Annotated in this window: 47 protein-coding genes and 1 pseudogene; 20 read left to right on the top strand and 28 right to left on the bottom strand. The window is 71.7% G+C overall.

The features are described 5' to 3' along the window. From AC07FK_RS27570 to mhpA, 3 genes are all read left to right on the top strand, one after another. Window positions 1-1,125 (top strand): acyltransferase domain-containing protein (locus AC07FK_RS27570; protein WP_479107647.1); only part of this gene is annotated, 1,125 nt, incomplete at its 5' end. 64 nt (window positions 1,126-1,189) lie between these two features. Next, complete coding sequence (locus AC07FK_RS27565; RefSeq protein ID WP_479107646.1) at window positions 1,190-1,987, top strand: arylamine N-acetyltransferase family protein; 798 nt, start codon at window positions 1,190-1,192, stop codon at window positions 1,985-1,987. A gap of 34 nt (window positions 1,988-2,021) precedes the next feature. Beyond that, on the top strand, window positions 2,022-3,656 hold the full coding sequence (gene mhpA, locus AC07FK_RS27560) for a bifunctional 3-(3-hydroxy-phenyl)propionate/3-hydroxycinnamic acid hydroxylase MhpA (RefSeq protein WP_479107645.1): 1,635 nt from the start codon (window positions 2,022-2,024) through the stop codon (window positions 3,654-3,656). A 65-nt stretch (window positions 3,657-3,721) separates the two neighbouring features. Here the strand turns inward: mhpA and AC07FK_RS27555 are convergent, their stop codons facing one another. Continuing rightward, a complete protein-coding gene (locus tag AC07FK_RS27555) occupies window positions 3,722-4,168 on the bottom strand; it encodes a winged helix-turn-helix transcriptional regulator (RefSeq protein ID WP_453407883.1) in 447 nt (148 codons plus the stop codon). Window positions 4,169-4,372: 204 nt separating this feature from the next. On the opposite strand from AC07FK_RS27555, the gene AC07FK_RS27550 reads away from it, so the two are divergent. Continuing rightward, entirely contained in the window at window positions 4,373-5,797 is a 1,425-nt protein-coding gene (locus tag AC07FK_RS27550; protein ID WP_479107656.1) for an MFS transporter, read from the top strand. A gap of 147 nt (window positions 5,798-5,944) precedes the next feature. After that, on the top strand, window positions 5,945-7,045 hold the full coding sequence (locus AC07FK_RS27545) for a Gfo/Idh/MocA family protein (protein WP_479107644.1): 1,101 nt from the start codon (window positions 5,945-5,947) through the stop codon (window positions 7,043-7,045). 95 nt (window positions 7,046-7,140) lie between these two features. On the opposite strand, the gene AC07FK_RS27540 is transcribed toward AC07FK_RS27545, so the two are convergent. Genes AC07FK_RS27540 through AC07FK_RS27525 form a run of 4 tightly spaced genes read right to left on the bottom strand, consistent with a single transcriptional unit; the run spans window position 7,141 to window position 10,990 of the window. Further along, window positions 7,141-7,905: a DUF2306 domain-containing protein gene (locus AC07FK_RS27540; RefSeq protein WP_479107643.1), complete on the bottom strand. Its 765-nt coding sequence runs from the start codon at window positions 7,903-7,905 to the stop codon at window positions 7,141-7,143. A 47-nt stretch (window positions 7,906-7,952) separates the two neighbouring features. After that, complete coding sequence (locus tag AC07FK_RS27535; protein WP_479107642.1) at window positions 7,953-8,174, bottom strand: ferredoxin; 222 nt, start codon at window positions 8,172-8,174, stop codon at window positions 7,953-7,955. A gap of 5 nt (window positions 8,175-8,179) precedes the next feature. Beyond that, on the bottom strand, window positions 8,180-9,445 hold the full coding sequence (locus tag AC07FK_RS27530) for a cytochrome P450 (RefSeq protein WP_479107641.1): 1,266 nt from the start codon (window positions 9,443-9,445) through the stop codon (window positions 8,180-8,182). Window positions 9,446-9,484: 39 nt separating this feature from the next. Beyond that, entirely contained in the window at window positions 9,485-10,990 is a 1,506-nt protein-coding gene (locus AC07FK_RS27525) for an FAD-binding oxidoreductase (RefSeq protein ID WP_479107640.1), read from the bottom strand. 236 nt (window positions 10,991-11,226) lie between these two features. Between AC07FK_RS27525 and AC07FK_RS27520 the strand changes: the two genes are divergently transcribed. Beyond that, the gene (locus AC07FK_RS27520; protein WP_479107639.1) at window positions 11,227-12,477 is read left to right on the top strand and encodes an acyltransferase family protein; all 1,251 of its coding nucleotides are present in this window, start codon (window positions 11,227-11,229) and stop codon (window positions 12,475-12,477) included. Between the two features lie 110 nt (window positions 12,478-12,587). Here AC07FK_RS27520 and AC07FK_RS27515 read toward each other — a convergent pair whose 3' ends face one another. The 6 genes from AC07FK_RS27515 to AC07FK_RS27490 form a co-directional block, all read right to left on the bottom strand. Further along, the gene (locus tag AC07FK_RS27515; protein WP_479107638.1) at window positions 12,588-13,982 is read right to left on the bottom strand and encodes a class II 3-deoxy-7-phosphoheptulonate synthase; all 1,395 of its coding nucleotides are present in this window, start codon (window positions 13,980-13,982) and stop codon (window positions 12,588-12,590) included. Window positions 13,983-14,031: 49 nt separating this feature from the next. Further along, window positions 14,032-14,865 (bottom strand): shikimate dehydrogenase family protein, encoded by an 834-nt coding sequence (locus AC07FK_RS27510; protein ID WP_479107637.1) that lies wholly within the window; start codon window positions 14,863-14,865, stop codon window positions 14,032-14,034. After that, entirely contained in the window at window positions 14,862-16,244 is a 1,383-nt protein-coding gene (locus tag AC07FK_RS27505; RefSeq protein WP_479107636.1) for an MFS transporter, read from the bottom strand. Before AC07FK_RS27505 ends, AC07FK_RS27510 begins: the two co-directional genes overlap by 4 nt. Before the next feature lie 2 nt (window positions 16,245-16,246). Further along, entirely contained in the window at window positions 16,247-17,365 is a 1,119-nt protein-coding gene (locus AC07FK_RS27500) for a SagB/ThcOx family dehydrogenase (protein ID WP_479107635.1), read from the bottom strand. Between the two features lie 375 nt (window positions 17,366-17,740). Next, window positions 17,741-18,397, bottom strand: coding sequence for a ScbR family autoregulator-binding transcription factor (locus tag AC07FK_RS27495; RefSeq protein WP_479107634.1), 657 nt, complete (start codon window positions 18,395-18,397; stop codon window positions 17,741-17,743). A 58-nt stretch (window positions 18,398-18,455) separates the two neighbouring features. Next, the gene (locus AC07FK_RS27490; protein WP_479107633.1) at window positions 18,456-19,703 is read right to left on the bottom strand and encodes an NAD(P)/FAD-dependent oxidoreductase; all 1,248 of its coding nucleotides are present in this window, start codon (window positions 19,701-19,703) and stop codon (window positions 18,456-18,458) included. A 195-nt stretch (window positions 19,704-19,898) separates the two neighbouring features. Here AC07FK_RS27490 and AC07FK_RS27485 point away from each other — a divergent pair, with 195 nt between their 5' ends. Next, on the top strand, window positions 19,899-21,479 hold the full coding sequence (locus tag AC07FK_RS27485; RefSeq protein WP_479107632.1) for an acyl-CoA mutase large subunit family protein: 1,581 nt from the start codon (window positions 19,899-19,901) through the stop codon (window positions 21,477-21,479). A gap of 35 nt (window positions 21,480-21,514) precedes the next feature. Continuing rightward, a complete protein-coding gene (locus tag AC07FK_RS27480) occupies window positions 21,515-21,922 on the top strand; it encodes a cobalamin B12-binding domain-containing protein (protein WP_479107631.1) in 408 nt (135 codons plus the stop codon). Window positions 21,923-22,185: 263 nt separating this feature from the next. Here the strand turns inward: AC07FK_RS27480 and AC07FK_RS27475 are convergent, their stop codons facing one another. Genes AC07FK_RS27475 through AC07FK_RS27465 form a run of 3 tightly spaced genes read right to left on the bottom strand, consistent with a single transcriptional unit; the run spans window position 22,186 to window position 26,205 of the window. Then, complete coding sequence (locus AC07FK_RS27475; RefSeq protein WP_479107630.1) at window positions 22,186-22,653, bottom strand: anthrone oxygenase family protein; 468 nt, start codon at window positions 22,651-22,653, stop codon at window positions 22,186-22,188. 25 nt (window positions 22,654-22,678) lie between these two features. Next, window positions 22,679-23,563: an ABC transporter permease gene (locus tag AC07FK_RS27470; protein ID WP_479107629.1), complete on the bottom strand. Its 885-nt coding sequence runs from the start codon at window positions 23,561-23,563 to the stop codon at window positions 22,679-22,681. Beyond that, window positions 23,560-26,205 (bottom strand): alpha/beta fold hydrolase, encoded by a 2,646-nt coding sequence (locus AC07FK_RS27465; protein WP_479107628.1) that lies wholly within the window; start codon window positions 26,203-26,205, stop codon window positions 23,560-23,562. Before AC07FK_RS27465 ends, AC07FK_RS27470 begins: the two co-directional genes overlap by 4 nt. A 118-nt stretch (window positions 26,206-26,323) precedes the next feature. Between AC07FK_RS27465 and AC07FK_RS27460 the strand changes: the two genes are divergently transcribed. From AC07FK_RS27460 to cutA, 3 genes are all read left to right on the top strand, one after another. Next, entirely contained in the window at window positions 26,324-26,746 is a 423-nt protein-coding gene (locus AC07FK_RS27460) for an N-acetyltransferase family protein (RefSeq protein WP_479107627.1), read from the top strand. Window positions 26,747-26,938: 192 nt separating this feature from the next. Further along, entirely contained in the window at window positions 26,939-27,709 is a 771-nt protein-coding gene (locus AC07FK_RS27455; RefSeq protein WP_479107626.1) for a hypothetical protein, read from the top strand. Further along, complete coding sequence (gene cutA / locus AC07FK_RS27450) at window positions 27,706-28,041, top strand: divalent-cation tolerance protein CutA (protein WP_479107655.1); 336 nt, start codon at window positions 27,706-27,708, stop codon at window positions 28,039-28,041. The genes AC07FK_RS27455 and cutA overlap by 4 nt, the downstream gene beginning before the upstream one ends. Window positions 28,042-28,112: 71 nt before the next feature. Here cutA and AC07FK_RS27445 read toward each other — a convergent pair whose 3' ends face one another. The 6 genes from AC07FK_RS27445 to iolC all read right to left on the bottom strand — a co-directional run bounded on the left by AC07FK_RS27445 (window position 28,113) and on the right by iolC (window position 35,374). After that, on the bottom strand, window positions 28,113-28,718 hold the full coding sequence (locus AC07FK_RS27445; protein ID WP_479107625.1) for a DUF4291 domain-containing protein: 606 nt from the start codon (window positions 28,716-28,718) through the stop codon (window positions 28,113-28,115). A gap of 420 nt (window positions 28,719-29,138) precedes the next feature. Continuing rightward, the gene (locus AC07FK_RS27440; protein WP_479107624.1) at window positions 29,139-30,638 is read right to left on the bottom strand and encodes a CoA-acylating methylmalonate-semialdehyde dehydrogenase; all 1,500 of its coding nucleotides are present in this window, start codon (window positions 30,636-30,638) and stop codon (window positions 29,139-29,141) included. Between the two features lie 31 nt (window positions 30,639-30,669). After that, the gene (gene iolD, locus AC07FK_RS27435; RefSeq protein WP_479107623.1) at window positions 30,670-32,547 is read right to left on the bottom strand and encodes a 3D-(3,5/4)-trihydroxycyclohexane-1,2-dione acylhydrolase (decyclizing); all 1,878 of its coding nucleotides are present in this window, start codon (window positions 32,545-32,547) and stop codon (window positions 30,670-30,672) included. After that, window positions 32,544-33,446, bottom strand: a complete 903-nt coding sequence (iolB, locus tag AC07FK_RS27430; RefSeq protein WP_479107622.1) for a 5-deoxy-glucuronate isomerase — start codon at window positions 33,444-33,446, stop codon at window positions 32,544-32,546. Before iolB ends, iolD begins: the two co-directional genes overlap by 4 nt. Window positions 33,447-33,455: 9 nt before the next feature. Continuing rightward, the gene (locus AC07FK_RS27425; protein ID WP_479107654.1) at window positions 33,456-34,340 is read right to left on the bottom strand and encodes a Cgl0159 family (beta/alpha)8-fold protein; all 885 of its coding nucleotides are present in this window, start codon (window positions 34,338-34,340) and stop codon (window positions 33,456-33,458) included. 14 nt (window positions 34,341-34,354) lie between these two features. Beyond that, entirely contained in the window at window positions 34,355-35,374 is a 1,020-nt protein-coding gene (gene iolC / locus AC07FK_RS27420) for a 5-dehydro-2-deoxygluconokinase (RefSeq protein WP_479107621.1), read from the bottom strand. A gap of 126 nt (window positions 35,375-35,500) precedes the next feature. Here iolC and AC07FK_RS27415 point away from each other — a divergent pair, with 126 nt between their 5' ends. The 5 genes from AC07FK_RS27415 (at window position 35,501) to AC07FK_RS27395 (ending at window position 40,332) form a co-directional block, all read left to right on the top strand. Beyond that, the gene (locus AC07FK_RS27415) at window positions 35,501-36,412 is read left to right on the top strand and encodes a sugar phosphate isomerase/epimerase family protein (protein WP_479107620.1); all 912 of its coding nucleotides are present in this window, start codon (window positions 35,501-35,503) and stop codon (window positions 36,410-36,412) included. 246 nt (window positions 36,413-36,658) lie between these two features. Beyond that, window positions 36,659-36,856, top strand: a complete 198-nt coding sequence (locus tag AC07FK_RS27410) for a helix-turn-helix transcriptional regulator (protein ID WP_453407396.1) — start codon at window positions 36,659-36,661, stop codon at window positions 36,854-36,856. A gap of 266 nt (window positions 36,857-37,122) precedes the next feature. After that, window positions 37,123-37,341, top strand: coding sequence for a hypothetical protein (locus AC07FK_RS27405; RefSeq protein WP_479107619.1), 219 nt, complete (start codon window positions 37,123-37,125; stop codon window positions 37,339-37,341). A gap of 244 nt (window positions 37,342-37,585) precedes the next feature. Next, entirely contained in the window at window positions 37,586-37,897 is a 312-nt protein-coding gene (locus AC07FK_RS27400; protein WP_479107618.1) for a heavy-metal-associated domain-containing protein, read from the top strand. A gap of 122 nt (window positions 37,898-38,019) precedes the next feature. Next, window positions 38,020-40,332, top strand: a complete 2,313-nt coding sequence (locus AC07FK_RS27395; protein WP_479107617.1) for a heavy metal translocating P-type ATPase — start codon at window positions 38,020-38,022, stop codon at window positions 40,330-40,332. Window positions 40,333-40,657: 325 nt separating this feature from the next. On the opposite strand, the gene AC07FK_RS27390 is transcribed toward AC07FK_RS27395, so the two are convergent. From AC07FK_RS27390 to AC07FK_RS27370, 5 genes are all read right to left on the bottom strand, one after another. Then, window positions 40,658-41,947 (bottom strand): citrate synthase, encoded by a 1,290-nt coding sequence (locus tag AC07FK_RS27390; protein WP_479107616.1) that lies wholly within the window; start codon window positions 41,945-41,947, stop codon window positions 40,658-40,660. Window positions 41,948-42,143: 196 nt separating this feature from the next. Beyond that, window positions 42,144-44,408 (bottom strand): SF1B family DNA helicase RecD2, encoded by a 2,265-nt coding sequence (recD2, locus tag AC07FK_RS27385; RefSeq protein ID WP_479107615.1) that lies wholly within the window; start codon window positions 44,406-44,408, stop codon window positions 42,144-42,146. 256 nt (window positions 44,409-44,664) lie between these two features. Further along, window positions 44,665-45,489 carry a sugar phosphate isomerase/epimerase family protein gene (locus tag AC07FK_RS27380; RefSeq protein WP_479107614.1) on the bottom strand — a complete coding sequence of 275 codons (825 nt, stop codon included), beginning with the start codon at window positions 45,487-45,489 and terminating at the stop codon, window positions 44,665-44,667. Continuing rightward, on the bottom strand, window positions 45,486-46,631 hold the full coding sequence (locus tag AC07FK_RS27375) for a dihydrodipicolinate synthase family protein (protein WP_479107613.1): 1,146 nt from the start codon (window positions 46,629-46,631) through the stop codon (window positions 45,486-45,488). Before AC07FK_RS27375 ends, AC07FK_RS27380 begins: the two co-directional genes overlap by 4 nt. Next, window positions 46,628-47,764 (bottom strand): Gfo/Idh/MocA family protein, encoded by a 1,137-nt coding sequence (locus AC07FK_RS27370; RefSeq protein ID WP_479107653.1) that lies wholly within the window; start codon window positions 47,762-47,764, stop codon window positions 46,628-46,630. The genes AC07FK_RS27375 and AC07FK_RS27370 overlap by 4 nt, the downstream gene beginning before the upstream one ends. A gap of 109 nt (window positions 47,765-47,873) precedes the next feature. Here AC07FK_RS27370 and AC07FK_RS27365 point away from each other — a divergent pair, with 109 nt between their 5' ends. Then, on the top strand, window positions 47,874-48,956 hold the full coding sequence (locus AC07FK_RS27365) for a LacI family DNA-binding transcriptional regulator (RefSeq protein WP_479107612.1): 1,083 nt from the start codon (window positions 47,874-47,876) through the stop codon (window positions 48,954-48,956). A gap of 376 nt (window positions 48,957-49,332) precedes the next feature. Here AC07FK_RS27365 and AC07FK_RS27360 read toward each other — a convergent pair whose 3' ends face one another. Next, window positions 49,333-50,169, bottom strand: a complete 837-nt coding sequence (locus AC07FK_RS27360) for a substrate-binding domain-containing protein (protein WP_479107611.1) — start codon at window positions 50,167-50,169, stop codon at window positions 49,333-49,335. Window positions 50,170-50,420: 251 nt separating this feature from the next. On the opposite strand from AC07FK_RS27360, the gene AC07FK_RS27355 reads away from it, so the two are divergent. From AC07FK_RS27355 to AC07FK_RS27345, 3 genes and pseudogenes are all read left to right on the top strand, one after another. Beyond that, window positions 50,421-51,221, top strand: a complete 801-nt coding sequence (locus tag AC07FK_RS27355) for a sugar phosphate isomerase/epimerase family protein (protein ID WP_479107610.1) — start codon at window positions 50,421-50,423, stop codon at window positions 51,219-51,221. Window positions 51,222-51,678: 457 nt separating this feature from the next. Then, window positions 51,679-53,556 carry a glycoside hydrolase family 3 protein gene (locus AC07FK_RS27350; protein ID WP_479107609.1) on the top strand — a complete coding sequence of 626 codons (1,878 nt, stop codon included), beginning with the start codon at window positions 51,679-51,681 and terminating at the stop codon, window positions 53,554-53,556. A 150-nt stretch (window positions 53,557-53,706) separates the two neighbouring features. Then, window positions 53,707-54,111: pseudogene (locus AC07FK_RS27345) on the top strand (hypothetical protein); the annotation flags it as partial. A 138-nt stretch (window positions 54,112-54,249) separates the two neighbouring features. Here AC07FK_RS27345 and AC07FK_RS27340 read toward each other — a convergent pair. Next, complete coding sequence (locus AC07FK_RS27340) at window positions 54,250-55,680, bottom strand: S28 family serine protease (RefSeq protein WP_479107608.1); 1,431 nt, start codon at window positions 55,678-55,680, stop codon at window positions 54,250-54,252. A gap of 65 nt (window positions 55,681-55,745) precedes the next feature. Further along, window positions 55,746-56,108, bottom strand: coding sequence for a hypothetical protein (locus AC07FK_RS27335; RefSeq protein WP_479107607.1), 363 nt, complete (start codon window positions 56,106-56,108; stop codon window positions 55,746-55,748). Between the last annotated feature and the right edge of the window lie 267 nt (window positions 56,109-56,375).

The following is a 56,375-nucleotide window of genomic DNA, read 5'->3' as shown; positions in this document are numbered from 1 at the left end:
CTCACCCTCGACGACGCCGCCCGCATCGTCACCCTCCGCAGCCAAGCCATCGGCGCCCACCTCGCCGGACACGGCGGCATGATGTCCCTCCCCCTTCCACTGGAGCAGGCCAAGGAACGCATCACCCCCTACAACGGCCGCATCGAAATCGCCGCCGTCAACGGACCCACCTCCACCGTCGTCGCCGGCGACGCCGACGCACTCGACCAACTCCACACCCAATGCGAAACCGACGGCATCCGCGCCCGCAAAATCCCCGTCGACTACGCCTCCCACACCAGCCACGTCGAACGCATCGAAGACGAACTCGCCCTCGTACTGAACGGCCTGCGGCCCACGGCCCCCGCCATTCCGATGTTCTCCACGCTCCGGGGCGAGTGGCTCGGCGCCACCCCCGTCGACGGCCGCTACTGGTACGACAACCTGCGCCACCAGGTCCGCTTCGGCGCATCCGTCGAGAAGCTCGCCACCGACGACTTCCGCGTCTTCGTCGAGATCAGCGCCCACCCCGTGCTCAGCATGCCGGTGCGCGAGATCGTCGAGGGCCGGGCCGGAGCGCCGACCGTCGTGGGCGGGACGCTGCGGCGCGGTGACGGCGGGCTCCAGCGGTTCCTGCTGTCGGCGGCCGAGCTGCACGTGCGCGGCGTACCGCTCGACTGGCGACCGGCCTTCGGGGACGCCCGGCCCGCCCGGGTCGAGCTGCCCACCTACCCCTTCCAGCGCCGGCACTACTGGCTCGCGCAGGTGCAGCCCACCGGGGCCGCCGACGAGCTGGCGGCCGCAGGCTTCACCGACCCTGACGAGGAGACCGACATGACGTCGTCCAAGGAATCGTTCGCCGAACGGATCGCCGGACTTTCGGGCGAGGAGCGGGCCGACGCCCTGCTCGAACTGGTACGGGCCGAGACGGCCGCCGTGCTCGGCCATGCCGATGCGGACGCGGTCGACGACGACGAGGCGTTCTTCGACGTGGGGTTCAACTCGCTGACCGCCGTCGAGCTGCGCAACCGGCTGGCGGAGGAGCTCGGCGTCGAGCTTCCCGTGATGCTGCTGTTCGACCAGCCGACGCCCGCCATGGTCGCGGAGTACCTGGCCGGCAAGGTCGCGGTCCCCGCAGGGGCCTGACGACTCCCCTCACCCGCCCACGGCGGCCCCCCTGCACACCCTTCCGAAAGGTACGGACGCATCCATGTTCGACATCGATCACTATCTCGCCAAGCTCGGCCACAGCGGCCCGCATCCCCCCGCCACTCTGGAGACGCTGCGCGTCCTCCACAAGGCGCACCTGATGACCATCCCCTTCGACAACGCCCTCAACGAGGAGCGCGGCACGGCGATCTGGGACGGTGTCGACATCGACGTCGACACCACCTTCAAAGAGGTCGTGGTGGGCGGCCGCGGCGGGGTCTGTTACGAACTCAACGGCCTCTTCCGCGCGTTGCTGGGCCGGCTCGGCTTCGAGGCCGTGGTGTTCTCGGCCGGTGTGCGCGGCCCCGACGGCAGCTTCGGTCCGGAGCTCGAGCACCTCTTCAACGGCGTACGGATCGACGGCGAGTGGTACCTCGCCGACGTCGGGTACTCCGGTCCTTCGCTGATCGAGCCGGTACGGGTCTCCCCCGAGCCGCAGGAGCAGTACGGCAGCCGGTTCCGGGTGGTGGAGCAGTCCGCCGCCGACCCGGACGGCACGGGCTTCCACTACCTGGAGCGCAAGCCGCGCGACGGCGAGTGGAACACCATCCACCGCTTCCGGCTCAAGGCGCGGGACTTCTCGGAGTGGCTCGACCACGAGAACCCGGTCCTCGACGCGTACGCACGGATGCTCGCCGCCAACGTCACGTACATCCGGGGCCGGGCCCTGGAGAACGGGCAGATGACGCTGACCGGCCGCCGTCTGCTGACCGTCGAGGACGGGCGGGAGCACGTACGGGTGCTGGTGAAGCAGCCCGACCTCGACGCCGCGATCAAGCACGTCCTGCTGCAGGACTGACCCTGAACCGCCACTCACGAAAGAGGAGTACACGATGTCTGCGTCGGCCGATAGTGCGCAGTGGTGGCCTGACGACGTGGCGGACCTGCTCGTCGTCGGGTACGGCCCGGTGGGGCAGGTGCTGGCGAACCTGATGGCCCAGCGCGGCCGCCGGGTGATCGTCGTCGAGCGCCACCCCAGGCCGTACACGATGCCGCGCGCGGTCGCCTTCGACGGTGAGGCGGCCCGCATCCTGGCCTCGGCCGGGGTCGCCGGTCACCTCGCCTCGGTCGGCGAGCCGTCCGGGGACTACATGTGGCGCAACGGCGCCGGGCAGGACCTGCTCTACATCGGCGCCGCCGAGGAGCACGGCCGCAACGGATGGCCCGAGTCGACCTCCATGTACCAGCCGGGCCTGGAGGAAGCGCTGATCGCGCGCGGCGAGCGGCTTCCCGAGCTGACCGTGCTGCGCGGGTACGAGGCCGTCGACCTGGCCGAGACGGACGACGGTGTCGAGCTGGCCGTGCGGAGCGCGGACGGGACGCGTCGCCGGCTGCGCGGGCGCTGGATCGTCGGCTGCGACGGGGCGAACAGCTTCGTACGCCGCCGGATCGGCACCCCGGCCACCGACCTGGGGTTCCACCACGAGTGGCTCATCTGCGATCTCGTCCTGCACGACAAGCGCGAGTTCACGCCGAACAACCTGCAGATCTGCGACCCGGCCCGGCCCCGCACCCAGGTGTCGGCCGGTCCCGGGCACCGGCGGTGGGAGTTCATGCTGCTGCCGGGCGAGACCAGGGAGGAGATGGACACCGCCGAGACCGCCTGGCGGCTCCTGGAGCTGTGCGGCATCACGCCGGACGACGGTGTCATGGAGCGGCACGCCGTCTACGCCTTCCAGGCCGCGACCTCCCAGCAGTGGCGCTCCGGGCGGCTGTTGATCGCCGGGGACGCGGCGCACCTGATGCCGCCGTTCGCGGGTCAGGGCATGAGTTCCGGCTTCCGGGACGCCGCCAATCTCGTGTGGAAGCTGGATCTGGTGCTCGCCGGGCTCGCCGGTGAGTCGCTGCTCGACTCGTACACCGAGGAGCGGCGTACGCACGTGCAGCACGCCATCGGGATGTCGGTGAACCTCGGCAAGGTGATCTGCCAGACCGACGCCAGGGCGGCCGCCGACCGGGACGCGGTGATGATCGCGGCGCGGGAGCGCAAGATGGCCCGGCCCCAGCAGTCGCCGTTCCATCCGCTCACCAAGGGCCTGTTGCGCCGCGACGAGAACGGCCGGCGGCGGCCCGGGTCGGGCGACCAGGTGCCGCAGCCGAGGGTTTCGGGCGCGGGCGGCGAGGGGCTGTTCGACGACGTCGTCGGCCGGGGCTTCGTGTTCGTGTCCCGGGACGATCCGCGGGAGCTGCTCGACGCCGGGGACCGGGAGTTCCTGGCCGGGCTCGGGGCGCGCCTGGTGTGGCTGCGCGACGCCGACGGGCCGCTGACGGCGGACCGCCACGACGACGGCGTGCACGTCGTGCGCGACGTCGAGGGGACGTACGGCGCCTATCTGGACGGGATCGGGGCGCGGAGCGTCCTGGTGCGCCCGGACACCTACGTCTACGGCGCGGCGGCCGACGCCGCTTCGGCAGCGCGGCTCGTGGACGGCCTGCGGGAGCACCTGGCGCCGGTGCGGGTGGCGTGAGTACGCGAGGCGGGGCGTCCGGCGCCCCGGGCGCCCCGCGCCGCGTGCGCGGGGCGCTCCGGCGGTCAGCCGGCCAGGGCCGGGGTGCGGTCCGCCTCGGCGGCGGCCAGGACGTCGTCGTAGTCGGCGCGGGCCCGGTCGATCTCGTGCAGGTGGCGCTCGGCCCAGCCGGTCAGCAGGACGAGCGAGTCGTACAGCTCGCAGGCCATCGGCGTGGCCGTGTACTCGACCTTCGGCGGCACCGTCGGGTACACGGTGCGGGTCAGCAGGCCGTCCCGCTCCAGGTTGCGCAGCGTGAGCGTCAGCATGCGGCGGCTGATGCCCTTGACCTGGCGCTCCAGTTCGGTGAAGCGGGCCGGGCCCTGCGTGGTGACCAGCAGGATGCCGATGCTCCACTTCCCGCTCACCCGGCCGAGGACCTCAAGAACCGAACAGGCGGACTGCGCGGCAGGAGTTTCGCACTGCTTCACGGCGCTGACCTCGGTGGTCACACCGGTGTTCCCCTGAGACATAAAAGTGCCTCCTTCCCATCGAGTTCATGGTCCCAGACCATGAACTCTGTAACAAGACGTGCACTTAGGCAGCCGCCCTGAGTCAGCCGCACTCGTCAGCCCATGTGCAGCACCCCATTCCGTTTCCGGACAAGGAAGTTGAGATCCGTGACCTCAAAAACGAAATCCAGCTCGCGCGGGCTGGCGCTCGCCATTCTCTGCGCGATGCAGCTGATGATCGTCCTCGACGGGACGATCGTGACGGTCGCCCTGCCCACCATCCAGAACGACCTGGACTTCTCCCAGAGCGGGCTGTCCTGGGTGGTGAACTCCTACCTCATCGCCTTCGCGGGTCTCCTCCTCCTGTCGGGCCGCCTCGGTGACCTGATCGGCACCAAGAAGGTGTTCCTGGCCGGCCTGGTCACCTTCACCGCCGCCTCGTTCCTCTGCGGCATCGCCACCACCTCGGAGCTGCTGATCGCCGGCCGCTTCCTCCAGGGCGTGGGCGCCGCACTCGCCTCGGCCGTGGTGCTCGGCATGATCGTCGGCCTGTACCCCGAGCCGGGCGAGCAGGCCAAGGCGATGGGCATCTACGGCTTCGTCTCGGCCGGTGGCGCGTCGGTCGGCCTGATCGCGGGCGGTGTCATCACCGAGACGCTGGGCTGGCACTGGGTGTTCCTGATCAACCTGCCGATCGGTGCGGTGGCCCTGGTCGCCGGTCTGCGGCTGCTCACCGGGCGGCCGGGTCTCGGACTGCGCGCCGGCGCGGACGCGATCGGTGCCGTGCTCGTCACCGCCGGTCTCTCGCTGGGCGTGTTCACCATCTCGCAGGTCGCCGAGGACAAGCACAGCAACGGTGAGCTGGGGCTGTACGGCGCGATCTCGGTCCTGCTGCTGGTCGCGTTCGTGCTCCGCCAGGCCAAGGCCGCCAAGCCGCTGCTCGCCCTGCGCATCTTCCGCAACCGGGAGATCTCCGGCGCGAACATCGCGGTGGTGCTGCTCTTCGCGGCCGGCTTCGGCTTCCAGTTCCTCAACGCCCTGTACCTCCAGCGCGTCCTCGGCTTCGACTCGATGCAGACCGGGCTGGCGTTCCTGCCCGCGCCCATCGTCATCGGCACCATGTCGCTGTTCTTCACGGCGAAGCTGACCGCCCGCTACGGCACCCGCCGGGTGCTGCTGACCGGCCTGCTGTTCCTGGGCGCCGGCCTGCTGCTGCTCAGCCGGGCGCCCGTCGACGGCAACTACGCGACCGACGTACTGCCGACCCTCGTCATCCAGGGCTTCGGCATGGGTCTCACCGTCCCGGCGGTCATCATGCGGGCCATGTCGGGCGCCGCACCCGCCGACGCCGGCCTGGCGTCGGGCCTGAACACCACCGCCCAGCAGGCGGGCGCCGCGGTCGGCCTCGCGGTCCTGGCCACGGTGGCCACCTCGTACAGCAACTCCCTGATCAGCGAGGGCACCGCCCAGGTGGAGGCGCTGCGGGACGGCTACGGGCTCGGGTTCCAGTTCTCGGCCGGGTTCGTCTTCCTCGCCTGGATCGTGACCTTCTTCGTCCTGCGGGACAAGCCGGCCGCGCAGTCGGACCAGCCGGAGCAGCCGGCCGACCAGGCGGCCGCCCAGGGCGCCGCGCCCGTCACGGTGCACTGACCCACTGAGCCAACGGACGGGAGCGCGGCCGGTGTTGTCTGCCGGCCGCGCTCCGGTCCGTTGGCGGCGGGGCCGGCGGTGATGCCACCGCCGGCCTTCGAAGACCAGCAAGCAAGCACGTAGGCAACAGACCGAGAGGTGTTCACCGTGGCGGACAGGATCCGAGTGGGAGTGGTAGGGGCGCACGCTGAGCGGGGCTGGGGGCGGGGGATCCATCTGCCCGCCCTGGCGGCTTCCCGCGACGACTACGAGATCACCGCGGTCGCCGGCACGAGCCGGGAGTCGGCGCGGGCCGCGGCCGGCGTGTGGGGCGCCCGGCACGCCTTCGACGACGCGCGCGAGCTGATGGCGCACCCGGAGGTCGACCTCGTCACCGTCGCGGTGCAGCTCCCCCAGCGCGACGGCCTGGTGGACGCGGCGATCGCCGCCGGGAAGCACGTGTACAGCGAGTGGCCGCTGGCGCTCGACGCGGACACCGCCGAGCGGTTCCGTACGAGCGCCGACAAGGCCGGCGTCCGGCACGCCGTGGGGCTGCAGTCCCGGCACCACCCGGCGATCCGGCTGCTGCGCGACCTGCTCGCCGACGGTCTGGTCGGCGAGGTCCTGTCGACCTCGCTCAGTTACTCGCTGGCGGCCCCCGAGGTCTGGTCGCAGCGGTACGCCGCGCTGTTCGACCACACCAAGGGCGTGAACCACGTGGCGGTCGTCGGCGGTCACGCCCTCGACATGTACGGGTCGGTGGTGGGCGGTTTCGCCGAACTGTCCGCGACCCTGACGACCCGGATCGACCGCGTCACGATGCAGGAGACGGGCGAGGAGATCGAGGTGACGTCGCCGGACCAGATCGTGGTCGCGGGCCTCTTGGAGTCCGGGGCGGCGGCCTCCGCGCACTTCATGACGGGCGGCCCCCGCGGCGACGGTTTCCGGATCGAGGTGCACGGGCGGGCGGGCCGGCTGGTGCTGCGCTCCACGGACGACTCGCTGGTCGGCCCGGAGTTCGTCCTCACCCACGCCCGGGCCAACGGCGGACCCGTCGAGGAGATCGCGCTGCCCGACCGCTACCGGCCCGCCCTGGACGGGGCGCCGTCCCCGGTGAGCAACGTGCACCAGGTGTACGCGGACCTGGCACGGGCGATCCGTACGGGCGAGTCCTTCGAGCCGGACTTCGGCACGGCCGTCCGTACGCACCGTCTCCTGGACGCGGTCAAGCGGTCCGCGGCGACGGGCGAGCGCCAGCGCCTCGGCTGACCCGGTCCCCACTCCGCCCACGCGCACGAAGAAGGCCGCCCCCGGGGTCCCGGGGGCGGCCTTCGTACGACGGAGTGACCGGTCGTCCGTACGGGTCAGGAGGGCATCGCCGCCTTGCGCCGGGCCGCCCGCGCCCTGTGGCGGGCGGCGGCGCCGCGTTCGATCAGCCACCACTCGGCGATGAGCAGCGGGATGATCCAGCCCGGCCAGGACGCGAGGCCCGCCCGCGCCTGCCCCCACGCGATGAGGGTCGGGATGTCCTGGGTGACGGGCATCGGCAGGATGGTGTGGTCGTAGATCACGCCGAGGACGCGGCTGAAGATGATCGACAGGGTCAGCGCGAAGCTGCGCACCATCCACCGGCGGTGCTCGTCCTGCCGGCGCTGACGGGCCATCCGGATGCCCGCGATCGCCGTACCGGCCCACAGCACCGAGGTGGTGACGGTGCTGACCTGCATCGACAGGCCGGACGGGCTGACCATGGCGACGGCGACACCGGCGACGGCGCCGGGCAGGACGCCCGCGAGGACGTACAGCCGGCCGCTGATCCGGTGGACCTTCGGGTGCTTCTTGCGCAGGGCCGGCCAGACCTGCAGGCAGCAGGTGACCAGGGCGACCGTGCCGAAGACGACATGGGCGACCAGGACCGGGTAGTGCCACGCGTGGCCGGGCGCCAGCGGGATCTTGCTGTCCGCCGGGTCGAGGGTGAGGTAGCGCGGCACGTTGTACGCGATGAACACCGCGGCCACGGTCGCGAGCGGGCCGACCCAGGGGCGTCTCCACCAGCGTACGGACGGTCCGGCCGCGGCCGGCCGTCCTGGGCCGGAGGTGCGCTCCGGCTCGGTCGTCGTGATCGTCACGACCGTTCTCCTGTCTTCATGGTCAAAGCGTGATCAGGACGTGAGGGTCAGTCGACCGCGACGAGCGAGTCGCCGGTGGCCAGGTCGGTGACGTCGATGGCCCGGTACGGGCAGTAGTCGGCCGCGTCGAGCACGTCCTCGTCCGGCTCGATCCGGGCCTCGACGGGGACGGCCTTGCCCCCCGCGAGCCGGAACCGCTCGGGCAGGTTGCCGTTGCACAGGCCGGCGCCCATGCAGGCGTGCTGGTCCACCTCGATGTGCCAGGTCACGGCGGTCACCACCGCACGGGCAGACCGGCGACGCCGCGTACGACGTTGTCGGTCTTCCAGGGCACGTCCTCGGCGGGCACGGCGAGGACGACGTCCGGCAGCCGGCGCAGCAGGGTGCCCAGCGCCACCTGGAGCTCCAGGCGGGCCAGCGGAGCGCCCAGGCAGTGGTGGATGCCGTGGCCGAACGCGATGTGCGGGTTGTGCTCGCGGGTGAGGTCGAGGTCCTCGGGGTTCTCGAACACGCGCGGGTCGCGGTTGCCGACGGCCGGGAAGATCATGACGGCCTCGCCGGCCTTCACGAGCTGGCCGCCGAGTTCCAGGTCCTCGGTGGCGATGCGGGTGTTCTCGGAGTACGGGCTGAGCGGAGTGACGCGCAGCAGCTCCTCGATGGCGGTGTTGAGCAGCTCCGGCCGGTCGACCAGCTTCTGCCACTCCTCGCGGCGGCTGAGCAGGATGTAGAGGTGGTTGGCGAGCTGGTTGGCCGTGGTGTGGTGGCCGGTGGCGAGGAGCGCGATCGACATGGTGATCAGCTCCTCCTCGCTGAGCTTGTCCTGCTCGTCGCGGGCGGCGACGAGGGCGGACAGCAGGTCGTCGCCGGGCTGGGCGCGCCGCTTGGCGATCAGCGAGGACATGTACTCGGGGAGCTTCTCGAAGCGCGCCTCGTTCATCTCCTCGAGGGTGTGCTCGTCGCCGAGGGTCAGCCAGGTGTCGATCCAGGCGCGGAACTTGTAGTGGTCCTCCAGCGGCACGTCGAGCATCTCGCAGATGACGGTGATCGGCAGCATCCAGGCGTACTGGGCGGCCAGGTCGCCGGTGTTGCCGGAGGCGAGCATCTTGTCCAGCAGCTCGTCGGCTATCTCCTGCGCGCGGGGGCGCATCTGCTCGACCCGGCGGACCGTGAACGCCTTGGCGACCAGCTTGCGCAGCCGGCCGTGCTCGGGGTCGTCCATGCTGACGATGTTGAGTTCCTCGACGGCTTTGCGCACGCGCGGCACGTCCTTGCCGACGGTGGCCTCGCGGCTGAACCGGCGGTCGGCGAGGACGGTCTTGACGTCGGCGTGCCGGGTGGCCAGCCACGCCTCGCCGCCGTACTGCATGTTGACGCGGGTGAGCGCGGCCTGCTCGCGGATCTCGGCGTACCTGGGGTGCAGTTCGGTGGTGACCGGCTCCCCGAAGGGGTAGCCGGGCACGAGGCCGTGCATGGGGCAGCCCGGCGGGGGCGCGGCGGCCTCGCCGGGCTGCCCGCTGGACTCGTTCTCGGTGACCGTCATCGCGATTGCCTTTCTGCGTGGGTGGGTGGAGGGGCGGTGTCAGTTGCCGATGGCGCGCGGGTGGTTGAAGAACCGCGTGGGGTCGTACGCCTTCTTGACGGACACCAGGCGGTCGTAGTTGGAGCCGTAGTAGGCGCGCTGCCAGTCCTTGAGGTACGTGTCGGGGAAGTTGATGTACGAGTGACCGGTGGACAGCGGGTCGATGGTGTTGAAGCCGTTGGTGGCCCAGGCGACGGCGGCGGCCGAGTCCTCGGCGGCCGGCGCGGCGCTGCCGAGCGCGACGCCGTACCCGACGTGGAACAGCGCGTTGCGGTGCACGAAGGCGTTGGCGCGGGGGGACAGGTCGGCGACGGCGCCGCCGAGGCCCATGAAGCTGAGGTAGCGCGTCTGCCCGGCCGTCGGGGCGCCCTCGAACGCGGCGAGCGCGGCGGCGGTGCCGCTGGTGCCGAGCGGCTTGCTGATCATGCGGGCCCGCATCCGCTGCCACTGGGTGCGCGGCGGGTGGGGGGCGCCGTCGGCGATCCCGTACACGTGCTCCATGCCGTCGGCGAAGGCCAGGTCGAGGACCTTGCTGCTGGCGGGGGTGGAGCCGACCCGGGAGTTGAGCTCGGCCAGTCCGGCGTCGGCCTGCTCCTTGGTGCCGTAGTACGCGCCCTGCTGGAGGATGATCGGCGGGTTGCCGGAGCCGGCGTCGGGCTGGATGACGATGACCTGGGCGTTGCTGCGGCGCGGGGTGGTGACGTACCACTCCTGCCAGGCGGCGAGGAACGAGTCGGCGTCGTCCCAGTTCCAGAACTGCTCGTAGAAGACCATGCGCGGGGCGGATACGGGCCGCACCTCGAAGTCGACGACGACGCCGAAGTTGCCGCCGCCGCTGCCGCGCAGCGCCCAGAACAGGTCGGGGTTGCAGGTCTCGGAGGCGCGGACCTGACGGCCGTCGGCGAGTACGACCTGGGCCGAGACGACCCGGTCGGAGCCGATGCCGAACGCCCGGCTCTGGTAGCCGATGCCACCGCCGGACAGGTATCCGCCGACGGCCACGTCGGGGCAGGTGCCGGTCACGAACTGCTGGTTGTAGGGCTTGAGGGCGGCCAGCGCCTCGATGCTGTGGACGCCGGGGCCCAGGTGCACGGTCGGCTGCCCGCCGCCGCGGATGTGCTTGATGCGGCGTACGTCGAGGACGATCCCGTCACCGGTGGACCAGCCCGCGAAGTTGTGGCCGCCGCTGCGGGTGCGCAGCGTCAGGCCGTTGTCCCGGGCGAACCGGACCACGGCGCTGACGTCGTCCGCGGTCTCGCCGTAGACGACGCCGGCGGGCCGGATCGCGTCGTACTCGCCGATCGCCAGCTGCTTGGACGCGTCGTACGTGGCCTCGCCGGGCAGCACGACGTCGCCCTGGATGCGGGAGCGCAGCGCCGCCCAGTCCGGAGCCGTGGCGGTGGTTCCGCCGCCGCCGTCCGCGTACGCCGAGGTGCCGGTACCGGCGACCGCGGCGGTGGCGGCGAGCGCGCCGCCGGCACGGAGCAGATTCCTTCTGTCGAGCATGGGTCCTCCGAGGAAAGTACGTGCTGTCACATGAGGTAAGGCAGTAATGCAGGGAAACCGTATTCAGTGCCGGTGGGGCCGCGCATTCCCCTGAATGCCCCCTTATTTACGAGGAGTTGGAACACAGGGGGCGCCAAGGGTGTGCACGAGGTCGCGTACTTCCTAATGTCGCCGTGCCGCCACCCATCGCTACGGCCCCGAAATGGAGACACGACGTGTCCGCAACCATGCCGACTGTGGATTCCGATCCAGACATACGAAGAGAGCGCAAGGCGCTTCCGTCACTGACGGGCGTCCGGTTCTTCGCCGCGCTTCTGGTGTTCTTCATCCATGCACTTCAGCCCATCGGCCCGGTCGACCACTCGGGGCCCGTCAACCCGTTCGGCGACAAGGACGTCGCGGACGGGCTGTACACGTTCTTCGGACCTGCCGGATTCCTGGGAGTGTCCTTCTTCTTCCTGCTCAGCGGATTCGTCATCACCTGGTCGGTGAAACCGGGCGAGCGACTCACGGCCTATTGGCGCCGGCGACTCGTGAAGATCTTCCCGAACCACCTCGTGATGTGGACCCTGGCGCTGGGCCTCTTCGCCTACGCCTACACCTCGGTGACCACCGGATTCCTCAGCCTGTTCCTGGTGAATTCCTGGGTCAACGCGCTCGACGTGCAGATGAGCGTCAATGCGCCGTCCTGGTCGCTGTGCGCCGAGATGCTTTTCTACCTGAGCTTCCCGCTGCTGCTGCAGTTCGTGCGCAAGATCCCGGTCCGCCGTCTGTACTGGTGGGCCGCCGGGACCATCGTGGGCATGATCGGCGTCGGTCTGGTGACGACGTACGTGATCACGGACTCGCCGAGCAACCCGATGATCCCGCTGTCGCCGTCCCAGATGTGGTTCAACTACACGCTGCCGCCCACCCGCATGTTCGAGTTCGTCCTCGGCATGCTGCTGGCGCGGATCGTGCTCGCGGGCCGCTGGCCGAAGATCGGCGCGGTGCCCGTTCTCGCCCTGGTGGCCGCCGGATACGTCGCCGCCATCTACGTGCCCGCGCCGTACAACTTCGTCGCCACCACGGCCATCCCCTTCAGCGTCGCGATCGCCTCGCTCGCCGCGGCCGACGTGCGCGGAGCCAACACCCGGCTGCAGGGCCCGGTCATGCAGTGGCTGGGCAATGTCTCCTTCGGCTTCTATCTGGTCCAGGGTGTGGTGATCTTCTGGGGCCGGCAGGCGCTGCTCGGCAACGGCACGTTCAGCACGCCGGTGGCGACCCTGGTCATGATCGGGATGTTCGCCGCCACGCTGCTGGCCGGCTGGATGCTCTACACCTTCGTGGAGATGCCGGCCATGCGCCGCTGGAGCCGGCCGCGTCCGCGCCCCGTCCCGGCCCCGGCGCCCCGCGCCGAGGACAGCCCGGCGCTGGTCTCCGTACCGCGTGAGGCGGCCCGTGCGGCGGCCGGGACTCCCGAGTCCGAACCGGCCGTACGCCCCTGAACCCCTCCCGGCCCGGCCATCCCCCGCCCGGGACCGGGAGGCCCGCGTCCGGCGGGCACGGCGCCCGCCGTGCCCGCCGGACGCACGACGTCCCGCCGCGTACGAGGACCTCATCCGCGCATCAGCTCGGCGACCATGAACGCCAGTTCCACGGACTGCTCCGAGTTCAGGCGCGGATCGCAGTTCGTCTCGTACCGGGCCACGAGTCCCGCGTCGTCGAGGCCCCGCGCACCGCCGAGGCACTCGGTCACGTGGTCGCCGGTGAGCTCGATGTGCAGACCGCCCGGGTGGGTGCCCAGCTCGCGGTGGACCTGGAAGAAGCCCTTGACCTCGTCGAGGATGTCGTCGAAGTGCCGCGACTTGTAACCGCTGGCGGTCTCCTTGGTGTTGCCGTGCATCGGGTCGCACTGCCAGACGACGCGGTGGCCGGTGGCCGTGACCTTCTCCACGATGGCCGGCAGCACCTCGCGCACGCGGCCGCAGCCCATCCGGCTGATGAAGGTGAGCCGGCCGGGCGTCCCGTCCGGGTCGAGCCGCTCCACGTACTCGACGGCCTGCTCGGGCGTCGTACCCGGGCCGATCTTGACGCCGATCGGGTTGGCCAGCATCGAGGCCAGCGCCACATGGGCGTCGTCGAGCCCGCGGGTGCGCTCACCGATCCACAGGAAGTGTCCCGAGAGCCCGTACAGCCGCTCGGGTCCGCCCTGCCCGCCGCCGCCGGTCCTCAGCAGCCCGCGCTCGTAGTCGAGCAGCAGCGCCTCGTGGCTCGCGTAGATCTCGGTGGTGTGCAGGGCGCTGTGGTCGGCCCGGCAGGCGGACATGAAGCGCAGACCGCTGTCGATCTCGGCGGCCAGGGCCGCGAAGCGCTCACCGGCCGGGGAGTCGCGGACGAAGTCCTGGTTCCAGCCCTGGACGCGCTGGAGGTCTGCCACGCCGGACTCGACCATGGCGCGGACGTGGTTGAGGCTCGCGCTGGAGTGGGCGTACGCCTGGAGCATGCGGGCGGGGTCGGCGACGCGGGCCGCGGGGGTCGGCGTCGCGGAGTTGACGATGTCGCCGCGGTAGACCGGCAGGGTGAGGTCGTCGGTGGCCTTCGACCGGGGCTTCGCGTACTGGCCGGCGATGCGGCCCACCTTGACGACCGGCAGGCTCGCTCCGTACGTGAGGACGACCGCCATCTGCAGCAGGGTGCGCACGTTCGCGTGGACGTGCTCCTCGGTGTTGCCCGCGAACGTCTCGGCGCAGTCGCCGCCGTGCAGCAGGAAGGCCTGCCCGTGGGCAACCTCCGCGAGGCGCCGGTGCAGCCGGTCGACCTCTCCCGGCAGGACGAGCGACGGCAGGCGCTCCAGAGTGGCGCGTACGTCGGCCACGCCGCCGGGGTCCGGGTACTCGGGCTGCTGCGCCGCGGGTCTCGCGAGCGCGTCGGCGACCCCGGCGGCCAGGGCGGGCGGCAGGCCCCCGGACTCCGCGCCGGGGCGGGTGGTGTTCTCGATGAGTGCTGGCATGCCGAGGACAGTAGGGACGCGCGTCGCGGCGTCGGCCATCCTCCGGTAATCAGCGCTCCACTGCCTCCGGCGGCCGGCTCGCGCGCGCGTCGAGCCGGAAGAACTCCCGGTACAGACGCAGCTGTTCGGCCAGCATCGGCGCCCCGTAGTGGACCGCCAGGCCGCGCGCCTCGGCCGCCGCGAGCAGAGCGGTGCGGCGCGGCTTCATGACGATGTCGGCCACGACGGTGCCCGCCGCGAGCGTCGCCGGGTCGAAGGGGAGCGGGTCCTCGGGACGGAGCCCCATGGGGGTGGCGTTCACCGCGATGTCCGCGGCGACCGGGGCCCTCGCCCCGGCGATCCGGCCGCCCCCGTACCCGGCGAGGCGCTCCACGAGCCGCTCGACCCGGTCCTGCTCCCTGTCCCACACGGTGACGTGCGCGCCGGCGCCGAGCAGGGCGACGGCGATGGCGCAGCCGGCCCCGCCCGCCCCGGCCAGCGACACCCGCCTGCCCCGCGGGTCGTGTCCGGCCGCGCGCAGTCCGCGGACGAAGCCGGCTCCGTCGAAGTTCTCCGCCTGCCAGCGGCCTTCGGGGGTGCGGCGCATCGCATTGGTGGAGCCGCTCAGCGCGGCGGCCGGGCTGATGTCGTCGGCGAACGCCAGGCAGGCGGCCTTGTGCGGGACGGTGATCAGCAGGCCGTCGAAGTTCCTGACGCGCCGCAGTCCCCGTACGACGTCGGCGAGGTCCCCGGGGCTCACGTGGACGGGGACCAGGACGGCGTCCGCGCCGAGCCGGGCGAACAAGGGGTTGAGCATCGCCGGGGCCTGCACCTGGGCCACCGGATCGCCGATGACGGCGAACAGGCGGGTGGTTCCGGAGATCACGGGGCCGGCGGCGCTCATGCCGCCCTGCCGCGCGGGCCGGTCCAGATGATCCGCAGCAGTACCCCGAGGACGGCGATCCCGCCGAGCGCCGTGAGTCCGGCGTACGACAGCTGCGCCACGACGAGGCCCGCCGCGAGGGCCCCGATCGCGGAGGCCGCCTGGATGATCAGGTCGCAGGCGCCCTGCGCGGGGACCCGTTCGGAGATGGGGAGCGCCGCGCTGAGCGCGGCGGACCCGGCGACGAACCCGGCCGCCCAGCCGACGCCCAGGAGCAGCAGCCCGGCCCCGACACCGGCTTCGGAGTGCGGCGGCGAGGCGAAGAGCACGCCGGCCGCGGCGAACTGCAGGGCGAGACCGGTGACGAACAGCCGGTACGACCCGTACGTGTCGACCAGGAAGCCGACCAGGGGGCTGGGGAGGTACATCCCGGCGACGTGGAAGCTGATGACGATGCCGATGAGGCCCACGGAGACGCCGCCGTGGTGCATGTGCAGGGCGGCCATGTTCATCAGGGCGATCATCACGGCGTGCACGGTCGTCGAGACGACGACCGCCCGCCGTGCCTGCGGGTTGCGCCGCAGCGTCCGCAGACCGGCGCGCAGCCCCGACCGGCGGTCGGCGCGCTTGGCCTCCCCGGCGGTGCCGGTGTCCGCGGCGGCGGTCTCCTGTGCGGCGGAGGCGGCTCCGGCGGCGCTCGTCGCGGCGCTCGCCTCCTCGGCGCGCCCGGCGTTCGCCTCCTCGGCGGCGCGGGCCAGCAGGAGCGGGTCCGGACGGAGGAACCCGTACGCCAGCAGTGACGTGCCCACGAGCCCGGCCGTGATGACGATGAACGGCGCGGTGAACTCGGGGAGGGGGGCGCCCGGCACCAGCTTGTCGGTGATGCCGACGAGCGAGGGGCCGAGTACCCCGCCCGCCGTGGAGGCCCAGGTGACCATGCCCACCGCCCGGCCGTGCCGGCCGTCGGCCGCCAGGTCGGTGGCCGCGAACCGGATCTGGAACCCGGCGGCGATGGCGGCGCCGAGACCGAACGAGCCGACCACGACCAGGGGGAAGCTGTCGAGCAGCGCACCGCACACCACCGTGCCCGCGGCCACCGCGCCGGTCAGCTGTCCGACCGCGAGGCCGACCCGCCGGCCGTACCGGGCGGACAGGGCCGCCAACGGCACCGCGCAGGCGACCGAGCCGCAGAAGATGCTCGCCTGGGTGAAGCCGGCCCGGGTCTCGGAGCCGGTGAGACGTTCGGCGAGCAGCGACACCACGGGGCCGCTCATGGCGATCACCATGGAGAAGAGGATCTGCAGGCACAGGAGCACCCTGAGCACCCGCCGCTGGACCCGTGGCGGCACGGACGCGGCCGGGCTGCCACGGGACGGCTTCGCGGAGGCGACGGTGGCCACGGTCAGTTCCGCGCGCCGGAGATCGGGAAGCTGGGCACGCCTTCCCTGCGTACGGCGGGAACGCCCGCCCCGAAGACGTACAGCGCGCTCTCCGCGATGCCGTCGAGCCCCAGTGCCGTCTCCAGCTCGGAGTCACGGAACGCGTCGGTCTGGAAGGGACCGAGCCCGGCCGCGGTCGCGCACAGCGCGAAGGTCTGGGCGAGGTGACCGGCGTTCAGCAGAATCGTGCGCAGAATACGGGAGTTGCGGTACTTGTACATCGCGCGGTTGACGTCGAAGGTCAGCAGGACGACGAATCCGGCCGTGGTCACCATGCGCTGCTCGAAACCGACGCGGTCCAGGTCGACGTCACCCTTGAGGAGTTCAAGGCTGTGGTCTTCCGGACAGTAACGGTAAAGGCCGGGAGCAATGGATTCCACATTGCGTACGGCGATGTAGCACTCGCTCTCGTGGCGCGATCCGCCGCACGGGCTGGTACGCATCATCAACTGCCCGAAGTTCGGTACGTCGATGAAGTACATCGGCCCGAAGGCGAAGTGCAGAACGGTCGAGAATTCCCTCAGACCGACGGGCTGGTCGGCGAATTCCCGGGTGGTGCGCCGCGATACGAGGACGTCTTCGAAGTCACGGCGCAGCGGTACGAAGCTGCGCGGCAGCCGGATCTTGGGGCCGCCGTCACGGCGTCCGAACACGGACGGGGGCGGTCCCTCTTCGAGTAGTTCGCTGACGAGCTCGGTGCGCCCGGTGTCGGCGCCGTTCTCCTCGGTCACGTACTCGACGTTCTTGGTGGCGAAGTGGAAGTAGCGGGCGGCGTCGCCCCAGTGGCGCCACGCCTCGTCCACCTTGTCCTCGCGCTCCGCCTGGTCGCGGGTGCGCAGGAGGCCCAGGTCGGCGAGCTGCTTGACGGCTCCGCGCACCGAGGCCGGGTCGAATCCCTCGAACCGGTCGAGGACGGTCTCGGGGTCGGTCCAGTCCTCGAAGTGGCTGAGGATGTCGAGCGCCGTGCCGTCGATCTGGACGCCGGTGCGCCCTTCGTCGCCGGGCTCCGCGAGATAGTCCTCGACGGTGAGGCCGCCGTTCTGCCAGCCGGCCATCAGAGTGCGAGAGCGTCGCAGCTCCATAAGAATTCTCCCGTTCTGCGGTGCGTTTCGTGGACTGGATTCCCGTCGCGCGCGCCGTGGGGAAAAACGGGGGCCGCGCATGACCGTGCGCCCGGAGGGATTCCCTCCGGGCGCACGTACGGATCAAGAGGCCTTGCAGGCGAGCATCTTGTTCTGGGTGACCTGAACGGCCTTCACAGTGATGGCGATCTTCTTCATGGTGTCCATCTCCTCACACAGTGGGATTCGCGTTCGGCACTGATGTGCCGAACCCTGCCCGGCCCACTGAACTCCCCGCATTCTGCGGTGAATTCCTTGCGCCTGGCGACACCCAGAACATTAGGAGCCGCTGCGGGGAATGCACACCCCCTGAACCACCCCTGACGCGGGAGAGGGTCAGTTCTGATAACTCAATTCCCGCTCGTCGCAGTTCTCGGGTGCGGTCGTCCGGAACGTGCCGATCACGCTCACCGGCGCGATCGCCGGCAGCAGCACGTCCCACAGGTCCGTCAGCCGCCGGGCGGTCTCGTCGGTGGACATGCCCATCCAGCTGAGGGCTTCCATCGAGAACAGCGTGGTGGAGGCCAGCACGCGCGGGGAGGCCGCGGGGATGTCGCTGCGCAGTTCCCGGCGCTTCACCGCCTGACAGAACAGCTGCCCCACCGTCTCGTGCCACAGCGTGTAGTGGTCGAACCCCGGCCGCTTGTCGCCCGTCCACTCCCGGTGGAACCGGACCACGGCACGCGCGGCCGGCTCCAGGTGCAGCAGCGCGTTGAGCCGGTGCGTCAGGTCGATCACGTGCTGCAGCGGGGAGTCCGCCGGGGTGCAGGGCTCCGTGATGGCGTCCTCGAAGAGCGACTGGGAATGCTCGGCCACCGCCGTGGCCACCTGGTCCTTCGAGGCGAAGTGGAAGTAGAACGCCCCCTTCGACACACCTGCCGCGCGCGTGATGTCGTCCAGACTCGTACCGGCGTAACCGTGTTGGACGAACTGCTCCGCCGCGGCGGTGACGATCCGGCGAAGGGTTCTCTCCGCACGTTCCTGCTTGGCCATCCGATGCCCTCCTTCACCCCCCGCCCAAGCTCACAGTGTAAACCGGTCGATTGGTATGTCACCGGGTGGGGGCGGCTTGTTTCAGCGCGGACTTGAGCGGCACGCCGGGGTCGGCGAGGCGCTCGGCCAGCAGTGGAGCCCCGGAGGTGATCAGCCGCCGTCCCTGCGCGAGATCACGGGCCCTGCCGACCGCCAGTACGGCGACCATACGGTCCCCGCGCAGCCAGCACACGCTCCAGGAGTCGCCGGCGGGGTCGCCGCGCCGGACGGCCGTGTCGGCGCCGGCGTGCCGGCCGGCGTACTGCACGAAGCGCCCGAACTGCTCGGACCAGAAGTAGGGCACGGGGTCGTACGCCGCCGGGCTCTCCCCCACGATGTTCGCCGCGACGGTGCGCGGCCCGTGCAGGGCGTTGTCCCAGTGGTGCACGAGCAGCCGCGCGCCGAAGCGGGCCGACGGGAAGGAGGCGCAGTCCCCGACCGCGTACACGTCGGGCGCGGACGTGCGCAGCGCCTCGTCGGCCAGGACCTCCCCGTGGGCGCCGAGCGCGATGCCGCTGCCCGCCAGCCATCCGGTGGCGGGCCGCGCCCCGATGCCGACGACGACCGCTCCCGCGGGCAGCCGGGTGCCGTCGGTGAGGACCACCGCGCCCGGCTCGACCCGCTCCACCCGCGCGCCCGTCCGCAGCTCCGCGCCGGCCTCCTCGTACCAGGCGGCCATCGGAGCGGCCACGTCACCGGGCAGCGCCCCGGCGAGCGGCAGCCCGGCCGCCTCCACCACGGTGACCCGGCAACCCGCCCCGCGCGCGGCGGTGGTGAACTCGGCGCCGATCCACCCCGCGCCGACCACCACGACGTCGAGCCGTTCGGCGAGCACGGGACGCAGCGCCTGCGCGTCGTCGAGCGTGCGCAGCAGATGCACCCCCGGCACCCCGTCGGTGCCGGGCAGCCGGACCGGTTCGGCCCCCGTGGCCAGGACGAGGCGGTCGTAGCCGACCGGCCCTTCCGTGGTCTCCAGAAGGTGCGGGCCGGGCCGTATCCCCGTCGCGGTACGCCCCAGGTCCAGCTCGACGTCCAGCTTCCCGAAGTCGACGTCGAACGTCGCGTCCTCGGGCCTGCCGCCCAGCAGTACGGCCTTGGACAGCGGCGGCCGGTCGTACGGCCGGTGGCGTTCCGCCCCGATCAGCCGCACCGCGCCCTCGAACCCCTGCTCGCGCAGGGCCACCGCCGTCTGCACCCCTGCCGCCCCCGCGCCGACGACGACGACCGAGGACGGCCGATGCCTCGCCTCTTCCTGCTGTGCTGACACCAGACCTCCTGAGGGGCCATCCGCGTGTACGTCAGATCGCCCCTCATCGTGGCGTCCCGATCGCCGCAGGTCACCGCGGCGGCGAGGACTCAGGGGCCCACTAGGGGGTGGTTGGTCCGGAAAGCGCTCAATAGCGTCTGCCTGGGCGGCACGACAGGCAGCAGTCGAGACGAGTGAAAGAAGGTGAGGAAGGTCATGGCGCGTGATTCCGAGTCCGGACTGCCCATCGAGCCGGTGTACGGGCCGCAGGCCCTGGAGGGCTGGGACCCCCGTGAGAAGCTGGGCGAGCCCGGCTCGTACCCCTTCACGCGCGGCGTCTACCCGTCGATGTACACCGGACGGCCGTGGACCATGCGGCAGTACGCCGGCTTCGGCACGGCCACCGAGTCGAACGCCCGGTACAAGCAGCTGATCGCCAACGGCACGATGGGCCTGTCGGTCGCCTTCGACCTGCCGACCCAGATGGGCCACGACAGCGACGCGGCGATCGCCGGCGGCGAGGTCGGCAAGGTCGGGGTGGCCATCGACTCGATCGACGACATGCGCATCCTGTTCGGCGGGATCCCGCTGGACAAGGTCTCCACCTCGATGACGATCAACGCACCGGCCGCGCTCCTGCTCCTGCTGTACCAACTGGTCGCCGAGGAGCAGGGCGTGCCGGCGGACAAGCTGACCGGCACGATCCAGAACGACGTGCTGAAGGAGTACATCGCGCGGGGGACGTACATCTTCCCGCCGAAGCCGTCGCTGCGTCTGATCGCGGACATCTTCAAGTACTGCAGGGCCGAGATCCCGAAGTGGAACACGATCTCGATCTCCGGCTACCACATGGCGGAGGCCGGGGCGTCGCCCGCGCAGGAGATCGCGTTCACGCTGGCCGACGGGATCGAGTACGTGCGCACGGCCGTGGCGGCCGGGATGGACGTGGACGACTTCGCGCCCCGGCTCTCGTTCTTCTTCGTCTCGCGCACCACGATCCTCGAAGAGGTCGCCAAGTTCCGTGCCGCGCGCCGGATCTGGGCCAGGGTCATGCGTGAGGAGTTCGGCGCGAAGAACCCCAAGTCGCTGATGCTGCGCTTCCACACCCAGACCGCCGGTGTGCAGCTCACCGCCCAGCAGCCCGAGGTCAACCTGGTGCGCGTGGCCGTCCAGGGCCTGGCGGCCGTCCTCGGCGGAACGCAGTCCCTGCACACCAACTCCTTCGACGAGGCCATCGCGCTCCCCACCGACAAGTCCGCCCGCCTGGCCCTGCGCACCCAGCAGGTCCTCGCGTACGAGACCGACGTCACCGCCACCGTCGACCCCTTCGCCGGCTCGTACGTCGTCGAGAAGATGACCGACGAGGTCGAGGCCGCCACCCTGGAGCTCATGCGCAAGGTCGAGGACATGGGCGGCGCCGTCCAGGGCATCGAGCACGGCATGCAGAAGGCCGAGATCGAGCGCAACGCCTACCGCATCGCCCTGGAGACCGACAGCGCCGAGCGCGTCGTCGTGGGCGTCAACCGCTTTCAGCTCGACGCCGAGGAGCCGTACGAGCCGCTGCGCGTCGATCCCGCCATCGAGAAGCAGCAGGCGGAGCGGCTGTGCAAGCTGCGCGCCTGGCGGGAGCAGTCGCGCGTCGACGACGCGCTGGCCCTCCTGAAGAAGGCCGCCGAGGGCGACGACAACGTTCTCTACCCGATGAAGGAAGCACTGGCGGCCCGCGCCACGATCGGCGAGGTGTGCAACGCGCTGCGCGACGTATGGGGCACGTACGTCCCGACCGACGCCTACTGAGCAGTCCCACCCGACCGACGCGAGGAGCGAACGACGTGGACAGACCGATCCGAGTCCTGGTGGCCAAGCCCGGACTCGACGGACACGACCGGGGAGCCAAAGTGATCGCCAGGGCGCTGCGCGACGCCGGCATGGAGGTCGTGTACACCGGGCTCCACCAGACACCCGAGCAGATCGTGCACGCAGCCATCCAGGAGGACGCCGACGCGATCGGACTGTCGGTCCTGTCCGGCGCCCACCTGACTCTTTTCCCCCGGGTGGTGGAGCTCCTGCGCGAGCGCGACGCCGCCGACATCACGGTGTTCGGCGGCGGCATCATCCCGGCGGCCGACATCGCGGTGCTGAAGGAACAGGGCGTGGCCGAACTCTTCACGCCGGGCACGACCACGGCCCGCGTGGTGGAGTGGGTCAGGACCAGGGTGCGGGAGGCCGCCGCCGCCTGAGTCCGGCACCGGAATCGGCAGTGCTCCGTCGCGGCTTCGTCGCTGCGGCTTCGTCGCTGCGGCTTCGTCGCTGCGGCTTCGTCGCGGCGGGGCACTGCCTTCCCGTGGAGGGTCAGCGGTTGAACGAGGAGCCCCGGGCGGTTCCGGGGGCCACGGAGCAGACCACTCCGCACCCGCCTCACCAGACACGCCGGCTCCGCGAAAGGTTGCCCCTGGCGGCCGGCTCCGCGCGCAGCGGCGGCAGCCGGCCCGAGTCGGCCGTTTCAGACCAGAGCGGCGCTCACCACGAGGGCGAAGCCCGCCGTGACCAGGAGCGTCCGCACCAGGTGCAGGCGGTTCCACCGCGGCTCGAAGGCCGCACGGGCCTCGTGGTCGGCGGCGCCGGTCCGCTCGGCCGCGGCCAGGGCGTCGTTGAGGGGGATGTTCCCGGTGATCGTGACCAGGTGGTTGAGGACCACCAGGGCGAGGCCGGAGCTCAGCAGCGCCCACTGCGCACCGGACCGGTCGTCCTGCGGGACGGCCAGGGCCGCTGCCGGGAAGGCCACCGAGGCGAGCATGACCGACACGAACACGGCGCGCGGCACGTCCTCGTTGATGCGCCGCATCGCCGCCGTGAACTGCTCGTCCGTCAGCCGGCCCAGGGCGGGCATGACGCCGGTCAGGAAGATCAGCATGAACCCGGCGTACAGCCCTGTGGCGACTACGGAGAGGGCGATCAGGAGAGTGGCCATGCCGCACATCATGGCCGACCCCCTGTCAGGACACGATGTCTTTGCGGCTGAATCCCCGGAACGCCAGGGCGAAAAGCACCAGCGCGTACGTCACCGACACCGCCGCCCCCTTCAGCATTCCGCCCCACTCCAGCTGGGGTTGCAGCGCGTCCGCCCATGCGAACTGCCAGTGCGCCGGCAGGAACTCGCGCCACGATCCGAGGGCCGTCACCGCGTCCAGTACGTTGCCCACGATCGTCAGGCCGACCGCGCCGCCGACCGCGCCCAGCGGGGCGTCCGTCTTCGTCGACAGCCAGAACGCGAGCGCGGCGGTGACCAGTTGGGAGACGAAGATGAACGCGACGACGAGCCCGAGCCGCGGCAGGGCGTTCCCGGCAGGCAGCGAACCGCCCGTCGGCAGCTCCAGCGGACCCCAGCCGTACGCGACCGATCCCGCCGCCAGGGCCACGACGGGCAGCAGCACCATCGCCGCCAGGCTGAACGCCAGGGCCACCGCGAGCTTGCTCCACAGCAGCCGGGCGCGCGGCACCGGCGCCGCGAGCAGGTAGCGCAGCGAGGACCAGTTGGCCTCGGACGCCACCGTGTCGCCGCAGAACAGCGCCACCGGCACCACCAGCAGGAACCCGGCCGACACGAACAGGCACGTGGCCGCGAAGTTCGCCCCGGACGCGGTGGCGGTGTCCATCAGCGTCACCCGGCCGCCCTCGCGGTCGGGGCCGCCGCCGATCGCGAACGCGGCGATCAGGACGAACGGCAGCGCGCCCAGTACCAGGGCCATGACCAGGGTGCGCCGCCTGCGCCACTGCCGCATGGCCTCGACGCGCAGCGGCAGGGTGCGGCCGGCCCGGTAGCCGGGTGCGGAGTCGGTGGCCGGTGCGCTGACCGGTGCGACGCCGTTGCTGATGCTCATGCGGAGGAGCCTCCGATCAGGGTGAGGAACGCGTCCTCGAGGCGGCGGTTGGGCCCGACACCCGTCAGCGGAACCTCCAGGCGGACGAGTTCGCCGATGAGTGCGCTCGGCGACGCCCCGTCCAGCCGTACGAGCAGACCTTCGTCGGTGCGTACGGCGGAGCCGATGCCCGGCAGCGCGGCCACCTTCTCGGCCAGCGCCTCGGACACCTCGCCGTCCGTGGTGACGAGCAGCGTGTCCGTGCCGCCGGTGATCTCCGCGACGGGTCCGGCGCGCATCAGCCGTCCCCGGTCCATGACGACGAGGTGCGTGCAGGACTGCTCGACCTCCGAGAGGAGGTGGCTGGAGACGATCACCGTGCGTCCGGCGGCCGCGTAGCGGATCATCACGTCGCGCATCTCACGGATCTGCGGCGGGTCGAGGCCGTTCGTCGGCTCGTCGAGGATGAGCAGGTCCGGCATGCCGAGCATGGCCTGGGCGATCGCGAGGCGCTGCCGCATGCCCTGCGAGTACGTCCGTACGGCGCGGTCGAGCGCGTCGCCGAGCCCGGCGATCTCCAGGGCCTCCTCGGTGCGGGAGTCCTCGGCGGGTCGGCCGGTGGCCTTCCAGTACAGCTCCAGGTTGGCGCGTCCGGTCAGGTGCGGAAGGAAGCCGGCGCCCTCCACGAACGAGCCGACGCGCGACAGGACGGGCGAGCCGGGCCTGATGGCGTGCCCGAAGACCCGGATCTCGCCGCTGTCCGGCGTGATCAGGCCCATGAGCATCCGCAGCGTGGTGGTCTTGCCCGCGCCGTTCGGGCCGAGGAGCCCGAGCACCTGGCCCTTCTCGACGCGGAAGGACAGGTCCCGTACGGCGTACCGGTCGGCCGACTTGGCGTACTTCTTGGTCAGGTCGGTTATCTGGAGCGGCACCCCGGCCAGCTCCGGGTCGGGCGCGGGCGCGGCGGCCCGCCGCCGGGCGGTGAGCAGCAGCGCCGCGGCCAGTGCGGCGCCGATCGCGGGCAGCCCCCAGACCCACCACGGCAGCGGAGCCGCCTGGGTCCGCACCCCGGACGCGGTCGGCACGGCGAGCGTGCCGTCGCCTTCCAGGGAGACGGTGTACGCCGCCGGCTCGGCCGGGGAGGCGTACGCGAGGTCGGTGCTGGCGAGCACGACGCGCAGCCGGTGCCCGGCCCTGACCTCGTGGTCGATCGCGGGGAGCAGCAGTTCGACGGTGGCGCCGTCCGCGTCGCCCGCGCCGGTGACGCGGACGGGCGAGACGAGCTGGGAGGGCAGCACCTTGCGGCTGCCGTCCGCGCTCACGTCGTACACCTTGCCGAACAGGACGGCGTCGTCGCGGTCCGACTTCACCGTCACCTTCACGGTCGGTGAGCCCGTGACGCGCAGGTCGGAGGCGAGCTTCGCGGTCTGGAAGCTCGCGTTCTGGCCGGGGAAGTCGAGCGACAGCCCCGCGCCGAGCCCGGACAGCCGGGACAGGGCCCCGACGCCCGGTACGACCGAGATCGCGGGCGGGTTGGCGCCGGCGGGAGCGGCGAAGTGCTGCTCACGCTTGCCCGACGTGAGCCCCAGCTGCCGTCGTCCGGACTCCAGGCCCGGGTAACGGTCACCCGTCGCGCCCCTGAGCTGGGCCGCGCCGTCCGTGGAGTCGACACCTCCGGTACGGGTGACCCGGAAGGCGGGCCCGGTGTCGGTGGTCTTGTCGCCCTTGAGGTAGCGGTCGAACCAGTCGGTGATCCGGCCCTCCACGCGGACCTTCTCGCGGTCCCCGCCGTCGTGTCCGCCGGCGATCCAGTCGACGGCGACCGGCGCGCCGTTGGCTGCGACCGCCTTCGCGATCGCGTCGGCGTGCTCGAGCGGGAAGAGCGAGTCGCTCTGCCCCTGCACCACGAGCGCCGGGACCTTGATGCGGTCGCCCACGGCGGCCGGGCTGTGCGCCGTCAGCAGGTCGCGGGCGGCGGCGTCCGGCTTTCCGGCGACGGCGACCCGTTCGTACATGTCGCACAGCCGCTTCTCGAACTTCGCGCAGCCGCCACCCGTGTCGATGAAGAGCCCGGCCCACAGTTTCTTGAAGACGCCGCCGGGGAAGAGCGCGTCGGCCAGGTTCCAGTAGGTGATCTGCGGTGCGACGGCGTCGACTCGCTTGTCGTGCCCTGCGGCCAGGAGCGAGATGGCGCCGCCGTAGGACGAGCCGCTGACGCCGACGCGCGGATCGCCCTTCGCGTCGAGCCGCACCTCCGGGCGCTCGGCGAGCCAGTCGATCAGCCGCGACACGTCCGCGACCTCGCCCTTCGGGTCGTTCAGCCCGATCTTGCCCGTCGACTTCCCGAAGCCGCGCGCGGACCAGGTCAGCACGGCGTACCCGTCGCGGGCGAGCTGCTCGGCCTGCGCCCGTACGTCGCGTTTGCTGCCGCCGAAGCCGTGGCCGAGCAGGACGGCGGGGCGGCGCTCGCCGCCCGCACCGTCGGCGGTGAAGAACGAGGTGTCGATTCTCACCCCGTCCATGCTCATGATCCGCTCCTCGCGGTGCACGGCGCGCGCGTCGCCGTCGGAGGCGACGGCCGTCCACGTACCGCCCCCGACGAGGACGGCGAACGCGGCGGCCGCACCGGCGAGTGCCCGGCTGCGGGGAATGCGTAGCTTCATGACTGAACCCTAGGTCCCGGGTACGACAGCCGAACCGGCCCCCCGGATGGAAGTCTCGGGGTACTCGAGGAGTACGGGAGCACCGTCCCGTACCGCGCCAGGAGTACGAAGGAGCCCCATGGGAACGCAAGCGGTCGTCCGGCGGGCGACGACTGTGGCCGAACTGACCGCCGCCGAGCACCTCTACGACGGGCCGGCCCGCCCGGAGTGGGCCGAGCGTTTCCTGGCCTCCCCCGGCCATGTGATGCTCGTCGCGTACGTCGACGGGAAGCCCGCCGGCATCGTCTCGGGCATCGAGATGAGCCACCCGGACAAGGGCACCGAGATGTGTCTGTACGAATTGTCCGTCGATGAGGCGTTCCGGCGGCGCGGCATCGGCCGGGCCCTGACACGGGCGCTGGCGGAGCTCGCCAGGGAGCGCGGCTGCTGCGGCATGTGGGTGGGCGTCGAGCGCGACAACGGCGCGGCGATGGCGACCTACCGGTCGGCGCGCGGCCGGGACGACGGCGACTTCGCGATGCTGAGCTGGACGTTCGACTGAGCGCGGGCGGCGGCGGGCCGGGCGCCGGGCGGGCGCCCACTTGCCGATCTCCGGGCCGCACGGCGCAGCGCACGTGCCAGAACACATGTGCGGACGACGCCTCCGCACGGCTATCCTCACGCGCAATCTGTCATGCCCGTGACCGGGGGGTTCACGATCGGTCGCGGGCGGCCCGAGAACATATGGGGATTCATGCGCGCAGCATCCACAGGCGCCCTTCTGGCCGGCGCCTTGGTACTTTCCGGCTCCGCTCTCACCGCCGCTCCGGCGGCGTACGCGGCGGAGACCGGTGTGGAGATCAAGAAGGTCTCCGTGAACGGCGGCAAGGCCGTCGTCTTCGGCACGTCCCGCACGGAGTCGTTCACCATCTCGGTGACCGCCTCGGACGACTCGGGCATCAGCCACAGCGCCCACCGCTTCCTCGGCATCGACCGTGAAGTGGGCGACGACTTCTGGACGTACCACGGCACCCCGTCGTGCACCGCCGACAGCGCCACCACCTCGACCTGCAAGCTCACGGTCCGGCTCGAAAGCGACATCGACCTGCCGCGGAACACCCTCGCGGGACCGTGGAAGGTCAAGGTCCAGCTCACGGCCAAGGACGGCGACTACTACGGGGAGACCTACGGGACCCACCCCGTCCAGCGGCGCTCCACGCTGAGCGTGAACGCCTCGCCGGAGCCGGTCGTCAAGGGCCGCACGATCACGGTCACCGGCAAGCTGGCCCGCGCCAACTGGGACCGGTACGTCTACGCGGGCTACACCAACCAGTCCGTACGGCTCCAGTTCCGCCCGAAGGACAGTGACACGTACACCACCGTCAAGACGGTCACGAGCGACGGCACGGGCAACCTGAGGACCACCACCACGGCCCGCGCCGACGGCTACTGGCGCTGGAACTTCGCCGGCACGTCCACCACACCGGCGGTCAAGGCCGCGGGCGACTACGTCGACGTCCGCTGACCCCACCTGCTCGCTCCCCCGGCCCCCGGACCCCACACCCGGCCGCCCGGGGAGAGCGAGCAGGTTCAGCGGTGTCGGCTCGCCTCGCGGCCGGCGCACAGATCATCGGGCCCGTGACTTCCGTCTACGGGCACGAGGGGGCGTTCGGGACGGGAGAGGAGTGGCAGCTCCTGTTCAAGGCCCGTGCCGACCGGTACGCCGATGTCGAAGCGCACCTGTTGCGGCACCACCCGTGGAAGAACCCTGAGGTGGCAGCCGTTCCGATCGTCGCCGGGTCGGATGCCTACCTGCGTTGGGTGGGCACTGTTACGGCGCCGGACGACGCGGGCTGACCCCTCGGAGACTGACCGTATCCAGCACGTCGGCAACCGCCGGGCGGCAGTGGCCACCGACGGGGGCGGTGTCAGACCGGTGCGCCGCCCAGGTGGGCGAGCGCTTCCGCTCCCGCCGGGTAGGCCCGCTCCTCCGGCAGCAGGCGTTCGGCCGCCGCCGTGTCGCCGGCCTTCACCAGGGCGTGGATCTCGTGGGCGAGTGGGGTCACATCGGCGATGGAGACCGTCCACTCGTCCGCGTACCGGCGCGCTGCCTGCCCCGCCAGGCCCAGTTGCAGCGAGCGGTAGGGAAGCTGATTCAGGTGCAGGTCGCGTTCCGGGTCCCACTGCACGCGGGCGGGCGCCTGCCGCAACTCGCGCTTCCAGGCGGCCTGGTCGGGGTGGAGACCCGGCGCGTAGTGCGACAGGCAGGCGTTGCGCAGCGCCCAGTCGAAGCCGTCGCGGGTGATCTCGACGGCGAGGACCGTCTCCTGGTCCTGCTTCAGGCCCCAGCCGCAGCGGTACATCATCCACAGGAACGACGGCTTGATCCACGTCATCCGGTCCCGCTTCCAGGCTGCCGGGAACCGCCCGTCGCGCGCGGCCGGGACGCCGATCATGGGGGCGTACGCCTGGTAGACGGTGACGGTGGTGTCCGTGTGCAGCGCTCGTATCCCGCGCTGGGGGTGGTGCGTCATGCGCCAAGAATGCCGCCCGAAAACGCGCGCCACCACCGCATTTCGCCCGGCCCCGCACCAACGCCCGGCCGTACTCCGCCCGGTGCAGCAGTCACGTCCGGCCGGCGTTCGGCCCGGCGGCAGCGTCGTGTGCATGATGAGGACACGTCTTGCTACTCCCCACAGCACGCGGGGAGATGACGAAGTGCCCCCTGGTTCGGCCGTGCCCGGATGAGGGGGGCGTCTTCGTTCGCGGGTACTGAGGCGGAACGGGTCCAGGCCGCTCCCCGTTGACGCACAGAGCCCCCGCCCGGCCGTGGTGGCCGGGCGCGGGGTCCTGCTGCGGTGATCGACGGGGCGCCGGGTCCTGCTGCGGTGAGCCGGACCGTGACGAGGGCTCCGGGCGCGGTGGTTGCCCGGCGCCGGGGCCGGGCTCCGTGATCAGTGGTTGCGCGGGAAGCCCAGGTCGACGCCCGCCGGGGCGTCGGCCGGGTCGGGCCAGCGGGTCGTGGTGACCTTGCCGCGGGTGTAGAAGTGGATGCCGTCGTTGCCGTAGATGTGGTGGTCGCCGAAGAGCGAGTCCTTCCAGCCACCGAAGGAGTGGTAGCCGACCGGCACCGGGATCGGCACGTTGACGCCGACCATGCCGGCCTCGATCTCCAGCTGGAAGCGCCGCGCCGCGCCGCCGTCGCGGGTGAAGATCGCCGTGCCGTTGCCGAAGGGCGACGCGTTCATGAGGGCGACGCCCTCCTCGTACGTGTCGACGCGCAGCACGCACAGCACCGGGCCGAAGATCTCGTCGCGGTAGGCGTCGGAGTCCGTCGAGACCTCGTCCAGGAGCGAAAGGCCGATCCAGTGGCCGTTCTCGAAGCCCTCGACCGTGTGGCCGGTGCCGTCCAGGACGACCTTCGCGCCCTGCGCGGCCGCGCCCGTGACGTACGAGGCGACCTTGTCGCGGTGGGCGGCGGTGATCAGCGGGCCCATCTCGGACGCCGGGTCGTTGCCGGGGCCGATCTTGATCTTCTCGGCGCGCTCGCGGATCTTGTCGACCAGCTCGTCGCCGATCGCGCCGACCGCGACCACCGCGGAGATCGCCATGCAGCGCTCGCCCGCCGAGCCGTACGCCGCCGAGACCGCCGCGTCGGCGGCCGCGTCGAGGTCGGCGTCCGGCAGGACCAGCATGTGGTTCTTCGCGCCGCCGAGCGCCTGGACCCGCTTGCCGTTGGCGGAGGCGGTCTGGTGGATGTACCGGGCGATCGGGGTGGAGCCGACGAAGGAGATCGCCGCCACGTCCGGGTGGTTCAGCAGGCCGTCGACCGCGACCTTGTCGCCGTGCAGGACGTTCAGCACACCGTCGGGCAGCCCGGCCTCGGACGCCAGCTCGGCGAGCCGGACCGACGGGGACGGGTCCTTCTCGCTCGGCTTCAGTACGAACGTGTTGCCGCACGCGATGGCCAGCGGGAACATCCACATCGGCACCATCGCCGGGAAGTTGAACGGCGTGATGCCCGCGACGACGCCGATCGACTGGCGGATGGAGGACACGTCCACGCGGTTGGACACCTGCGTGGACAGCTCGCCCTTGAGCTGCGTCGTGATGCCGCAGGCCAGCTCGACGATCTCCAGACCGCGCGCGACCTCGCCCAGCGCGTCCGAGTGCACCTTGCCGTGCTCGGCGGTGATCAGGGCGGCGATCTCGTCGCGGTGGGCGTCGAGCAGGGCGCGGTAGCGGAAGAGGACCGCGGTGCGCGCGGCGAGGGAGGAGGTGCCCCACGTCGCGTACGCGGCCTTCGCCGACGCGACGGCGGCGTCGACCTCCTCGACGGAGGCGAGCGCGACCTGCGTGGTCACTTCACCGGTGGCCGGGTCGGTGACCGGGCCCCAGTTGCCCGACGCGCCCTCGACGGTCTTGCCGCCGATGAAGTGGTTGACGGTCTTCATCCCAGTACTCCTTGTAGTGCAGCGGGGGCGGTCAGAGATGGCGGCGTCGCGCAGCGGCTTGACGGTCGTACTCCTCCCGGGCCTTGACCGTCGACGAGCGGGTCGCGGTCTCGGCCACGGGAACATCCCACCACGCCTGGGCGGCGGGCGCGCCCGACACTGTGTCGGGCGTTCGCGTCTCGACGTAGACACATGTGGGGCGGTCGGACCGGCGCGCCTGGGTGAGAGCTTCCCGCAGGTCACGCACGGTGTGGGCGCGCAGGACCCGCATCCCGAGGGAGCCGGCGTTGGCGGCCAGGTCCACCGGGAGCGGCGCGCCGGTGTACGTGCCGTCGGGCGACCGGAAGCGGTACGCCGTACCGAAGCGCTCGGCGCCGACGGACTCCGAGAGCCCGCCGATGGAGGCGTATCCGTGGTTCTGGAGGACGACGACCTTGATCGGGAGGCGCTCCTGCACGGCCGTGACGATTTCGGTGGGATTCATCAGGTACGTACCGTCACCGACCAGGGCCCACACCGGCCGGCCGGGGGCGCCGAGCTGCACGCCGATGGCAGCGGGGATCTCGTAGCCCATGCAGGAGTAGCCGTACTCGACGTGGTACTGGTCGCGGGAGCGGCACCGCCACAGCTTGTGGAGGTCGCCGGGCAGGGAGCCGGCCGCGTTGATGAGGATGTCGTCGTGGGTGACGAGGCTGTCGAGCACGCCGAGCACCTGGACCTGCGTGGGCCGGGCGTCCCCGTCGGGCGCGGCGTACGCGGCGGTGACGCGGTGCTCCCAGCGCGCCTTGGCCTCGCGGTACTCGCTGACGTAGGCGTCGGGGACGCGGTGGCCGTCCAGCGCGACCGTCAGGGCCCGCAGGGCGGCGCGGGCGTCGCCGACCACCTGCCGGGCGCCCATCTTGTGGGCGTCGAAGCCGGTGATGTTGAGGTTGACGAAGCGGACGTCCGGGTTCTGGAAGAGGGTCGCGGAGGCGGTGGTGAAGTCGGACCAGCGGGTGCCGGCGCCGATCACCAGGTCCGCCGTCCGGGCGAGCGCGTCGGCGGTGGCGGTGCCCGTGTGGCCGACGCCGCCGACGTCCGCCGGGTGGTCGTACGGGAGTGAGCCCTTGCCCGCCTGGGTGGAGGCGACGGGGGTGCCGGTCGCCCCGGCGAACTCCGCCAGGGCCTCCTCGGCGCCGCTGTGATGGACTCCGCCGCCCGCGATCAGGAGGGGGCGGCGGGCGGCCCGGAACGCGCTCACGGCCTCGGCGATCTCGTCCCGGTCCGGCTCGGGCGCCCGGATCCGCCAGACGCGCTCGGCGAAGAACTCCTGCGGCCACTCGTACGCCTCGGCCTGCACGTCCTGCGGCAGCGCGAGCGTCACCGCGCCGGTCTGCGCGGGATCGGTGAGGACCCGTACGGCGGCGAGCGCGGCGGGGATCAGCGCCTCGGGGCGGGTGACGCGGTCGAAGTACCGGGACACCGGGCGCAGGCAGTCGTTGACGGACACGTCCCCGGCGTACGGCGCCTCCAGCTGCTGGAGCACGGGGTCGGCGGGCCGGGTGGCGAAGGTGTCCCCGGGGAGCAGGAGGACGGGGAGGTGGTTGACGGTCGCGAGGGCGGCCCCCGTGACGAGGTTGGTGGCGCCGGGTCCGATGGACGTGGTGACGGCGTGCGCGGAGAGGCGGTCGCTCTGGCGGGCGAAGCCGACGGCGGCGTGCACCATGGCCTGCTCGTTGCGGCCCTGGTAGTACGGCATGTCGGCCGAGCCCGGTTCGAGGAGCGCCTGGCCGATGCCCGCCACGTTGCCGTGGCCGAAGATCCCCCAGGTGCCGGCGATCAGGCGGTGGCGGACGCCGCCGCGCTCGGTGTACTGGCGGGCGAGGAAGGCGACCAGCGCCTGGGCGGTGGTCAGTCGGCGGGTGGTCACTGGTCCGGCTCCTCTGGTCCGTACAACGGCAGTCGGGGGTCGACGGGCTGCGAAGGCCAGGTGTCGCGGATCCAGCCGTGGTCGGGGTGGTCGCGGATCAGCCACTGGCGCACCTCGCCCGGCCCCGCCATGACGTTCAGGTAGTAGAGGGTGCGGCCGGGCGCGGCGATGGACGGCCCGTGCCAGCCGTCGGGGATGAGGACGGCGTCACCGGTGCGGACCTCGGCGAGGACGTCCGTGCCGCCGGGGCGGGACGGCGAGACGCGGTGGTAGCCGAGGCCGTCCCCTTCGACCTCGAAGTAGTAGACCTCCTCCAGCTCGCACTCGACGCCCGGGTGGTGCTCGTCGTGCTTGTGGGGCGGGTACGAGGACCAGTTGCCGCCGGGAGTGAGGACCTCGACCGCGATGAGCCGGTCGCAGGGGAAGCCTCCGTCCGCCGCTCCCCCCGCGGCCGGGGCGGCGGCGAAGTTGTTGACCTGGCGCGAGCAGGCGCCGGCGCCGCGCAGCTCCACGGGTACCTCCGGCGCGGGGCCGTAGCGGGCGGGGAGTCGTCGCTCGCACCTCGCTCCTGCCAAAGCGAAGCGGCCTCCCGCGCCGGAGGAGATCTGGGCGTGGGCGTCGCGGGGCACGTAGACGAAGTCGGTCACCGACGCGAACACGCTGTCCCGGCCCCGCAGTTCGAAGCACTCGCCTTCCACCTGCACGGTACAACCACCGTTCAGCGGCAGCACGATCCACTCGCTGTCCCCGGTGGCGAGCAGGTGGGAGCCGCCGGGCGGCAGTTCCAGCACGCGCAGGCTCGAACGGCTCCAGCCGGCCCGCTTCGGGTCGATGTCCAGGACGTACGGCCCCCGCGCGGCGGCTCCCGCCCGCAGGACGTGCGTGTCGTTGTCCGTCATGCCCTCTCCCTACCCCCCGGTTTCGCGCCGCAGCAGTCCCACGGCCGTGTCGACCGCCCCCGCCACGTCCCCGTCGGCCGGATAGAGCAGCGACCGGCCGACGACGAGCCCCTGGACGGTCGGCAGCCGCAGCGCCGTGCGCCACTTCTCGTACGCCGCGTCCTGGTCGGCGCCGACCTCGCCGCCCAGCAGCACGGCGGGGAGGGTCGAGGTCTCCATGACCCGTGCCATGTCCTCGGGGTCGTCCGTCACGGGGACCTTCAGCCAGGTGTACGCCGAGGTGCCCGCGAGACCGGAGGCGATGGCGATGGAACGGGTGACGGCCCCGGCGCTCAGGTCGTTGCGGACCTCGCCGGCCACGCGGCGCGAGATGAACGGCTCGACGAAGACCGGCAGCCGCCGCTCGGCCATCGCGTCGATGGTGCGGGCGGTGGCGTGGAGGGTGTCGAGCGATCCGGCGTCGTCGTAGTCGATGCGCAGCAGCAGCTTGCCCGCGTCGAAGCCGCGGCGCTCCAGGTCCTGGGCACGGGGGCCGGTGAAGCGGTCGTCGAGTTCGAAGGCGGCGCCGGCCAGGCCGCCGCGGTTCATGGAGCCGATGACGACCTTGCCGTCGAGGGCGCCGAGCAGGAGCAGGTCGTCGAGGATGTCGGCGGCGGCCAGGACGCCGTCCACTCCGGGGCGGGACAGCGCGAGGCAGAGCCGCTCCAGCAGGTCCGGGCGGGCGGCCATGGCGAGTTCGCGGTCGCCGACGCGCAGGGCGCCGCGGGCCGGGTGGTCGGCCGCGACGATCATCAGCCGTCCGCTCGCGCCGATCAGCGGCCGGCGGGGGCGGCGGGCGGCGGCCTCGGCGATCGCTTCCGGGTGGTGGGTCCGTACCCGTACGAGGTCCCGGATGCGCAGGCCGCCGGTCACGGCGTGGGCTCCGGCGGCGCGGGGACGGGGCCGCCCGCGAGGACCTGTTCGACCTCCGCCGGGTGCGGCATGGCGGACGAGCAGGCGAGCCGGGAGGCGACGATGGCGCCGGCCGCGTTGGCGTACCGCATGGTGTGCTCCAGGTCCCAGCCGGCCAGCAGCCCGTGGCACAGGGCCCCGCCGAAGGCGTCGCCCGCGCCGAGGCCGTTGAGCACGTCGACGGGTACGGGCGGCACTTCGGCGGCGGCGCCCTCGCGGTCCATCGCCAATACGCCCTTGGGGCCCTGCTTGACGACGGCGAGCCGCACCCCGGCGGCGAGCAGGGCGCGGGCGGCGGCGTACGGTTCCCGCTCACCGGTGGCCACTTCGCACTCGTCGAGGTTGCCGACGGCGACGGTGGCGCGGCGCAGGGCCTCGGCGTAGTACGGGCGGGCGGCGCGGGGGTCGGCCGGTCGCCGGGTCGCGTCCTGCCAGAACACGGGCCGCCAGTCCAGGTCGAAGACCGTCACGCCGTCCGCCGCGCCCCCGGTGCGCGCGTCCAGGGCCGCGAGGGTCGCCGAGCGGCTGGGCTCCTCGCACAGGCCGGTGCCCGTCATCCAGAAGATCCGGGCCGCCCTGATCGCGTCCAGGTCCAACTCCTGGGTCCGCAGCTCCAGATCGGGCGCCTTCGGCTGCCGGTAGAAGTAGAGCGGGAAGTCGTCCGGCGGGAAGATCTCGCAGAACGTCACCGGGGTCGGCAGGCCGGGGACCCCGGTGACCCAGCGGTCGTCGACGCCGAACTCCCGCAGCTGCTCGTGGAGGTAGTCGCCGAAGGGGTCGTTCCCGGTGCGCGTGACGAGGGCCGTGCGCCGGCCGAGCCGGGCCGCCGCGACCGCCACGTTGGCCGCCGAGCCGCCGAGGAACTTGCCGAACGTGTCGACCCGCGCCAGCGGGACACCGGCCCGCAGGGGGTAGAGGTCCACCCCGATCCGGCCCATCGCGATCAGGTCGTACGGCTCGTACGAGTTGGGCGGCATGCGCGTCCCTCCGGTCCGGCGGCTGCCCTCAGGTCTAGTGGGCCCCGCCGGACCCTGTCAACACATTGTCCTGACATTCGGACGAATCCTTGACACGTCGCGCGGGCGGCCGGAAGGCTGGCGCCCATGACCTCTCCCGCAGCAGCACCGCACCGCATCCGGGTGGGATCCGCCCCCGACTCGTGGGGGGTGTGGTTCCCCGACGACCCGCTGCAAGTGCCCTGGGAACGCTTCCTCGACGAGGTCGCGCAGGCCGGTTACCCCTGGATCGAGCTCGGTCCGTACGGCTACCTCCCGACGGACCCGGCCCGCCTCACCGACGAGACGCGCCGCCGGGGCCTGTCGGTCTCGGCGGGCACCGTCTTCACCGGCCTGCACCGGGGCCCCGAGGTCTGGGACGCCACCTGGCGGCACGTCGCCGCTGTGGCGGAGCTGACCCGGGCCATGGGCGCGGAGCACCTGGTCGTCATCCCGTCCTTCTGGCGGGACGACAAGACCGGGGAGGTGCTGGAGGAACGCACGCTGACGCCCGCCCAGTGGCGCACGCTCGCCCGCCAGACCGAGCGCCTGGGGCGCGAGGTGCGGGAGCGGTACGGGCTGAGAATCGTCGTCCACCCGCACGCGGACACCCACATCGACAGCGAGGAGAACGTCACCCGCTTCCTGGACGCGACCGACTCCTCCCTGGTCTCGCTCTGCCTGGACACCGGCCACTACGCGTACTGCGGCGGGGACAGCGTCAGGCTGATCGAGACGTACGGGGAGCGGATCGGCTACCTCCACCTCAAGCAGGTGGATCCGGAGGTCCTCGCCGAAGTCGTGGCGCGCGAAGTGCCGTTCGGGCCCGCCGTCGGGCGGGGCGTGATGTGCGAGCCGCCGGCCGGGGTGCCGGAGCTGGAGCCCGTACTGGCGGCGGCGCGGCGGCTGGACGTCGACCTGTTCGCGATCGTCGAGCAGGACATGTATCCGTGCCCGCCGGGCAAGCCCCTGCCCATCGCACAGCGCACGCGCCGCTTCCTGCGCTCCTGCGGCGTCTGACGCGCCCCCGCCCCGGCGCCGTCGACCGCCCCGCCCTCCCACCTGCCACACCGTCACATTTGTTGAACTCGTGTCACACATGTCTCCGTTACGCGGGTCTTCCGTCACAGCCGCACGACAGCCCCTCCCCGATCGTCACCGTGCGTCGTTCAACGAGCACAGGCTGAGTGATCGCCGGCGTTCGCGCCCCAGCCCCCCCGACGGCCCCCCGGCCGCCGCTGGGGCGCGCGCAGGGAGGTGCCACACATGACTGACCACAGGCTCTGGTCGTACAAGGAGATCGCCGCGCACATCCGGGTCCAGCCGGACACCGTGCGTTCATACCGCAAGCACGGGCTGCTTCCCCCGCCCGACCATGTGGAGGGCGGCAAGCCCTACTGGCGCCCCGACACCATCCGCTTGTGGGTGTCACGCCGTCCGGGCAACAGGGGCCGTAAGGAATGAGAACCTGCGACCCGCCGTTAAATGCCGTTTTCGCTTCACCTGTGCAGCGATGCACCCCAGATGCAGACATCTCGTGCGATCTCATTTCTGATATGCCGCGCGAAGGATTTGCGGGGCTATTCCGTGAGAGAAAAGCTGCACGTCAGGGGGGTTCTGTGGCGCTGAAGTGTGCACCGGAAGGAGACCTCGGAGTAAGTTGCCGGTCGACTTCCGGGCGTGATTGCATCCGCTTCGAGAACCCCATCGCATTAATGAAAGGGCGAGTAATGCGCAACAGCTTCACCTCCGAGGTCGAGACCAGCGAGCTCTCGGACGCCGCTCTGGACGGCATCGCGGGCGGCACGGCCCACGCCGGCGCCGACGTCGCCGGTCACAGCGCCTCCGTGTGCGTCGGCGACGTCGCCGGGGCCGCCGAGTCCGTCGCCGCCTCCCTGCCCCTCTCCCAGGTCACCGGCCTGGTCTCGGTGCGCACGAGCGGCATCTGAGGACAGGCGGCGCACCAGCATTGCTCGACCCGCCGGCGCGGGTGAACGCCGGCGGGCCCACAAACCCCGGAACCTCCCGTTCCGGGGTTTGTCGCGTTCCCGGGCGGCGCGGACCCGGCCCTCCCGGGCGAGGCACTCGCTTAATACCCCCTAGGGGTATAGTGTGGAGGTGTCGGGACGTCACGGTGTTCCCGTGGGTTCCCGGAGCACCACGACCGCGCACGCCTTCGAAAGGGAGAACGACATGACCGCCGAGACCGAGACGAAGACCGAGGCCACCGCGACCGGCTCCTGCTGCTCGCCGTCCGGCTCCTGCCACGACACCTCGGCCGAGGCGCAGCCGGGCGCCGTCACCGCCGTCTACCAGGTGAGCGGGATGACCTGCGGCCACTGCGAGGGCGCCGTCACCGGCGAGATCTCGGAGATCCCCGGGGTCACCTCCGTGAAGGCGGTCGCGTCCACCGGCCAGGTGACGGTGGTCTCCGAGGCGCCGCTGGACGTGGAGGCCGTACGCGCCGCCGTCGACGAGGCCGGTTACGAGCTCGTCGGGTCCTGAGGTCCGGGGACCCGCGAGGGCCCGTACCGCCGCACCACCCGCACCACCTTTCCCGGCCGGGCCGTACCGGACCAGTTCATACTGGCTCCCGTACGGCCCGGCCAGTTTCCTGGAGCAAGAAGATGACCAGCACAGCGCACGAGGCGCCGGCGTCGTCGGTGGACACCACCCAGGTCGAGCTCTCCATCGGCGGCATGACCTGCGCCTCCTGCGCCGCCCGCATCGAGAAGAAGCTCAACCGGATGGACGGCGTGTACGCCACCGTCAACTACGCGACGGCGAAGGCGAGGATCAGCCACGCCGGCACAGTGGGCGTCGCGGACCTCGTCGCCACCGTCGAGAAGACCGGTTACACCGCCGAGGAACCCGCGCCGCCCCCGGCCGCCCGGCCCGACGGCCCGCCGGCCGGACCGCGCGGAGGCGACGACCCCGAGCTCGCCTCCCTGCGGCAGCGCCTCCTCGTCTCGCTCGCGCTGGCCGCCCCCGTCGTCGCCCTGGCGATGATCCCCTCGCTCCAGTTCGACAACTGGCAGTGGCTCTCCCTGACCCTGGCCGCGCCGGTCGTCGTCTGGGGCGGTCTGCCGTTCCACCGCGCCGCCTGGACCAACCTCCGGCACGGCGCCGCGACCATGGACACCCTCGTCTCCGTCGGCACGCTCGCCGCGTTCGGCTGGTCGTTGTGGGCCCTGTTCTTCGGGCACGCGGGCATGCCCGGCATGCGGCACGGCTTCGAGTTCACGGCGTCGCAGCGCACCGGCGGCGCTTCGGCCGTCTACCTCGAGGTCGCCGCCGGCGTCGTCACGTTCATCCTCCTCGGCCGTTACCTGGAGGCGAAGGCCAAGCGGACGGCCGGCTCCGCGCTGCGCGCCCTGATGGAGCTGGGCTCCAAGGACGTCACCGTCCTGCGCGGCGGCACGGAGGTACGCGTCCCGGTCGACGCTCTCGGGGTCGGGGACCACTTCGTCGTACGGCCGGGCGAGAAGATCGCCACCGACGGCACCGTCGTCACGGGCGCCTCGGCGGTCGACGCCTCCATGCTGACCGGCGAGTCCGTCCCGGTGGACGTGACCGCCGGGGACGGCGTCACGGGCGCCACCGTGAACACCTACGGCCGGCTCGTCGTCGAGGCGACCCGCGTCGGCGCCGACACCCGGCTCGCCCGCATGGCCCGCCTCGTCGAGGACGCCCAGAACGGCAAGGCGCGGGTCCAGCGCCTGGCGGACCGCGTCTCGGCCGTCTTCGTACCGGTCGTGCTGCTCCTCGCCCTCGGCACGCTCGTCACCTGGCTGCTCGTCACGGACGACCCGGCCGCGTCCTTCTCCGCGGCCGTGGCCGTACTGATCATCGCGTGTCCGTGCGCGCTGGGACTGGCCACGCCGACCGCGCTCATGGTCGGCACGGGGCGCGGCGCCCAGCTCGGCATCCTGATCAAGGGCCCGGAGGTGCTGGAGTCCACCCACCGGGTGGACACCGTCGTCCTGGACAAGACCGGGACCGTCACGACCGGACGCATGGAGCTCCAGGAGGTCCACGCGGCTCCCGGCACCGACGAGGCGCTGCTGCTGCGCCTCGCGGGCGCGCTGGAGCACGCCTCCGAGCACCCGGTCGCGCGGGCCGTGGCCGCGGGAGCGGCCGGGCGGACCGGGCCGCTGCCCGGCGTGGACCGGTTCGAGAACGTCCCCGGACTCGGGGTGCGCGGCGTCGTCGACGGGCACGAGGTGCTCGTCGGCCGCCGGGCGCTGCTCGCCGGGGCGGGCGTGACGGAGCTGCCGCACGAGCTGGCGGAGGCCGGGGCCGCCGGGGAGGCCCGGGGGCGTACGACGGTGCTCGTCGCCTGGGACGGCGCGGCGCGCGGCGTACTGGCCGTCGCGGACGCGGTGAGGGAGACCAGCGCCGAGGCCGTGGCCCGGCTGCGCGAGCTCGGCCTCACCCCGGTCCTGCTGACCGGCGACAACCGGGCGGTGGCCGAGTCGGTGGCGCGTGCGGTCGGGATCGACCCGGAGCACGTGTACGCCGAGGTCCTGCCCGAGGACAAGGCCGGCGTGGTGCGGCGGCTGCGGGCCGGGGGCCGCACCGTGGCCATGGTCGGTGACGGCGTGAACGACGCCGCGGCGCTGGCCACGGCCGATCTGGGGCTGGCGATGGGGACGGGCGCGGACGCCGCCATCGAGGCGGGCGACCTGACGCTCGTACGGGGGGATCTGCGGGTCGCGGCGGACGCGATCCGGTTGTCGCGCCGGACGCTGGGCACCATCAAGGGCAACCTGTTCTGGGCCTTCGGCTACAACGTGGCCGCCCTGCCGCTGGCCGCCGCCGGGCTGCTCAACCCCATGATCGCCGGATTCGCGATGGCGTTCTCCTCGGTGTTCGTAGTGACAAACAGCCTTCGGCTGCGTACCTTCACAGGACGCACACATGGTGACGCACGTCACTGAGATTCGAGGGTAACCATTTGGCCGGCTCGCGAGTCTAAGTGGGCGATGCCAAGAACGTCTTGGGGGACGTTCGCGGACATGTCTTGGGGGACATTCCGGGCAAGCGTTGGCCGGGACACGTGCACCGGGGAGCTATGAGCGGCCCTCCCGTACGTACGCGTCCCGGCAGACCGCGTGCGGCGCTTCCGCACCCGACAGACGCCCGGCCGGATCCCGTGGGGGGAATCCGCTCCGGGGAAAGGGAAGCGCCCCGCATCGTCGACCCGTGGGGGGATCGGCGGCGGGGCGCTTTCCGCTTTTCAGCGGGAGTGCGGCTCGGGGCGTGTCAGCGGCCCTCGACCGGCACGAAGTCGCGCAGGACCTCGCCCGTGTAGATCTGGCGCGGGCGGCCGATGCGGGAGCCGGGCTCCTTGATCATCTCGTGCCACTGGGCGATCCAGCCCGGCAGCCGGCCCAGCGCGAAGAGCACCGTGAACATCTCGGTCGGGAAGCCCATGGCCCGGTAGATCAGACCGGTGTAGAAGTCGACGTTCGGGTAGAGCTTGCGCTCCACGAAGTAGTCGTCGGCCAGCGCGTGCTCTTCGAGCTTGAGCGCGATGTCGAGCAGCTCGTCGTCCTTGCCCAGGGCGGAGAGGACGTCGTGCGCCGCGGCCTTGATGATCTTCGCCCGGGGGTCGAAGTTCTTGTAGACGCGGTGCCCGAAGCCCATGAGCTTCACGCCGTCTTCCTTGTTCTTCACCTTGCGGATGAAGTTGTCGACATCGCCGCCGTCGGCCTGGATGCCTTCCAGCATCTCCAGGACGGACTGGTTGGCGCCACCGTGCAGGGGGCCCCACAGGGCGCTGATGCCGGCGGAGATCGAGGCGAACATGTTCGCCTGCGAGGAGCCGACCAGACGCACGGTGGAGGTCGAACAGTTCTGCTCGTGGTCCGCGTGCAGGATCAGCAGCTTCTCGAGCGCCGCGACCACGACCGGGTCCGGCACGTACTCCTGCGCGGGGACCGAGAAGGTCATGCGCAGGAAGTTCTCGACGTACCCGAGGTCGTTGCTCGGGTAGACGAACGGGTGACCGATCGACTTCTTGTACGCGTACGCCGCGATGGTCGGAAGCTTGGCGAGGAGGCGGATCGTCGAAAGGTGACGCTGCTTCTCGTCGAACGGGTTGTGGCTGTCCTGGTAGAACGTCGACAGCGCGCTGACCACCGACGACAGCATGGCCATCGGGTGCGCGTCGCGGGGGAAGCCGTCGAAGAACCGCTTCACGTCCTCGTGCAGCAGCGTGTGCTGGGTGATCTCGTTCCGGAAGGCGGCGAGCTCGTCGACCTTGGGCAGCTCACCGTTGATCAGCAGGTACGCCACCTCGACGAAGGTGGAACCGTCGGCCAGCTGCTCGATGGGATATCCGCGGTAGCGCAGGATGCCCTGCTCACCGTCGAGGTAGGTGATCGCGGATTTGTACGCGGCCGTGTTGCCGTATCCGCTGTCGAGAGTCACCAGCCCGGTCTGAGCCCGGAGCTTCCCGATGTCGAAGCCCTTGTCACCGACGGTGCTGTCGATCACCGGGTAGGTGTACTCGCCATCGCCGTACCGCAGTACTACAGAGTTGTCGCTCACGTCATCCCTCACCGACGTAGTGCCTCTTCTTCGAGGTGCCCTGACTGTCTCTACCATCCCCCATTTGGCTCAGCAGAGTGCACTCGGGGTCGGCCATTAGGCCCATTCGCGGCACTCAGTGCCGCCAACCTGCTCATCCTGCCCCCTTACCCCCGGTTCTGGAAGTCGAGCGGGACGTTTGCCATGAACAGTCCCCCTATGGGGCGTTTTGCGCGGCGGAGTGGCTCCTCACGATCCGCCCCGCGAGCCGGTGATCGAGCGCCGTACACCGCCGGCCTGCGGAAACCGTGCGGACGGCCTGTCCGATGGCCTTGCGGGAGCCGACCAGCACCACCAGCTTCTTGGCCCGGGTCACCGCCGTGTAGAGCAGATTGCGCTGGAGCATCATCCACGCACCGGTGGTGACCGGGATCACCACGGCCGGATACTCGCTGCCCTGCGAGCGGTGGATCGTGACGGCGTACGCGTGCGCCAGCTCGTCCAGCTCGTCGAAGTCGTACGGAACCTCCTCGTCCTCGTCGGTCAGCACGGTCAGGCGCTGCTCGTCCGGATCGAGCGAGGTCACCACGCCCACGGTGCCGTTGAAGACCCCGTTCTGTCCCTTCTCGTAATTGTTGCGAATCTGGGTCACCTTGTCTCCGACGCGGAACACCCGGCCGCCGAACCTCTTCTCCGCAAGGCCGGGCCTGGCCGGGGTGATCGCCTGCTGGAGCAGCCCGTTGAGCGCGCCGGCGCCGGCCGGGCCGCGGTGCATGGGGGCCAGCACCTGGACGTCGCGCCTGGGGTCGAGGCCGAACTTCGCGGGGATGCGGCGGGCCGCCACGTCGACGGTGACCCGCCCGGCGTCCTCGGTCTCCTCCTCGGCGAAGAGGAAGAAGTCCGGCAGACCCTGCGTGAGGGGATGGAGCCCGGAGTTGATGCGGTGCGCGTTCGTCACCACGCCCGACTGCTGGGCCTGCCGGAAGATCCGGGTGAGCCGTACGGAGGGCACCGGTCCCCCGTCGGCCAGGAGGTCGCGCAGCACCTCCCCCGCGCCCACCGACGGCAGCTGGTCGACGTCTCCCACCAGCAGCAGGTGAGCGCCGGGCGCGACGGCCTTCACGAGCTTGTTGGCCAGCAGCAGGTCGAGCATCGACGCCTCGTCGACGACGACGAGGTCGGCGTCGAGGGGCCGGTCCCGGTCGTACGCCGCGTCGCCGCCCGGCTTCAGCTCCAGGAGCCGGTGCACGGTGGACGCCTCGGCGCCGGTCAGCTCGGCAAGGCGTTTGGCCGCGCGGCCGGTGGGGGCCGCCAGGACCACCTTGGCCCTCTTGGCGCGGGCCAGCTCCACGATGGAGCGGACGGTGAAGGACTTGCCGCAGCCGGGGCCGCCGGTCAGCACGGCGACCTTCTCGGTCAGCGCCAGCCTGACCGCCGCCTGCTGCTCGGGCGCCAGCTCGGCCCCGGTTCGGCCCGCGAGCCAGGCCAGCGCCTTGTCCCAGGCCACGTCCCGGAAGGCCGGCATCCGGTCCTCCGGGGCGCGCAGCAGCCGCTGGACCTGCGCGGCGAGGGACACCTCGGCGCGGTGGAACGGGACGAGGTAGACGGCCGTGACCGGGTCCCCCTCACCGCCCTCCGGCGGCGGCACCTTCTCCCGTACGACGCCCTCCTCGTCCGCCAGCGCGGACAGGCAGTCGATCACCAGGCCGGTGTCCACCTGGAGCAGCTTCACGGCGTCGCTGATCAGCTGCTCCTCCGGGAGGTAGCAGTGGCCCTGGTCGGTGGACTGGGAGAGCGCGTACTGGAGGCCCGCCTTCACCCGCTCCGGGCTGTCGTGCGGGATACCGACGGACTGGGCGATCCTGTCGGCGGTGAGGAAGCCGATGCCCCACACGTCGGCGGCCAGGCGGTAGGGCTCGTTCTTCACGACGGAGATGGAGGCGTCCGCGTACTTCTTGTAGATGCGCACCGCGATGGAGGTCGAGACGCCCACCCCCTGAAGGAAGATCATGACCTCCTTGATCGCCTTCTGTTCCTCCCAGGCGGCCGCGATCATCTTCGTCCGCTTCGGGCCGAGCCCCGGCACCTCGATCAGCCGCTTCGGCTCGGTCTCGATGACGTCCAGGGTGTCGACGCCGAAGTGCGTGGTGATCCGGTCGGCCATGACCGGTCCGATGCCCTTGATCAGCCCGGAGCCGAGGTAGCGGCGGATGCCCTGGATGGTGGCGGGCAGCACGGTGGTGTAGTTGTCCACGAGAAATTGCCGACCGTACTGCGCGTGGGAGCCCCACCGTCCCTCCATGCGCAGCGACTCGCCGGGCTGCGCGCCGAGCAGGGAACCCACGACCGTGAGGAGGTCGCCGCCGCGGCCGGTGTCGACGCGGGCGACCGTGTAGCCGTTCTCCTCGTTGGCGTAGGTGATGCGCTCCAGGACGCCTTCGATCACCGCCGGGGGCGCGGGAACACCTGTGGGACTTGGCATGATCCGACGCTACCGCCGAGGTCCGACAGCGCGGCACGTGCGGGGAAAACCAAGGAGGCCCGGTCCGTCGACCGGGCCCCTCAGATCCCCCTCCCAACAGGCCTCCCCGAATCCCCCCGGATCCCCACCCAGAAGCCCTGATGCCAAGTAGGACCCGCGAACCCGGGCAACGGTTGCACGGAGAGGTGGATTTATTTGACGAAGCCACAAATCACCTGTGGACGATCAAAGCATGATCAAAAACGCAGCATTCCGGTCACGCCGGAAGGGCGTGCGCGACATAGCGTTCCGCCACCTCCGCCAGCACCTCCGCGCCGTCGCGGGCCCACAGCTCCTCGTTGAAGATCTCCACCTCGACGGGCCCGGTGTAGCCGGCCGCGTCGACCAAGGCGCCGAAGCGGCGGAAGTCGACCGCCCCGTCCCCCAGCTGTCCCCGGCCCAGCAGCACACCGGCGGGCAGCGGAGTGATCCAGTCCGCCAGCTGGTAGGCGGCGATGCGGCTCCCCGCTCGGGCGATGCCCTCCGCGAGGCGGTCGTCCCACCACAGGTGGTACGTGTCGACGACCACGCCCACCCGCTCCGCCGGGAAGCGCTCGGCCAGGTCGAGGGCCTGGCCGAGGGTCGACACCACGCAGCGGTCGGAGGCGAACATCGGGTGCAGCGGTTCGATCGCCAGCCGTACGTCCCGTTCGGCGGCGTACGGCACCAGCTCGGCCAGCGCCTGTGCGATGCGCTCGCGCGCCCCGTGCAGGTCCCGGCTGCCGGGGGGCAGGCCGCCCGAGACCAGGACCAGGGTGGCGGTGCCGAGCGCGGCGGCCTCGTCGACGGCCCGGCGGTTGTCGGCCAGGGCCGGCGCACGGTCGTCCCCCGTGAGGAACCCGCCCCGGCACAGGCTGGTGACGGCCAGCCCCGCGTCCCGCATCAGCCGGGCGGTGCGCTCGACGCCGTACGCCTGCACCGGCGCGCGCCACAGCCCCACGCCGGGGACGCCCGCCTTGACGCACCCCTCGGCCAGCTCGGGCAGCGACCACTGCTTGATGGTCTCCTGGTTGATGCTGAGCCTGGACAGGCCGTCGGTCACTGGTCCACTCCGTGCAGGGCGAGGAAGGTCTTCATACGGGCTTCGGCGAGGAGCGGGTCGGGGAACAGCCCCAGGGCGTCGGCCAGTTCGTACGCCCGGACCAGGTGCGGCAGCGAGCGGGCCGACTGGAGGCCGCCGACCATCGTGAAGTGCGACTGGTGGCCCGCCAGCCAGGCGAGGAGGACCACGCCCGTCTTGTAGAAGCGGGTGGGGGGCTCGAACAGATGGCGGGACAGCTCGACCGTCGGGTCGAGCAGGGCCCGGAAGCCCTTCTCGTCACCGGTGTCCAGGGTGCGGACGGCCTGCGCCGCCAGCGGCCCGAGCGGGTCGAAGATGCCGAGCAGGGCGTGGCTGAAGCCCTGCTCGTCGCCGGCGATCAGCTCCGGGTAGCTGAAGTCGTCGCCCGTGTAGCACCGCACGCCCTTCGGCAGACGCCGGCGCAGACCGACCTCGCGCCGGGCGTCCAGCAGGGAGACCTTGATGCCGTCGACCTTGTCGGGGTGCGCGGCGATGACCTCGAGGAAGGTCTCCGTGGCGGCGTCCAGGTCCGCACTGCCCCAGTAGCCTTCGAGCGCCGGGTCGAACATCGGGCCGAGCCAGTGCAGGATCACCGGCTCGGCCGCCTGACGCAGCAGGTGCCCGTACGCCGCCAGGTAGTCCTCGGGGCTCCGGGCGACCGCCGCCAGGGCCCGGGACGCCATGAGCACGGCCCGGGAGCCGGTCGACTCGACCAGGGCGAGCTGTTCCTCGTACGCGGCGACGACCTCGGCCGGGGTGGCCTCACCGGGCGGCAGTTGATCGGTTCCGACGCCGCAGGCGATCGAGCCGCCCACCGCCTTCGCCTCGGCGGCCGAGCGGCGGATGAGCTCGGCGGCGCGGGGCCAGTCCAGCCCCATGCCGCGCTGCGCCGTGTCCATCGCCTCGGCCACGCCCAGGCCGTGCGACCACAGGTGGCGCCGGAAGGCCAGCGTGGCGTCCCAGTCGACGGCGGCGGGCCCCTCGGGGGACACGTCGGCGAACGGGTCGGCCACCACGTGCGCCGCCGAGTAGACCGTGCGGGAGGTGAGCGGGGCGCCGTCGGGGGCGAGCGCGAGGGGCGTGGTCCGGGGCTCGTACGTGCCGTGCGGGAGTCTGATCGTCACAGCGACAGCTCCGGCACGTCGTAACGGCGGCCCTCGGCCGAGGACTTGAGGCCGAGCTCCGCGAGCTGGACGCCGCGCGCTCCGGCGAGCAGGTCCCAGGTGTAGGGCTCGTCGAGCACCACGTGCCGCAGGAACAGCTCCCACTGGGCCTTGAAGCCGTTGTCGAAGTCCGCGTTGTCGGGGACCTCCTGCCACTGGTCGCGGAAGGAGTGCGTGACCGGCAGGTCCGGGTTCCACACCGGCTTCGGGGTCGCCGCCCGGTGCTGCACGCGGCAGTCGCGCAGGCCCGCGACGGCGGAGCCGTCCGTTCCGTCCACCTGGAACTCGACCAGCTCGTCGCGGTTGACGCGGACCGCCCAGGAGGAGTTGATCTGCGCCACCGCGCCGCCCTCCAGCTGGAAGATGCCGTACGCCGCGTCGTCGGCGGTGGCGGCGTACGGCTTCCCGTGCTCGTCCCAGCGCTGCGGGATGTGCGTCGTGACGTGGGCCTGGACGCTGGTGACACGGCCGAACAGCTCGTGCAGCACGTACTCCCAGTGCGGGAACATGTCGACGACGATGCCGCCGCCGTCCTCGGCCCGGTAGTTCCAGGACGGCCGCTGCGCGTCCTGCCAGTCCCCCTCGAACACCCAGTAGCCGAACTCGCCCCGGACGGACAGGATCCGGCCGAAGAACCCGCCGTCGATCAGGCGCTTCAGCTTGAGCAGGCCCGGCAGGAAGATCTTGTCCTGTACGACGCCGTGCTTGACGCCCGCCTCCCTGGCGAGGCGGGCCAGGCCGAGCGCGGCGTCCAGGCCGGTGGCCGAGGGCTTCTCCGTATAGACGTGCTTGCCCGCGGCGACGGCCTTCCTGATGCCCTCCTCGCGGGCGGACGTGACCTGCGCGTCGAAGTACACGTCGACCGTCCCGTCGGCGAGCACGGCGTCGAGGTCCGTGGACCACTCGGTGAGTCCGTGCCGTTCGGCGATCTCCCTGAGCGCGGGCTCGCGGCGGCCCACCAGCACGGGCTCCGGCCACAGCACCGTGCCGTCACCGAGGTCCAGGCCGCCCTGCTCGCGGATGGCGAGCACCGAGCGGACGAGGTGCTGGCGGTACCCCATCCGGCCCGTGACGCCGTTCATGGCGATGCGCATGGTCCTGCGTGTCACGAAAGTTCCTCCGTACGGCCGTAGCAAGCGCTTTCTATACGCTATGAAGCTAGCCTGCGGACAGCGGCTCGTACAAGACCCGGAGGACGACCAGATGACAGTGACCTTGGCGGACGTGGCGGCCCGCGCCCGGGTGTCGCCTGCCACCGTCTCCCGTGTGCTGAACGGCAACTACCCGGTCGCCGCCGCCACCCGGGAGCGGGTCCTGCGCGCGGTCGACGATCTCGACTACGTGCTGAACGGGCCGGCGAGCGCGCTCGCCGCCGCCACCTCGGACCTCGTCGGAATTCTGGTCAACGACATCGCCGACCCCTTCTTCGGGATCATGGCCGGGGCGGCCCAGTCCCAGATAGGCGGGCCGGAGGGGGCGGGCGCGGGCCGGGCCGGCGGCGAGAAACTCGCGATCGTCTGCAACACCGGCGGATCGCCCGACCGGGAACTCACGTACCTGACGCTGCTCCAGCGCCAGCGCGCCGCGGCGGTGATCCTGACCGGGGGCGCGATCGAGGACCCCGAGCACTCGGCCGCGGTCGCGGCGAAGCTCGCCAAACTCGCGGACGGGGGCGCGCGGGTCGTCCTGTGCGGCCGGCCCCCGCTGCCGCCGGACGGCGGCGAGGTCGTCGCGGCGGCGCTGACCTTCGACAACCGGGGCGGGGCGCGGCGGCTCACCGAGCACCTGCTGACCCTCGGGCACCGGCGGATCGGCTACGTCGCCGGGCCGGTGGAGCGCACGACCACCCGCCACCGGCTGGAGGGGCACCGGGAGGCGATGGACGCGGCCGGGCTGGGCGCCTCGGTCGACGGGCTGACGGTGCACGGGCCGTACGACCGCCGGTCCGGTTACGACGCGACGCTGGAACTCCTGCGGCGGGACCCGGGGCTGACGGCGGTGGTCGCGGCGAACGACACGGTGGCGCTCGGCGCGTGCGCGGCGCTGCGGGAGCAGGGGCGCAGCATCCCTGACGACGTGTCGGTGGCGGGCTTCGACGACCTCCCCTTCTCGGCGGACGCCGTGCCGGCCCTGACGACCGTACGGCTGCCGCTGCACGAGGCGGGGGCGCGTGCGGGCCGCCTGGCGATGGGCCTCGAGCAGGCGCCGCGGGGCGGCATCGCGCCGGTGGCGGCGGAACTGATTGTCCGCGGGTCCACGGGGGCGCCGGCTTCTGCGCGGGGGTGAGGGGGCGGGGTTCCGCTCGCTCGGCTTGCCTTGTCGGTCTCGTGCGGTTCCGGCCTTCTTCGGCTCTCCTTGTCGGTCTCGTGCGGGGGCGGGCCGCTCCGGGGGCGGCGTTCGGGACTGCATGGTTCAGGCGCGGAGCGGCGCCCTTTGTACGACGCCCGTGCCTTGCCCACACATCACGCTTTACGTCCCGAACACCACCCCCTGCGCGTCCCACCCCCTTGCGCGGATGGGGCGAACGAACCCGCCCGCCGCCGGGCCGGGTCACAGTCCCCCGCGGCACGACGCACGGTCACCGGCTGGAGACGCGACCAGGGGCTGATATTCGACCGGGCATGGCCTCGCTTCTCGCCTCTCGCGAGTCACTTCCCCTTCGTCAGAGTCTCAGAGCCTTCGTCACCTGGGTGAAGAAGCGGGCGTGGGCCGCGATGCTGGCCGGGAGTTCGGGGTTCCAGGGGATCACGTGGACGTCGGACAGACGGGTCGTGTCGACCGGCGCCGCGTTGGCGCGGTTGTCCGCCAGGACGACCTGCGGAGCGAGCGCCGCCGCTTCGTCCCAGGTGACGGTGGACCAGTTCGCGCCACCCCCGGCGGGCGGCTCCACCAGTCGTACCCCCAGCCCGGCGAGCGCGCGCAGGTCCGGCCAGGACTCCGGACGGGCGAGGTGGACCCGGTCGTCGTCCGCCGGGGAGAGGGCCAGCACCCGGGGCGCGTCCGCCGTCGCGACCGTACGCAGCCCCTCGCGCACCGCGTCCAGCTCCACCGGCGGCTCCGCACCTCCGAGAGAGGCCGCCAGCGCGGCGAAGCGCCCCCGGATCTCGTCGAGCGAACGGCCCCGGCCGACATCCAGTACGACGACCGGCACCCGTTCTTCCAGGTACTTCGCGGCGTCCGCCTCGATCCCGTACACCTGCCCGCCCCCGTAACTGACCGCCACGACGAGGTCCGCTCCCGACGACAGGACACGGTCCGGGTCGAAGGACGCGCCCGCACCGAAGTACCTGACCTCACCGAGCGGCAGATGACCCGCCTTGGCACGGTCGGGCGCGTCACCGTCGTGGTACGAGCCGAAGACCCCCAGCGGAAGTAAACCGTGGTCCCAGAGAGTCGCTCCCGCCTGGACGTAGGCGACGACCCTCATGGGCCACCGGGGGGCCGACAACACCTGCCCCCGGTCGTCTGCGAACTGCCATATCGCGTCTGCTGCTGTCATGCGCGAGTCCTGCCCCGCCGGAAGCGTCGGTACGCCGCCGTTTGGAGGACGACGGCCTGCGCCCGCCCGGCCCGCTGGTCCGTACGGTGATCGGCCTCGCTTACGCGGCGGGCTAACGGGAAGTCGTGCTGTGGACGAGTGATGTCGTCGGCACGCCGCTGCCGCGCGCATCACCGAGAAGCCGCACCGCTCGTACGGAGCGGACCTGGCGGGCCAGACTGGCGGCTCTCCCTTCAGGAAGGAGCATCACAGTGAAGTACGCCTTCTCCACCCTCGGGGTGCCCGGCATGCCGCTGCGCGATGTCGTACGGCTGGCGAACTCGACGGGCTACGACGGCGTGGAGCTCCGCGCGCACCCCGACGAGCCGGTCCACCCCGCGCTCGGCATCGAGGACCGGGCGGACGTGGTCGAGCGCTTCGACGACGCGGGCGTCCGGATCCTGGCGGTGGCGGGGTACGCGCAGGTGGCGGCCCCCGGCGACGACGAGCCCGTACACGAGGAGCTGCACGGCCTGCTGGCCCTGGCGCGCGACCTGGGAGCGCCGTACGTCCGGGTCTTCCCCGGCGGCGGCGACGAGCAGCCCCAGGAGGAGGCGGACGCGACGGCGGCCCGCCGTCTGGGGCTTGCGGCGGAGACCGCGGCCGACATGGGCGTACGCATCCTGCTGGAGACACACGACTCGCACCGCACGGGCGCGGCGGCATCACGTGTGCTCGGCCCGGTGGGGCACAAGAACGTAGGCGCGCTCTGGGACGTGATGCACACCTGGCTCGGCGGTGAGACCCCGGCCGCGTCACACGCCGTACTGGCCCCGCACCTCGGATACACGCAGGTCAAGGACATCGCGTCGGCCGACGACACGACTCCACTGGCGCTGGGCGCGGGAGCCCTGCCACTGGACGAGTGCGTGGCGCTGCTGGACGACGACGCGTGGGTCTGCTGGGAGTACGAGAAGCGCTGGTACCCCAAGGCAGCCGACCTCCCCGGCATGCTCGCCGCAGGCCGCGACTACCTGGAGCACCTCACCCGCACCCCCCGCACCCGCCCGTAGGCCCCCACAACCGGAACGCGACGAACCCCCCACTCCGCGCACCCCAACCCCCCTCCCGCCCCGCCCACCACACCTCTTGCGCCCCCGCCACGATGCGCGCATCTGACGCCACGTCACCCCCGCCGCCTCCCCCACCCGCCAGACACCCGCCACCCGGCGACGCACGAGCACCCACTCACCGGGCCTGACCCGTGGGCTCCCCCCGGGGGGGCCGGACCTCCGACGCCACCCTCCCAAAAGGCGGCCCCCACACCAGAAACAACCACCGCCACAGGCCCATCGAAGCCCTCTCCCCCACACACGCCCCCGCCGAATGCTCCAGGGCGGCTCCCCTGTGTGGGGGGTCCGAGCCGGTTTTGCTGCTGCACCCTTGACCTGGCAGTTACTTTCCGGATATCCGTGACTCCTTGGCAGTTTCCTTCAACTCCGTTGTCGAGTACGGCTGTAAGGAGCTCACGTGCACCATCACCGCACCTCCAGACGCACCCTGCTCACCGCGACCGCCGCCGCCGTGGCCGCGACCGCCGTCGGTACGACGCCTGCCCTGGGCGCGCCCCACCCGTCCGCCACTGGCACCACCTCCGCCTCCTCCACGACCACCACCTCCATCACCCGTAACCGCCTCAAGCGCCTCATCTCCCGGATGAGCCTGGAGGAAAAGGTCGGCCAGCTGTTCGTGATGCGGGCGTACGGGCACTCCGCGACCGAGCCCGACCAGGTCGACATCGACTCCAACCTGAAGGAAACGGGGGTCCGGACCGCGGCCGAACTCGTCGCGAAGTACCACGTCGGCGGCATCATCTACTTCGCCTGGGCGCACAACACCCGCGACCCCCACCAGATCGCCGACCTCTCCAACGGCATCCAGCGCGCCGGACTCGCCCAGGACACCCCCGTCCCCCTCCTCATCTCCACCGACCAGGAGCACGGCATCGTCGCCCGCGTCGGCAAGCCCGCGACCCTCGTGCCGGGCGCGATGGCCCTCGGGGCCGGCGGGTCGCGGTCCGACGCGCGGAAAGCCGCACGGATCGCCGGGGCCGAGCTCGCCGCCATGGGCATCATGCAGAACTACGCGCCCGTCGCGGACGTCAACGTCAACCCCGCCAACCCCGTCATCGGCGTACGGTCCTACGGCGCCGATCCCGAGGCCGTCGCCGGCATGGTCGCCGCGCAGGTGAAGGGGTACCAGGGCGCGGGTGTCGCCGCCACGTCGAAGCACTTCCCCGGACACGGCGACACCAAGGACGACAGCCACTACTCCCTCCCGACGATCCATCACACCGCCGAGCAGTGGGAGCAACTGGACGCGCCGCCCTTCCGCGCCGCCATCGCCGCCGGCATCGACTCGATCATGACCGCGCACATCGTCGTACCGGCGCTGGACCCGGCCGAGGACCCGGCGACGCTCTCCAAGCCGATCGTCACCGGCGTGCTGCGCGGGCGGCTGGGCTACGACGGCGTCGTGGTGACCGACTCCCTCGCCATGGCGGGCGTACGGCAGAAGTACGGCGACGACCGCGTGCCCGTCCTGGCGCTCCTCGCCGGGTGCGACCAGCTGCTGAACCCGCCAAACCTGCCCGTCGCGTGGAACGCCGTCCTCAAGGCGGTGCGCGACGGGGAGCTGAGCACGGAGCGGGTCGACGAATCGATTTTCCGCATCCTGCTGCTCAAGGCCAAGCTGGGCCTGTTCCGCGACCCGTACGTCTCCCACGAGGGCGTCGACCGGACCGTGGGCACCCGTGCCCATCTCGCCGCCGCGGACCGGATCGCCGACGGGACGACCACGCTGCTCGCCAACGATCGCGGCCTGCTGCCGATCGGGCGTCGTACGCACCGGAACGTGCTCGTCGTCGGAGCCGATCCCGCGTCCCCGACCTCCACCACCGGGCCGCCCACCACCGTCGTCGCCAAGGCTTTCGACGAGCTCGGCTTCACCGCCACGGCCCTCTCCACAGGGATCACGCCGACCCCCGTGAAGATCAAGGAAGCGGTGGCGGCGGCGAAGGGTAAGGACGTGGTCGTCGTGGGGACGTACAACGTCTCGGCGACCAGCCCTCAGCGCACGCTCGTCCGCGAGCTGGCCGCTACCGGTGTGCCCGTCGTCGCCCTGGCGATCCGCAATCCCTACGACATCGCGCAGCTCGAAGGCACCGGCTTCGGCGCGAGCGTCGCCGCGTACTCCTGGACCGACGTCGAACTGCGCGCCGCCGTGCGCGCCATCGCCGGTCATACGACTCCGCGGGGGAAGCTGCCCGTTCCGATACAGCGCGCTGACGACCCGGCGAAGGTGCTGTATCCGCTCGGGTACGGGCTCACCTACTCCCGTACCGGCTGACCCGACACCGGCCGAACTGACACCGGCTGACCCGACACCGTCCCGGCCGGCCCATCACGACACCGATGCCGGTACCAGCCGGCCAGCCCCCAGGACAACGGCACGGCGGGGTTCGCCGGCCCGGGCACGGGGCGTACGCCCGGTACGCCCCGCCCTCCCCCGCGGGTCCTGGCCCGGCACGGGGGCGCGGCGGGCGACGGGCCGGCGTGCCCGGTCCGTACGGACTTCGTCCTGCACATCTCCGAGAGCCGGCCCGCGTTCGACGAGGACGGTGACGGGGCCGTGCCGCGCGGCTTCGCGTGCATGCGGAACCTGGAGGAGCCGCATCCCGGCGATCCGGGGAAGGGCGGCGGGCCCCGGAAGCTCGTCGGGGACTGTCTCTCCACCGCGCGCAAGGGGCAGGTGAACGAGGCGGCGTGCGACGGGTCGGGCGAACGCGTGCCCGAGTTCGTCATCACCGCCGCCGTGCAGAGGCGGGCGCAGTGCCCGCCGACGACGGCGCTGTACGTCCACCTGGGCGGCGAGAAGCCGGTGGGCTGCGCCCGCCGGGTGTGAGACTCCACCGGAGACTCCACCACGACGGGCGCAACCGGCCGCACGCACCATCTGCCGTATACGTACATGCGTACCGCAAGCAGGGCCCGTACTACGACCGTGCACGGCCCGTACCTACGACCGCCCCACGGCCAGTACCTACGGCCGCAGCATCTGCCGCTGCTCCACGTTCCGCTTGTCCAGCTTCGCGTCGTACGACGCCAGCGGCTTCGCCTTCGACGGGTCCGCCTGGACGGCGGCCGGAGCGACGCCCGCCCACTCCAGGATCTCGGCGGTGGCCTTCGCCTTCTCCTCCGGGACGAGGCCCGCGACGTTGGCGCCGTGGTTGGCGCCCGGCGCGGTGAAGACGTACGCGTCGCGCGCGCCCTTGCCGAGGCGGAACGGCTCGGCGCTCCACGGGTCGTTCTGACCGTTCACGAACATCATGCGCGTGGCCTTGTGCCGCACCCAGCTGTCCACGTCCCGCATCGCGCTCGGGTCGAACTTCATCGGGATGTCGCGCGGCACGTAGACGCGCGGCTGGAAGAAGTCCGGACCGTACTTCATGAGGCCGTCGAGGTGCGGGTACTTCACCTGCGGCGCGCCCAGCTGGGTGCCCGCCTGGTAGTAGTACGGCGTGTACGTCGCCAGGCTCTGGTCGCTGTAGGCGGCGAAGCCGGAGATGGCGTCGACGTAGTCGTAGATGACCTGGTCGGAGGAGTCGGCCGCGGGGACGTCCGCGCAGTCGCTCGCCCTGCTGTACTGCCAGAAGGCCCAGACGAAGTCGAGGACCGTGGACTCGTACGCCTTGTCCAGGCTGCCGACGGTGTCGAAGGTGGCGTTGTTGGCGTCCGCCCACTCCTTCACCTTGGCGCTCAGCGGCTCGCGCCGCACCAGTGCCTCGCGCTGCACGGCGTTGAGCGCGTCGCGGCACTCCTTGGTGCCGACGTTGCGGAAGAAGCGGTCGTACGCCGCGTCCCGCTTGTTCACCACGTCGTTGGGGGCGACGTACGCGACGACGCCGTCCATGTCACGCGGGTAGAAGCGCTCGTAGTACGTGGCGGTCATGCCGCCCTTGGAGCCGCCGGTGGAGATCCACTTCTTGGAGTAGATCTTCTTCAGCTCGGTGAAGATGCGGTGCTGGTCGCTCGCGGCCTGCTTGATGTCGAGCTTCGACCAGTCGGCGGGCGAGGGCCGGGACGGAGTGAAGAAGCGGTACTCCATCGACACCTGGTTGCCGTCGATGATCTGCGTCGGCTCGCTGCGACGCGGCGTCGTCGAGACGTTGTACCCGCTGGTGAAGAAGACCGTCGGGCGGTTGGTGTCCTTGTGCAGCAGGGTGATCCGCTGCTTGAACGTGCCCTTGGACGGCTGCCGGTGGTCGACCGGCTGGGTGTAGTTCAGTACGAAGTAGCGATAGCCGGTGTACGGCTTCTCCTCCACCAGGCTCATGCCCGGTATGGCGAGTATTCGCTCCTTGATGTCCTGCTCCGGCTCGGCGGTGGTGACCGCTCCGGCCGGTGAGCTGCCGAGGCCCACGGTGCCTATGAGCACCGCGAACGACAGCAGCAAGCTGCGCGCCTTGCGCATTCGCCCTCCCCTGTAGTGACAGACGACGGGGCGAACCTAGCGGGGCAACTCCCGTACCACCAGCCTCAGCAGAGAATCCAGCCGGTGGAAGCCTTCCGCTCGCCGACCGAACCGTGCGCCCGTACGCAGCGGTTGAGGGCGTAGACCGTCACGGGTCCGGCGCGGTGGGTGAAGCGGCCGCTGTCCCTGGCGGTGCGGCTGCCGCGCGCCTGGATGGTGACCGTCATGGCCTGCCGTACGCCGGGGCGCTTGGAGACGGTGACGGCGCAGGCGTAGCGGCGGCTCTTGTAGATGTGCAGCTCGCCGGTGGCGAAGGCGACCGTCCGCACCTTGCGTCCGGAGCACGGGCCGACGGCCTCGGCGGTTCCCGTGCCGGGGCCGGCGAGCAGCAGGCCCGCCGCCGCGACCACGAGGACAAGTCCGTACACCAGGTGCTTTTTTACCGCCCCACTCGCACCACCGAACACGCGTGTCCCCTTCCCCCACTTGAGCGTACGTACGTGCGTACGGACGCTCAGAGGGTACGGCGCGGTTGCGGAGCATCCGGGCGAAGGTGTGGGACAAGGCGTGAAGGACCGCGATCACGGGGCGGGGGGGGGGGGGGGAGGAAACACACTTACAAGGAGGAGTCCACCCACCCCCCACTTCTCTCTTCTCCCCCACATCTCCCCCAAACGGGGGGAGCTGCTCTTCTT

The organism is Streptomyces sp. NPDC046122 (assembly GCF_056429965.1).
Note: the sequence above shows the minus strand (reverse complement) of the source record. Positions and strands in the feature narration are given on the sequence as shown.

Coding starts and splice junctions, on each gene's coding strand:
- AC07FK_RS27565 (WP_479107646.1), top strand. CDS start 1,190: ATGTTCGACATCGATCACTATCTCGCCAAGCTCGGCCACAGCGGCCCG.
- mhpA (WP_479107645.1), top strand. CDS start 2,022: ATGTCTGCGTCGGCCGATAGTGCGCAGTGGTGGCCTGACGACGTGGCG.
- AC07FK_RS27555 (WP_453407883.1), bottom strand. CDS start 4,168: ATGTCTCAGGGGAACACCGGTGTGACCACCGAGGTCAGCGCCGTGAAG.
- AC07FK_RS27550 (WP_479107656.1), top strand. CDS start 4,373: ATGCAGCTGATGATCGTCCTCGACGGGACGATCGTGACGGTCGCCCTG.
- AC07FK_RS27530 (WP_479107641.1), bottom strand. CDS start 9,445: ATGACGGTCACCGAGAACGAGTCCAGCGGGCAGCCCGGCGAGGCCGCC.
- AC07FK_RS27525 (WP_479107640.1), bottom strand. CDS start 10,990: ATGCTCGACAGAAGGAATCTGCTCCGTGCCGGCGGCGCGCTCGCCGCC.
- AC07FK_RS27515 (WP_479107638.1), bottom strand. CDS start 13,982: ATGCCAGCACTCATCGAGAACACCACCCGCCCCGGCGCGGAGTCCGGG.
- AC07FK_RS27510 (WP_479107637.1), bottom strand. CDS start 14,865: ATGAGCGCCGCCGGCCCCGTGATCTCCGGAACCACCCGCCTGTTCGCC.
- AC07FK_RS27500 (WP_479107635.1), bottom strand. CDS start 17,365: ATGGAGCTGCGACGCTCTCGCACTCTGATGGCCGGCTGGCAGAACGGC.
- AC07FK_RS27495 (WP_479107634.1), bottom strand. CDS start 18,397: ATGGCCAAGCAGGAACGTGCGGAGAGAACCCTTCGCCGGATCGTCACC.
- AC07FK_RS27485 (WP_479107632.1), top strand. CDS start 19,899: ATGGCGCGTGATTCCGAGTCCGGACTGCCCATCGAGCCGGTGTACGGG.
- AC07FK_RS27475 (WP_479107630.1), bottom strand. CDS start 22,653: ATGGCCACTCTCCTGATCGCCCTCTCCGTAGTCGCCACAGGGCTGTAC.
- AC07FK_RS27470 (WP_479107629.1), bottom strand. CDS start 23,563: ATGAGCATCAGCAACGGCGTCGCACCGGTCAGCGCACCGGCCACCGAC.
- AC07FK_RS27465 (WP_479107628.1), bottom strand. CDS start 26,205: ATGAAGCTACGCATTCCCCGCAGCCGGGCACTCGCCGGTGCGGCCGCC.
- AC07FK_RS27460 (WP_479107627.1), top strand. CDS start 26,324: ATGGGAACGCAAGCGGTCGTCCGGCGGGCGACGACTGTGGCCGAACTG.
- AC07FK_RS27455 (WP_479107626.1), top strand. CDS start 26,939: ATGCGCGCAGCATCCACAGGCGCCCTTCTGGCCGGCGCCTTGGTACTT.
- AC07FK_RS27445 (WP_479107625.1), bottom strand. CDS start 28,718: ATGACGCACCACCCCCAGCGCGGGATACGAGCGCTGCACACGGACACC.
- AC07FK_RS27440 (WP_479107624.1), bottom strand. CDS start 30,638: ATGAAGACCGTCAACCACTTCATCGGCGGCAAGACCGTCGAGGGCGCG.
- iolB (WP_479107622.1), bottom strand. CDS start 33,446: ATGACGGACAACGACACGCACGTCCTGCGGGCGGGAGCCGCCGCGCGG.
- iolC (WP_479107621.1), bottom strand. CDS start 35,374: ATGCCGCCCAACTCGTACGAGCCGTACGACCTGATCGCGATGGGCCGG.
- AC07FK_RS27415 (WP_479107620.1), top strand. CDS start 35,501: ATGACCTCTCCCGCAGCAGCACCGCACCGCATCCGGGTGGGATCCGCC.
- AC07FK_RS27410 (WP_453407396.1), top strand. CDS start 36,659: ATGACTGACCACAGGCTCTGGTCGTACAAGGAGATCGCCGCGCACATC.
- AC07FK_RS27405 (WP_479107619.1), top strand. CDS start 37,123: ATGCGCAACAGCTTCACCTCCGAGGTCGAGACCAGCGAGCTCTCGGAC.
- AC07FK_RS27400 (WP_479107618.1), top strand. CDS start 37,586: ATGACCGCCGAGACCGAGACGAAGACCGAGGCCACCGCGACCGGCTCC.
- AC07FK_RS27395 (WP_479107617.1), top strand. CDS start 38,020: ATGACCAGCACAGCGCACGAGGCGCCGGCGTCGTCGGTGGACACCACC.
- recD2 (WP_479107615.1), bottom strand. CDS start 44,408: ATGCCAAGTCCCACAGGTGTTCCCGCGCCCCCGGCGGTGATCGAAGGC.
- AC07FK_RS27370 (WP_479107653.1), bottom strand. CDS start 47,764: ATGCGCATCGCCATGAACGGCGTCACGGGCCGGATGGGGTACCGCCAG.
- AC07FK_RS27365 (WP_479107612.1), top strand. CDS start 47,874: ATGACAGTGACCTTGGCGGACGTGGCGGCCCGCGCCCGGGTGTCGCCT.
- AC07FK_RS27360 (WP_479107611.1), bottom strand. CDS start 50,169: ATGACAGCAGCAGACGCGATATGGCAGTTCGCAGACGACCGGGGGCAG.
- AC07FK_RS27340 (WP_479107608.1), bottom strand. CDS start 55,680: ATGCGCAAGGCGCGCAGCTTGCTGCTGTCGTTCGCGGTGCTCATAGGC.